This is a genomic window from Roseateles sp. DAIF2, from assembly GCF_015624425.1.
In the GTDB taxonomy this organism is placed as follows: domain Bacteria; phylum Pseudomonadota; class Gammaproteobacteria; order Burkholderiales; family Burkholderiaceae_C; genus Kinneretia.
In genome coordinates this window covers 609,753-663,254 of the sequence record NZ_CP049919.1, presented here as the reverse complement: position 1 = coordinate 663,254, position 53,502 = coordinate 609,753, and the positions used below count along the sequence as shown (strand labels likewise).

Annotated in this window: 63 protein-coding genes (2 of these 63 running past the window's edge); 14 read left to right on the top strand and 49 right to left on the bottom strand. The window is 69.8% G+C overall.

Translation table 11 applies throughout. From position 1 onward, the window contains the following. Positions 1-447 carry the 5' portion of a uroporphyrinogen decarboxylase gene (gene hemE / locus G8A07_RS03150; protein ID WP_195795673.1) on the bottom strand. It extends 657 nt beyond the left edge of the window, so 447 of the gene's 1,104 nt are visible here — the first part of the coding sequence; its start codon is at positions 445-447; the stop codon falls past the left edge of the window. A gap of 97 nt (positions 448-544) precedes the next feature. On the opposite strand from hemE, the gene G8A07_RS03145 reads away from it, so the two are divergent. Genes G8A07_RS03145 through G8A07_RS03135 form a run of 3 tightly spaced genes read left to right on the top strand, consistent with a single transcriptional unit; the run spans position 545 to position 2,622 of the window. Then, positions 545-1,168, top strand: coding sequence for a LemA family protein (locus tag G8A07_RS03145; RefSeq protein WP_195795672.1), 624 nt, complete (start codon positions 545-547; stop codon positions 1,166-1,168). 21 nt (positions 1,169-1,189) lie between these two features. Continuing rightward, positions 1,190-2,104: a YgcG family protein gene (locus G8A07_RS03140; protein WP_195795671.1), complete on the top strand. Its 915-nt coding sequence runs from the start codon at positions 1,190-1,192 to the stop codon at positions 2,102-2,104. Beyond that, positions 2,104-2,622, top strand: coding sequence for a TPM domain-containing protein (locus G8A07_RS03135; protein WP_195795670.1), 519 nt, complete (start codon positions 2,104-2,106; stop codon positions 2,620-2,622). The genes G8A07_RS03140 and G8A07_RS03135 overlap by 1 nt, the downstream gene beginning before the upstream one ends. 230 nt (positions 2,623-2,852) lie before the next feature. On the opposite strand, the gene G8A07_RS03130 is transcribed toward G8A07_RS03135, so the two are convergent. The 16 genes from G8A07_RS03130 to G8A07_RS03055 all read right to left on the bottom strand — a co-directional run bounded on the left by G8A07_RS03130 (position 2,853) and on the right by G8A07_RS03055 (position 15,370). Then, positions 2,853-3,764, bottom strand: a complete 912-nt coding sequence (locus tag G8A07_RS03130) for a D-hexose-6-phosphate mutarotase (RefSeq protein ID WP_195795669.1) — start codon at positions 3,762-3,764, stop codon at positions 2,853-2,855. 59 nt (positions 3,765-3,823) lie between these two features. Further along, positions 3,824-4,498, bottom strand: coding sequence for a DUF799 domain-containing protein (locus G8A07_RS03125; protein WP_195795668.1), 675 nt, complete (start codon positions 4,496-4,498; stop codon positions 3,824-3,826). A gap of 25 nt (positions 4,499-4,523) precedes the next feature. Further along, on the bottom strand, positions 4,524-4,910 hold the full coding sequence (locus G8A07_RS03120; protein WP_195795667.1) for a DUF4810 domain-containing protein: 387 nt from the start codon (positions 4,908-4,910) through the stop codon (positions 4,524-4,526). A gap of 17 nt (positions 4,911-4,927) precedes the next feature. Continuing rightward, positions 4,928-5,608, bottom strand: coding sequence for a CsgG/HfaB family protein (locus tag G8A07_RS03115; RefSeq protein ID WP_195795666.1), 681 nt, complete (start codon positions 5,606-5,608; stop codon positions 4,928-4,930). A 181-nt stretch (positions 5,609-5,789) separates the two neighbouring features. Beyond that, entirely contained in the window at positions 5,790-6,203 is a 414-nt protein-coding gene (locus G8A07_RS03110; protein ID WP_195795665.1) for a F0F1 ATP synthase subunit epsilon, read from the bottom strand. Between the two features lie 64 nt (positions 6,204-6,267). Next, a complete protein-coding gene (gene atpD / locus G8A07_RS03105) occupies positions 6,268-7,680 on the bottom strand; it encodes a F0F1 ATP synthase subunit beta (RefSeq protein ID WP_195795664.1) in 1,413 nt (470 codons plus the stop codon). 54 nt (positions 7,681-7,734) lie between these two features. Then, positions 7,735-8,610, bottom strand: a complete 876-nt coding sequence (gene atpG / locus G8A07_RS03100; protein ID WP_195795663.1) for a F0F1 ATP synthase subunit gamma — start codon at positions 8,608-8,610, stop codon at positions 7,735-7,737. A gap of 54 nt (positions 8,611-8,664) precedes the next feature. Continuing rightward, the gene (atpA, locus tag G8A07_RS03095) at positions 8,665-10,218 is read right to left on the bottom strand and encodes a F0F1 ATP synthase subunit alpha (protein WP_195795662.1); all 1,554 of its coding nucleotides are present in this window, start codon (positions 10,216-10,218) and stop codon (positions 8,665-8,667) included. Between the two features lie 84 nt (positions 10,219-10,302). Further along, positions 10,303-10,836, bottom strand: coding sequence for a F0F1 ATP synthase subunit delta (locus G8A07_RS03090; protein ID WP_195795661.1), 534 nt, complete (start codon positions 10,834-10,836; stop codon positions 10,303-10,305). A gap of 2 nt (positions 10,837-10,838) precedes the next feature. Next, positions 10,839-11,309, bottom strand: coding sequence for a F0F1 ATP synthase subunit B (locus G8A07_RS03085; RefSeq protein WP_195795660.1), 471 nt, complete (start codon positions 11,307-11,309; stop codon positions 10,839-10,841). 37 nt (positions 11,310-11,346) lie between these two features. Beyond that, positions 11,347-11,595 carry a F0F1 ATP synthase subunit C gene (gene atpE, locus G8A07_RS03080; RefSeq protein WP_105261674.1) on the bottom strand — a complete coding sequence of 83 codons (249 nt, stop codon included), beginning with the start codon at positions 11,593-11,595 and terminating at the stop codon, positions 11,347-11,349. 62 nt (positions 11,596-11,657) lie between these two features. Continuing rightward, positions 11,658-12,527 carry a F0F1 ATP synthase subunit A gene (gene atpB, locus G8A07_RS03075; RefSeq protein WP_195795659.1) on the bottom strand — a complete coding sequence of 290 codons (870 nt, stop codon included), beginning with the start codon at positions 12,525-12,527 and terminating at the stop codon, positions 11,658-11,660. Positions 12,528-12,529: 2 nt separating this feature from the next. Next, the gene (locus G8A07_RS03070; protein WP_195795658.1) at positions 12,530-13,054 is read right to left on the bottom strand and encodes an ATP synthase subunit I; all 525 of its coding nucleotides are present in this window, start codon (positions 13,052-13,054) and stop codon (positions 12,530-12,532) included. Positions 13,055-13,194: 140 nt separating this feature from the next. After that, positions 13,195-14,115 (bottom strand): SMP-30/gluconolactonase/LRE family protein, encoded by a 921-nt coding sequence (locus tag G8A07_RS03065; protein WP_195795657.1) that lies wholly within the window; start codon positions 14,113-14,115, stop codon positions 13,195-13,197. 39 nt (positions 14,116-14,154) lie between these two features. Next, positions 14,155-14,655, bottom strand: a complete 501-nt coding sequence (locus tag G8A07_RS03060) for a GNAT family N-acetyltransferase (RefSeq protein WP_195795656.1) — start codon at positions 14,653-14,655, stop codon at positions 14,155-14,157. A gap of 25 nt (positions 14,656-14,680) precedes the next feature. Beyond that, positions 14,681-15,370: a cytochrome b/b6 domain-containing protein gene (locus tag G8A07_RS03055; RefSeq protein WP_195795655.1), complete on the bottom strand. Its 690-nt coding sequence runs from the start codon at positions 15,368-15,370 to the stop codon at positions 14,681-14,683. 153 nt (positions 15,371-15,523) lie between these two features. Here G8A07_RS03055 and G8A07_RS03050 point away from each other — a divergent pair, with 153 nt between their 5' ends. Then, positions 15,524-15,982 (top strand): cytochrome c, encoded by a 459-nt coding sequence (locus G8A07_RS03050; protein WP_195797566.1) that lies wholly within the window; start codon positions 15,524-15,526, stop codon positions 15,980-15,982. Positions 15,983-16,075: 93 nt separating this feature from the next. Here the strand turns inward: G8A07_RS03050 and G8A07_RS03045 are convergent, their stop codons facing one another. The 9 genes from G8A07_RS03045 to G8A07_RS03005 all read right to left on the bottom strand — a co-directional run bounded on the left by G8A07_RS03045 (position 16,076) and on the right by G8A07_RS03005 (position 23,668). Continuing rightward, the gene (locus tag G8A07_RS03045) at positions 16,076-16,693 is read right to left on the bottom strand and encodes a glutathione S-transferase N-terminal domain-containing protein (RefSeq protein WP_213086223.1); all 618 of its coding nucleotides are present in this window, start codon (positions 16,691-16,693) and stop codon (positions 16,076-16,078) included. Continuing rightward, the gene (locus tag G8A07_RS03040) at positions 16,690-17,406 is read right to left on the bottom strand and encodes an alanyl-tRNA editing protein (protein WP_195795654.1); all 717 of its coding nucleotides are present in this window, start codon (positions 17,404-17,406) and stop codon (positions 16,690-16,692) included. Before G8A07_RS03040 ends, G8A07_RS03045 begins: the two co-directional genes overlap by 4 nt. Further along, a complete protein-coding gene (locus G8A07_RS03035) occupies positions 17,403-18,017 on the bottom strand; it encodes a VOC family protein (RefSeq protein WP_195795653.1) in 615 nt (204 codons plus the stop codon). Before G8A07_RS03035 ends, G8A07_RS03040 begins: the two co-directional genes overlap by 4 nt. Positions 18,018-18,024: 7 nt before the next feature. After that, positions 18,025-18,867 carry a PhzF family phenazine biosynthesis protein gene (locus G8A07_RS03030; RefSeq protein WP_195795652.1) on the bottom strand — a complete coding sequence of 281 codons (843 nt, stop codon included), beginning with the start codon at positions 18,865-18,867 and terminating at the stop codon, positions 18,025-18,027. A gap of 33 nt (positions 18,868-18,900) precedes the next feature. Beyond that, complete coding sequence (locus G8A07_RS03025) at positions 18,901-19,338, bottom strand: GNAT family N-acetyltransferase (RefSeq protein WP_195795651.1); 438 nt, start codon at positions 19,336-19,338, stop codon at positions 18,901-18,903. Between the two features lie 3 nt (positions 19,339-19,341). Continuing rightward, positions 19,342-20,550 carry a PLP-dependent aminotransferase family protein gene (locus G8A07_RS03020; RefSeq protein ID WP_195795650.1) on the bottom strand — a complete coding sequence of 403 codons (1,209 nt, stop codon included), beginning with the start codon at positions 20,548-20,550 and terminating at the stop codon, positions 19,342-19,344. Further along, on the bottom strand, positions 20,547-21,308 hold the full coding sequence (locus G8A07_RS03015) for an aspartate/glutamate racemase family protein (RefSeq protein WP_195795649.1): 762 nt from the start codon (positions 21,306-21,308) through the stop codon (positions 20,547-20,549). Before G8A07_RS03015 ends, G8A07_RS03020 begins: the two co-directional genes overlap by 4 nt. After that, the gene (locus tag G8A07_RS03010) at positions 21,305-22,246 is read right to left on the bottom strand and encodes a DMT family transporter (RefSeq protein ID WP_195795648.1); all 942 of its coding nucleotides are present in this window, start codon (positions 22,244-22,246) and stop codon (positions 21,305-21,307) included. Before G8A07_RS03010 ends, G8A07_RS03015 begins: the two co-directional genes overlap by 4 nt. Positions 22,247-22,354: 108 nt before the next feature. After that, the gene (locus G8A07_RS03005; RefSeq protein ID WP_195795647.1) at positions 22,355-23,668 is read right to left on the bottom strand and encodes a hypothetical protein; all 1,314 of its coding nucleotides are present in this window, start codon (positions 23,666-23,668) and stop codon (positions 22,355-22,357) included. Between the two features lie 148 nt (positions 23,669-23,816). Here G8A07_RS03005 and G8A07_RS03000 point away from each other — a divergent pair, with 148 nt between their 5' ends. Genes G8A07_RS03000 through G8A07_RS02990 form a run of 3 tightly spaced genes read left to right on the top strand, consistent with a single transcriptional unit; the run spans position 23,817 to position 26,698 of the window. Continuing rightward, the gene (locus G8A07_RS03000) at positions 23,817-24,650 is read left to right on the top strand and encodes a DUF6502 family protein (protein ID WP_195795646.1); all 834 of its coding nucleotides are present in this window, start codon (positions 23,817-23,819) and stop codon (positions 24,648-24,650) included. 42 nt (positions 24,651-24,692) lie between these two features. Then, positions 24,693-25,226, top strand: a complete 534-nt coding sequence (locus G8A07_RS02995; protein ID WP_195795645.1) for a hypothetical protein — start codon at positions 24,693-24,695, stop codon at positions 25,224-25,226. A gap of 32 nt (positions 25,227-25,258) precedes the next feature. Next, the gene (locus G8A07_RS02990; RefSeq protein ID WP_195795644.1) at positions 25,259-26,698 is read left to right on the top strand and encodes a PLP-dependent aminotransferase family protein; all 1,440 of its coding nucleotides are present in this window, start codon (positions 25,259-25,261) and stop codon (positions 26,696-26,698) included. A 4-nt stretch (positions 26,699-26,702) separates the two neighbouring features. Here G8A07_RS02990 and G8A07_RS02985 read toward each other — a convergent pair whose 3' ends face one another. The 5 genes from G8A07_RS02985 to G8A07_RS02965 form a co-directional block, all read right to left on the bottom strand. After that, on the bottom strand, positions 26,703-27,128 hold the full coding sequence (locus tag G8A07_RS02985; RefSeq protein ID WP_195795643.1) for a lysozyme inhibitor LprI family protein: 426 nt from the start codon (positions 27,126-27,128) through the stop codon (positions 26,703-26,705). Then, complete coding sequence (locus tag G8A07_RS02980) at positions 27,125-27,865, bottom strand: LysM domain-containing protein (protein WP_195795642.1); 741 nt, start codon at positions 27,863-27,865, stop codon at positions 27,125-27,127. The genes G8A07_RS02985 and G8A07_RS02980 overlap by 4 nt, the downstream gene beginning before the upstream one ends. 80 nt (positions 27,866-27,945) lie before the next feature. After that, a complete protein-coding gene (locus G8A07_RS02975; RefSeq protein WP_195795641.1) occupies positions 27,946-29,499 on the bottom strand; it encodes a diguanylate cyclase in 1,554 nt (517 codons plus the stop codon). 63 nt (positions 29,500-29,562) lie between these two features. Next, positions 29,563-31,239, bottom strand: coding sequence for an FAD-dependent oxidoreductase (locus tag G8A07_RS02970; RefSeq protein ID WP_195795640.1), 1,677 nt, complete (start codon positions 31,237-31,239; stop codon positions 29,563-29,565). 70 nt (positions 31,240-31,309) lie between these two features. Next, positions 31,310-33,193 (bottom strand): ATP-binding cassette domain-containing protein, encoded by a 1,884-nt coding sequence (locus tag G8A07_RS02965; RefSeq protein ID WP_195795639.1) that lies wholly within the window; start codon positions 33,191-33,193, stop codon positions 31,310-31,312. Between the two features lie 152 nt (positions 33,194-33,345). Between G8A07_RS02965 and G8A07_RS02960 the strand changes: the two genes are divergently transcribed. Beyond that, positions 33,346-34,365, top strand: a complete 1,020-nt coding sequence (locus G8A07_RS02960) for an SGNH/GDSL hydrolase family protein (RefSeq protein ID WP_195795638.1) — start codon at positions 33,346-33,348, stop codon at positions 34,363-34,365. A 4-nt stretch (positions 34,366-34,369) separates the two neighbouring features. On the opposite strand, the gene G8A07_RS02955 is transcribed toward G8A07_RS02960, so the two are convergent. Continuing rightward, positions 34,370-35,023 (bottom strand): class I SAM-dependent methyltransferase, encoded by a 654-nt coding sequence (locus tag G8A07_RS02955; protein ID WP_195795637.1) that lies wholly within the window; start codon positions 35,021-35,023, stop codon positions 34,370-34,372. Positions 35,024-35,037: 14 nt separating this feature from the next. Then, positions 35,038-35,808: a siderophore-interacting protein gene (locus tag G8A07_RS02950; protein WP_195795636.1), complete on the bottom strand. Its 771-nt coding sequence runs from the start codon at positions 35,806-35,808 to the stop codon at positions 35,038-35,040. A 38-nt stretch (positions 35,809-35,846) separates the two neighbouring features. On the opposite strand from G8A07_RS02950, the gene G8A07_RS02945 reads away from it, so the two are divergent. Further along, entirely contained in the window at positions 35,847-36,347 is a 501-nt protein-coding gene (locus G8A07_RS02945; protein WP_195795635.1) for a MarR family winged helix-turn-helix transcriptional regulator, read from the top strand. Between the two features lie 6 nt (positions 36,348-36,353). On the opposite strand, the gene G8A07_RS02940 is transcribed toward G8A07_RS02945, so the two are convergent. Genes G8A07_RS02940 through G8A07_RS02925 form a run of 4 tightly spaced genes read right to left on the bottom strand, consistent with a single transcriptional unit; the run spans position 36,354 to position 40,019 of the window. Continuing rightward, positions 36,354-37,100: a metallophosphoesterase gene (locus G8A07_RS02940; RefSeq protein WP_195795634.1), complete on the bottom strand. Its 747-nt coding sequence runs from the start codon at positions 37,098-37,100 to the stop codon at positions 36,354-36,356. A 14-nt stretch (positions 37,101-37,114) separates the two neighbouring features. Next, the gene (gene fghA, locus G8A07_RS02935) at positions 37,115-37,957 is read right to left on the bottom strand and encodes an S-formylglutathione hydrolase (RefSeq protein ID WP_305798637.1); all 843 of its coding nucleotides are present in this window, start codon (positions 37,955-37,957) and stop codon (positions 37,115-37,117) included. Next, positions 37,957-39,063: an S-(hydroxymethyl)glutathione dehydrogenase/class III alcohol dehydrogenase gene (locus G8A07_RS02930; RefSeq protein WP_195797564.1), complete on the bottom strand. Its 1,107-nt coding sequence runs from the start codon at positions 39,061-39,063 to the stop codon at positions 37,957-37,959. Before G8A07_RS02930 ends, fghA begins: the two co-directional genes overlap by 1 nt. A 26-nt stretch (positions 39,064-39,089) precedes the next feature. Beyond that, positions 39,090-40,019, bottom strand: a complete 930-nt coding sequence (locus G8A07_RS02925; protein ID WP_195795633.1) for a LysR substrate-binding domain-containing protein — start codon at positions 40,017-40,019, stop codon at positions 39,090-39,092. A gap of 54 nt (positions 40,020-40,073) precedes the next feature. On the opposite strand from G8A07_RS02925, the gene glyA reads away from it, so the two are divergent. Then, positions 40,074-41,477, top strand: a complete 1,404-nt coding sequence (gene glyA, locus G8A07_RS02920) for a serine hydroxymethyltransferase (protein ID WP_249937204.1) — start codon at positions 40,074-40,076, stop codon at positions 41,475-41,477. Here glyA and G8A07_RS02915 read toward each other — a convergent pair. Both G8A07_RS02915 and G8A07_RS02910 read right to left on the bottom strand, forming a co-directional pair. Further along, complete coding sequence (locus tag G8A07_RS02915; RefSeq protein ID WP_195795632.1) at positions 41,443-41,925, bottom strand: N-acetyltransferase; 483 nt, start codon at positions 41,923-41,925, stop codon at positions 41,443-41,445. The two genes, glyA and G8A07_RS02915, sit on opposite strands and share 35 nt — an antisense overlap. A 33-nt stretch (positions 41,926-41,958) precedes the next feature. After that, positions 41,959-42,834, bottom strand: coding sequence for an AraC family transcriptional regulator (locus G8A07_RS02910; protein WP_195795631.1), 876 nt, complete (start codon positions 42,832-42,834; stop codon positions 41,959-41,961). An 87-nt stretch (positions 42,835-42,921) separates the two neighbouring features. Between G8A07_RS02910 and G8A07_RS02905 the strand changes: the two genes are divergently transcribed. Beyond that, on the top strand, positions 42,922-44,319 hold the full coding sequence (locus G8A07_RS02905) for a cytochrome P450 (RefSeq protein ID WP_195795630.1): 1,398 nt from the start codon (positions 42,922-42,924) through the stop codon (positions 44,317-44,319). Position 44,320: 1 nt separating this feature from the next. On the opposite strand, the gene G8A07_RS02900 is transcribed toward G8A07_RS02905, so the two are convergent. Beyond that, positions 44,321-44,650: a hypothetical protein gene (locus tag G8A07_RS02900; RefSeq protein WP_195795629.1), complete on the bottom strand. Its 330-nt coding sequence runs from the start codon at positions 44,648-44,650 to the stop codon at positions 44,321-44,323. 268 nt (positions 44,651-44,918) lie between these two features. On the opposite strand from G8A07_RS02900, the gene G8A07_RS02895 reads away from it, so the two are divergent. The 3 genes from G8A07_RS02895 (at position 44,919) to G8A07_RS02885 (ending at position 46,445) form a co-directional block, all read left to right on the top strand. Then, complete coding sequence (locus G8A07_RS02895) at positions 44,919-45,179, top strand: hypothetical protein (RefSeq protein ID WP_195795628.1); 261 nt, start codon at positions 44,919-44,921, stop codon at positions 45,177-45,179. Between the two features lie 109 nt (positions 45,180-45,288). Beyond that, positions 45,289-45,942, top strand: coding sequence for a LysE family translocator (locus G8A07_RS02890; protein WP_195795627.1), 654 nt, complete (start codon positions 45,289-45,291; stop codon positions 45,940-45,942). Between the two features lie 44 nt (positions 45,943-45,986). Further along, entirely contained in the window at positions 45,987-46,445 is a 459-nt protein-coding gene (locus G8A07_RS02885) for a lysozyme inhibitor LprI family protein (protein ID WP_195795626.1), read from the top strand. On the opposite strand, the gene gshB is transcribed toward G8A07_RS02885, so the two are convergent. The 9 genes from gshB to cobN all read right to left on the bottom strand — a co-directional run. Beyond that, positions 46,446-47,399: a glutathione synthase gene (gene gshB, locus G8A07_RS02880; RefSeq protein ID WP_195797561.1), complete on the bottom strand. Its 954-nt coding sequence runs from the start codon at positions 47,397-47,399 to the stop codon at positions 46,446-46,448. It abuts the gene before it with no gap. Between the two features lie 87 nt (positions 47,400-47,486). After that, the gene (locus tag G8A07_RS02875) at positions 47,487-48,824 is read right to left on the bottom strand and encodes an ATP-binding protein (RefSeq protein WP_195795625.1); all 1,338 of its coding nucleotides are present in this window, start codon (positions 48,822-48,824) and stop codon (positions 47,487-47,489) included. Continuing rightward, positions 48,821-49,492, bottom strand: coding sequence for a response regulator transcription factor (locus G8A07_RS02870; protein ID WP_195795624.1), 672 nt, complete (start codon positions 49,490-49,492; stop codon positions 48,821-48,823). Before G8A07_RS02870 ends, G8A07_RS02875 begins: the two co-directional genes overlap by 4 nt. Before the next feature lie 84 nt (positions 49,493-49,576). Further along, positions 49,577-50,245, bottom strand: a complete 669-nt coding sequence (locus tag G8A07_RS02865) for an HAD-IA family hydrolase (RefSeq protein ID WP_213086222.1) — start codon at positions 50,243-50,245, stop codon at positions 49,577-49,579. Between the two features lie 72 nt (positions 50,246-50,317). Next, complete coding sequence (locus tag G8A07_RS02860) at positions 50,318-51,487, bottom strand: benzoate/H(+) symporter BenE family transporter (RefSeq protein WP_195795622.1); 1,170 nt, start codon at positions 51,485-51,487, stop codon at positions 50,318-50,320. A 45-nt stretch (positions 51,488-51,532) separates the two neighbouring features. After that, positions 51,533-52,348 carry an isocitrate lyase/phosphoenolpyruvate mutase family protein gene (locus G8A07_RS02855; protein WP_195795621.1) on the bottom strand — a complete coding sequence of 272 codons (816 nt, stop codon included), beginning with the start codon at positions 52,346-52,348 and terminating at the stop codon, positions 51,533-51,535. A 112-nt stretch (positions 52,349-52,460) separates the two neighbouring features. Next, complete coding sequence (locus G8A07_RS02850; RefSeq protein ID WP_195797560.1) at positions 52,461-52,787, bottom strand: DUF2149 domain-containing protein; 327 nt, start codon at positions 52,785-52,787, stop codon at positions 52,461-52,463. 9 nt (positions 52,788-52,796) lie between these two features. After that, positions 52,797-53,291, bottom strand: a complete 495-nt coding sequence (locus tag G8A07_RS02845; RefSeq protein ID WP_195795620.1) for a MotA/TolQ/ExbB proton channel family protein — start codon at positions 53,289-53,291, stop codon at positions 52,797-52,799. 56 nt (positions 53,292-53,347) lie between these two features. Further along, positions 53,348-53,502, bottom strand: the end of a protein-coding gene (gene cobN / locus G8A07_RS02840) for a cobaltochelatase subunit CobN (protein WP_195795619.1). Its footprint extends 3,886 nt past the window's final position; only the last 155 of its 4,041 coding nucleotides appear in the window; the start codon falls outside the window, past its right edge; the stop codon is at positions 53,348-53,350.

Here is a 53,502-nt window from a genome sequence, read left to right as displayed (position 1 = left end):
GCTGCCGGAGAAGCCGATCAGCGGCACCCGGCCGTTCAGGGCCTTGCGGATCGACGTCACCGCGTCGAACACATAGCGCAGCTTGGCCATGTCGGGCACCGCGAGCGCGTTCACCGCGGCCTCGTCACGCACCACTTTTTCGAACTTCGGGCCCTCGCCCTGCGCGAAGGACAGTCCCAGGCCCATCGCGTCCGGCACCGTCAGGATGTCGGAGAACAGGATGGCCGCGTCCAGCGGGTAGCGCTCCAGCGGCTGCAGGGTCACCTCGGTCGCGTAATCGGTGTTGGTGGCCAATCCCATGAAGCTGCCGGCCTTGGCGCGGGTCTCGCGGTACTCGGGCAGATAGCGGCCGGCCTGACGCATCAGCCAGATCGGGGTGTGGTCAGTGGGCTGGCGCAGACAGGCGCGCAGGAAATTGTCGTTTTGCAGCTGGGGAAAGGCGCTCATGGTCTGGCATTATCCGCTGCGGCATCGGCTTGAATCCCGCGCCGCCGGCGCCAGATATTGCCCTGCCCTGCGCTATATCAATCTAGGAGGATCCTCGATGTCCGTCATCCCGACCCTGCGCCGCAGCGCCCTGGCCGCCCTGCTGCTCGGCAGCAGCCTGATGCTCTCGGGCTGCGGCTACAACGAGTTCCAGCGCCTGGACGAGCAAGTCGGCGCCAACTGGGCCGAGGTGCTGAGCCAGTACCAGCGCCGTGCCGACCTGATCCCCAACATCGTCAACACGGTCAAGGGCGAGGCCAACTTTGAGCAGGAGACCCTGACCAAGGTGGTCGAGGCGCGCGCCAAGGCCACCAGCATCCAGGTCACGCCCGAGCTGGCCAACAACCCCGAGGCGTTGAAGAAGTTCCAGGCCGCGCAGGGCGAGCTGTCCGGCGCCTTGAGCCGCCTGCTGGTGGTCAGCGAGAACTATCCGAACCTGAAGGCCAACCAGGGCTTCCAGGATCTGCGCGTGCAGCTGGAAGGCACCGAGAACCGCATCACCGTGGCGCGCAACCGCTACATCAAGTCGGTGGCCGACTACAACGTGCACACCCGCAGCTTCCCGAACAACCTGACCGCGATGGTGTTCGGCTACCAGGTCAAGCCGAGCTTCCAGGTCGACAACGAGGCCGCGATCAAGACCGCGCCGGCGGTCAGCTTCGACAAGCCCGCGTCCAAGTAAGCCTCACCTCATCCCTCTCGCATGCGCTGGCTGCTGATGCTCCTGCTGTGCGGCTGCCAATTGCTGGCCGCCGCCCAGGAACTGCGCCCGGTGCCGGTGCTGACCGGCCGGGTGATCGATTCCACCGGTACCCTGACACAGGCGCAGCGCCAGGCGCTGGACGCCAAGCTGGCCGCCTTCGAGCGCGAGGCCGGGCCGCAGATCGTGATCCTGATGCTGGCGGGCACCGCGCCGGAGGACATCACCGACTACACGCAGCGCGTCGGCGACGCCTGGAAGCTGGGCCGGCGCGAGGTCGGCGACGGCGTGCTGATCGTCGTCGCCAAGGACGAACGCAAGGTGCGCATCGCGGTGGCCAAGGCACTGGAGGGCGCGGTGCCCGACCTGGCCGCACGCCAGATCATCCAGCAGGCGATCGCGCCCGCCTTCAAGAAGGGCGACTATGCCGGCGGGCTGAACCTGGCGCTGGACCAGCTGCAGGCGCGCATCCGCGGCGAGCAGCTGCCGGCACCACCGCAACAGCGCGAGCGCCCGACCGGCGGCACGGGCTTCGACATCGAGGAGCTGGCCGCGTTGTTCTTCATCGCGGTGCCGGTGCTGGGCGCGATCCTGACCGGCATCTTCGGCCGCAAGCTCGGCAGCCTGGCCACCGGCGGCGCGGCCGGCGTGGTCGGCTGGTTCTTCAGCACCAGTGTGCTGATCGCCGGCCTGGCCGGCGTCGCGGCCCTGGTGCTGGTCGGCGTGCTGGGCATCGGCGCGGCGCGGCGCGGCGTGCGGGGAAGCAGCGGCTACAGCGGCGGCCATGGCGGCGGGCCCATCATCTGGGGCGGCGGTGGCGGCGGCTGGAGCGGAGGGGGTGGCAGCGACAGCGGCGGCGGCTTCTCGTCCGGCGGCGGTGGCGATTTCGGCGGCGGCGGCGCCTCGGGGGATTGGTGATGGCGGGCGGCGGTGGTTTCTGGATCCGGTTCTTCAAGCACCGGCTGTGGGACGAGGCCGATGCGCGCCGCGTGCTGCCACCGGCGGCGCTGGAGCGGCTGCGCCAGCGCGTGGCCACCAGCGAGGCCGGCCACAGCGGCGAGATCCGCATCTGCGTGGAGGCCAGCCTGCCGCTGTCCTATCTGTGGCGCCGCGCCGATGCGCGCGAGCGGGCGATCGCGATGTTCGGCAAGCTGCGCGTCTGGGACACCGAGCAGAACAACGGCGTGCTGATCTACCTGCTGCTGGCCGAGCACCGCATCGAGATCGTCGCGGACCGCGGCCTGACGCAGCGGGTCGAGGCCGCGACCTGGCAGCAGATGCTGGCCGACATGAGCGCCGCCTTCAAGCGCGGCGAGTTCGAGCCCGGACTGGCCGACGCGGTGGACCGCATCGGTCGGCTGCTCGGCCAGCATTTCCCGCTGGCCGCCGGCCGGGCCAACGTCAACGAGCTGCCCGACTCACCGGCCCTGCTCTAAGCCTAGATCCGGCAGTTGACCGCTTGCCCGTCCTCGAAAGACTCGGCAAATCAATGCCCTAGTGCCCGAGCCGTACTCACCACGTCGGTGATGAACGCTGCGAACCCGCTGGTCTGGCGCTTCGGGCCGCTGGCGGCGTTGCTTCTCCTCGTGGGCAGAAGCCCACTTCGTCGGCGTGCCTTGCCCGCGTCCCGCCTCGCCAGCCCCTCGGGCTCGCCCAACTGCCGGATCTAGGCTGTGCCCGCCGCCTCGTCGTCCGGCCCCAGCAGGGTGAGGCTCTGCAGCCCGGCCCAGCTCTCGCCCGGCGCGAGCCGGATCGGGTGTTCGACCGCCGCGGCCTCGACGCACAGCATCTTGCGATAGCCGTCCGCCGGCATGTCGGCGACCTGCGCGCATTTGGCCGCGCCGGGGTTCCACACCACCGTGTCGGCAAAGCCCTGCTGGCGGATCAGCAGGCGGCGCTCCGGCCGGCCGGCGTTCTGCTCGATCAGGGTCAGGTCTTGCTGGACCTGGTGGTAGATGCGGTCCAGGTCCTCGGTGCCGGGGCTGCCGGGCAGCAGCAGGTCGGTGCGCTGCTGCTTCTCGACGCCGGCAACCGCGTCCCAGTAATGCAGGCCGGCCAGGCCGCGCAGGCTGGCATCGCTCAGCTCCTCCAGCCCCAGATAGGTGTGCAGCGCGGCTGTGAAGTCGAAGGGCGCATCGCCCTCCTGCCCCTTGTGCTCGCAGGCCAGTTCCAGCTCCAGCGTGCCGCCGGCGATGCGCACACTCAGCTCGGCCTCGAAGGCATGCGGCCAGACCATGCGGCTGGCCGCATCGTCGCTCAGGCGCAGCACCGCCAGCGCATCGTCCTCGCCCTGCTCGGCCAAGACCAGCTGCCAGGGCTTGCTGCGTGCGAAGCCATGCTTTTGCAGCGGCCCGCGCATCGCGAACTGCGGGAAGCACACCGGCACCCCGCCGCGGATCGCCTGGCCGGAGCTGAAGGCGCTCTTCGGCGACAGATACAGCTGCTCCCCGGCGCCGGCCGGCACCCAGGACACGAGATGGGCCCCATGCAGCAGCAGCACGGCGCGGGCGCCGTCGGGGGCGAGGAGTTCCAGGGCTTCGAGGCCGTGGTAATGCGAAGGGACGATGCGTTTGCTCATGTCAGAAAAAGAAAAACCCACCGGCACGCCGGTGGGTCGCACTGCCGGAGCAGAGGATTCTAGTTTTTCGCAGCGGCCGCGGGCGCACGCGGGCCGGGCAACAGGCCGTTGGGCGTGCCAGCGGTCAACAGGCGCTGGCTGGCAATGCCGGCAACATGGTGGCTGCGCTCGGTCAAGTTGTTGGCGATCTGGTCGATCACTGCCTTCACCAACAACCCCACCAGGCCGCCCTGGTTGTTGTTGTTCTGCTCGGCCGTCGAGGCGATCGCCTTGCCATCCCACAGCTGCTGACCGGTCTTGAGATCCACCAGCTTGGCCTCGACCTCGACGGTTGCATCGCTGGAGACGACCTTGTAGACCGAGCCGTAGCGCTTCACCGCCACATAGAGCGCGGCATCGGCACCGAAGATCTGGCGCAGCTTGGCTGCGTCGATCGAGTGGGCCTCGGCCGCATTGACGACACCATTCTGGCGCAGCGTCTCGTCCACCAGCGACACCGGCAGCACGTAGTAGCCCGACTCGGCCAGCGGATGGGTCAGCTGGGAGTAGACGCTGTAGGTGGCGGCAACGTCGGGCGAGTCATTCAGCGGCGGCAGGATCAGCAGGGACGCTGGCTTGGCTTCCTTGAGCGCGCTGTAGTCATATTGCTTGGCCGGTTGCGTGGCGCAGGCGGTCAGCGCCGCCAGCCCGAGCACCGCCAGCAGGCGACGGCACAGTTCGTAGGGACGGATCATGCTTGGATTTCCGATCTCTTGGGCTTCAGGTCTTGGAGGCCGGCTTGGTTGCCGCGCCACCGTTCTTGAGCAGGAAGTCGACATAGGCGGCCGACTCCGGGAACAGCTTGCGTTCGGCTTCCAGATGCGTGCGCGCGGCCTGGTCATTGCCGACCTTGCTGTACAGCAGGGCCAGATGAGCATGCAGGCCGGGTGGCGAAACCTCGCCGGCGGCCTTGTTCTTCTCCAGCTGGGCTTCCAGCGCGCCGATCTGTGCGCCGGCGTTTGCACCGCCATCCTTGAAGTACTCGTACAGCTGAGGCTGGTAGCCACTCCACTGGTACAGCGGTTTCTGAGGTGCAGCAGCGCAGGCCACCAACGAGGCAGCCAGGGCCGCCATACCCAGGCGCAATCCGAGATGACGAAGGGTCATGATAGAAACCTCGTCGCTCAACGTTGCGGACGCCAGTTACCGGCGTCGACACCGGCCACCAGGCCAGTGACGGCTTCCTTGATGGCCAGGTCCAGCACCTTGCCGTTCAGGGTCGCGTCATAGCTCGCGGTACTACCGAAGCCGGCGACCTCGCGGGTCGACAAGCTGTATTCGCCAGCGCCCTGCACCGAGAACACCACCTCGGAGGTCTGGCTGTTGACCACATTCAGCGTCACCTTGGCATAGGCCACCTGCGACTTGCCGCGGCCCAACAGGCCGAACAGTTGCTGGTCGCCCACCTCCTTGCGGCCGAACTCGGTCACCGCGCCGGTGACCAGGTAGTCGGCCCCCTTGATGTTCAGGGCACTCGCCTTGAACTGGGCCTCTTGCTTGGCCTCTTCGAGGTTGTCACGGTCCAGCACATTGAAGCGCTGAGTCTGCTGCAGATGCGCGATCAGGATGGACTTGGATTGCGAACCCAGGCGATCCACGCCATCCGAGAACAGGCCGCGCATGAAGCTGGAGCGGTTGTCGAACTTGCCCACGGCGATCGGCGCACGGGTCGCCTGTTGGGTTGGTGCGGCGACCACGGGCTTGGGCACCTCGATCGTGCGCGACTGCTCGGTTGCGGCACAACCGTACAGCGCCGAAACGGCCAGCGCCAAACCGGCCCGTTGGGCCCAGACAGAAACTTGCATAGAAGAAGACTCCCTCGATTCTTTTGCTGCCGCACGGGATTTCCGGCGGACATGTAACTGTAATGTTTCCGAATCAAGCGCCTCGAGGAGCGTGCACAAAGAACAACGGCAGGAGTGCGACTTCTCGCACATCCTGCCGTTGCTAGAACGAGCTCCGAGCGGAGCTTCGATCTGTTCTCTTTTACTTCTTGCGGAACTTGCGCAGCGCCGCGATCTGGGCGGCCATCGCGACGAACTCGCTTTGCGCGGCGGCAAAGTCGATGTCGCTCTTGGCGTTCTTCATCGCTTCCTCGGCCAGCTTCTTGGCCTCGGTCGCCTTGGCTTCGTCCAGGTCCTTGCCGCGGATGGCGGTGTCGGCCAGCACGGTGACGGTGCCCGGCTGCACTTCCAGCAGACCGCCGGCCACGAAGACGAACTCTTCGCCGCCATCGGCCTTCTCGATGCGCACGGCGCCGGGCTTGATGCGGGTGATCAGCGGGGTGTGCTGGGGCAGGATGCCCAGCTCACCGCCTTCGCCCGGCAGCGCGACGAACTTGGCCTCGCCGGAGAAGATCTGCTCCTCGGCGGACACCACGTCAACATGAATGGTTGCCATGTTCAATCTTCCTTAGCGTTCTGGTGAAAAAGCTTGGGTAAACAAGGCGCTTGCGCGCCTCTCATTACTGCAGCTTCTTCGCCTTCTCAAACGCCTCGTCGATGGTGCCGACCATGTAGAAGGCCTGCTCCGGCAGGTGGTCGCACTCGCCGGCCACGATCATCTTGAAGCCGCGGATGGTCTCCTTCAGGGGCACGTACTTACCGGGCGAACCGGTGAAGACTTCGGCCACGTGGAAGGGCTGCGACAGGAAACGCTGGATCTTGCGAGCGCGGGCCACGGCCAGCTTGTCTTCCGGCGACAGCTCGTCCATGCCCAGGATCGCGATGATGTCGCGCAGTTCCTTGTAGCGCTGCAGCACGGCCTGCACGGCGCGGGTCGTGTTGTAGTGCTCTTCGCCGACCACGTTCGGGTCCACCTGGCGCGAGGTCGAGTCCAGCGGATCGACGGCGGGGTAGATGCCCAGCGAGGCGATGTCACGCGACAGCACGACGGTGGCGTCCAGGTGGGCGAAGGTCGTCGCGGGCGACGGGTCGGTCAAGTCATCCGCAGGGACGTAGACGGCCTGGATCGAGGTGATCGAGCCGACCTTGGTCGACGTGATCCGCTCTTGCAGACGGCCCATTTCCTCGGCCAGCGTCGGCTGGTAGCCCACGGCGGAAGGCATGCGGCCCAGCAGCGCGGACACTTCGGTACCGGCCAGGGTGTAGCGGTAGATGTTGTCCACGAAGAACAGCACGTCCTTGCCTTCGTCGCGGAAGGACTCGGCGATGGTCAGGCCGGTCAGGGCCACGCGCAGACGGTTGCCCGGCGGCTCGTTCATCTGGCCATAGACCATGGCGACCTTGGACTGGTCCAGGTTCTCCAGGTTCACGACGCCCGAATCGGCCATCTCGTGATAGAAGTCGTTGCCCTCGCGGGTACGCTCGCCCACACCAGCGAACACCGACAGACCGCTGTGGGCCTTGGCGATGTTGTTGATGAGTTCCATCATGTTCACGGTCTTGCCGACGCCGGCGCCGCCGAACAGACCCACCTTGCCGCCCTTGGCGAACGGGCAGATCAGGTCGATCACCTTGATGCCGGTTTCCAGCAGATCCTGCGAGGGGCTCAGCTCGTCGTAGGACGGGGCTGCGCGGTGGATCGAGGCTGTCAGCGAGGACGACACGTCGCCGCGCTCGTCGATCGGGTTGCCCAGCACGTCCATGATGCGACCCAGGGTGGCCTTGCCCACCGGCACCTGGATGGTGTCGCCGGTGTTGTAGACCTCGGTGCCGCGGCGCAGGCCGTCGGACGAACCCAGAGCAATGGTACGCACCACGCCGTCGCCCAGCTGCTGCTGGACTTCCAGCGTCAGCGCCGAGCCCTGCATCTTCAGTGCGTCGTAGACCTTGGGCATCTGGTCGCGCGGGAACTCCACGTCCACCACGGCGCCGATGCACTGAACGATCTTGCCCACTTGTTGAGTGTTAGCCATTTCTTCGTTCCTTCAATTCCAAAAACTTGTAGCGTTCGCTTGAGCGTCGGTCGATCAGCCCACGGCGGCCGCGCCACTGACGATTTCAGACAGTTCCTTGGTGATCGCGGCCTGGCGGGTCTTGTTGTAGACCAGCTTCAGCTCACCGATCAGGGTGCCTGCGTTGTCGGTAGCGGCCTTCATGGCCACCATGCGTGCCGACTGCTCGGACGCCATGTTTTCGGCCACAGCCTGGTAGACCAGGGCCTCGGTGTAGCGCAGCAGCAGCTCGTCGATGACGGTGGCGGCGTCCGGCTCGTAGAGGTAGTCCCACGAATGCTTGCCGGCGCCTTCCGTCTGCATGCCCTCGGTGTTCAGCGGCAGCAGCTGCTGCACCACCGGCTCTTGCTTCATCGTGTTGATGAAGCGGGTGTAGCAGAGGTAGACGGCGCTGAGCTTGCCTTCGGCATACGCGTCCAGCAGCACCTTGACCGGGCCGATCAGCTTCTCGATGTGCGGCTGGTCGCCCAGCTGCGTCACCTGCGAAACCACCTTGGCGCCAACGCGGTTCATGAAACCCAGGCCCTTGTTGCCGATGGCGACCACCTCGGCCTTCTGGCCGGCGGCTTCCAGCTCCTTGAGCTTGGTCGTCGTCGCGCGCAGCAGGTTGGTGTTCAGGCCACCGCACAGGCCCTTGTCGGTCGTCACCACCACGAAGCCCACCGACTTGGCCTGGTCATTGCTGACCAGGAAGGGGTGCTTGTATTCGGGGTTGGCCTTGGCGAGGTTGGCGGCGATGTTGCCGATCTTCTCGCTGTAGGGCCGGGCCGAACGCATCCGCTCCTGCGCCTTGCGCATCTTGGAGGCGGCGACCATTTCCATGGCCTTGGTGATCTTCTTGGTGTTCTCGACCGACTTGATCTTGCCGCGAATTTCCTTGCTTGATGCCATGATTTCTCCTGTTAGGGCCGGGCGGTTTCTTGCGTCACCGCCCGGTCATGGTCATTAGGCGAAGGACTTCTTGAAGGAAGTGATCGCGGCGTTCAGCTCGGCTTCGGCATCCTTGTCCATGGCCTTGTCGGCTTCCAGCTTGGCCAGCAGGGCGGCGTGGCTGGTCTTCAGGAACTGGTGCAGGCCGTGCTCGAAAGCCAGGACCTTCTTCACCTCGATGCTGTCCATGAAGCCCTTGTTCACCGCGTACAGCGAGGCGCCCATCAGGCTGATCGACTGCGGCGAGTACTGGGCCTGCTTCAGCAGCTCGGTCACGCGGGCACCGCGGTCCAGCTGCTTGCGGGTCGACTCGTCCAGATCGGAAGCGAACTGCGCGAACGCGGCCAGCTCACGGTACTGGGCCAGGTCGGTACGGATACCGCCGGACAGCGACTTGATCAGCTTGGTCTGGGCAGCGCCACCGACGCGCGACACCGAGATACCGGCGTTGATCGCGGGACGGATGCCGGCGTTGAACAGGTTGGTTTCCAGGAAGATCTGGCCGTCGGTGATCGAGATCACGTTGGTCGGCACGAAGGCGGACACGTCACCGGCTTGGGTCTCGATGATCGGCAGCGCGGTCAGCGAACCGGTCTTGCCCTTCACTTCGCCCTTGGTGAATGCCTCGACATAGTCGGCGTTCACGCGAGCGGCACGCTCCAGCAGACGGCTGTGGAGATAGAACACGTCGCCGGGGAAGGCTTCGCGGCCCGGGGGACGGCGCAGCAGCAGCGAGACCTGGCGGTAGGCCACGGCCTGCTTGGACAGATCGTCATAGACGATCAGCGCGTCTTGACCGCGGTCGCGGAAGTATTCGCCCATCGTGCAGCCCGAGTAGGCCGACACGTACTGCATCGCAGCGGATTCGGACGCCGAGGCGGCCACGACGATGGTGTATTCCATCGCGCCGGCCTGCTCCAGAGCGCGCACCACGTTCTTGATCGACGAAGCCTTCTGGCCGATCGCAACGTAGACGCAGGTCATGTTCTGACCCTTCTGGTTGATGATGGCGTCGATGGCCACGGCGGTCTTGCCGGTCTGGCGGTCGCCGATGATCAGCTCGCGCTGGCCACGGCCGACCGGCACCATCGAGTCGATCGACTTCAGGCCGGTCTGCACCGGCTGGTCCACCGACTTACGCGCGATCACGCCGGGAGCGACCTTCTCGATCACGTCCGTCATCTTGGCGTTGATCGGGCCCTTGCCGTCGATCGGCTGACCCAGCGCGTTCACCACGCGGCCGATCAGCTCGGGGCCGACCGGCACTTCCAGGATGCGGCCCGTGCACTTGACGGTGTCGCCTTCGGAGATGTGCTCGTAGGCACCCAGAATCACGGCGCCGACGGAGTCGCGCTCGAGGTTCAGGGCCAGGCCATAGGCCGGCTGACCGCTGGCGTCGGCCGGGAACTCCAGCATTTCGCCTTGCATCACGTCGGACAGGCCGTGCACGCGCACGATACCGTCGGACACGGACACCACGGTGCCCTGGTTACGGACGTCCGTCGAGGCGCCAAGGCCCTCGATGCGGCTCTTGATCAGTTCGGAAATTTCAGCAGGATTCAATTGCATTGCTTGCTCCCATCTGGTCTAGCGTCTGTTACCAGAGCGCGGGGTGACACAGGGGTGATTCGGTCAGTGTCGTCGCGCTTGATCTCAAGCGGTGAGCGCCACCTTCATGCGTTCCAGGCGGGCCTTGACCGAGGTGTCCAGCACCTCGTCGCCGACCACCACGCGGATGCCGCCGATCAGGGAAGGCTCCAGCTGCACATGGGCTTCGAGCTTGCGACCGAAGCGCTTCTCCAGCGTCGCCACCACGTCGCTCAGCTGAGCGGCATCGATGGGATAGGCACTGAAGATCTGCGCATCAGCCACGCCGGCCGCGGCATTGGCCAGGGCATGGAATTGCCCGACCACCGCCGGCAGCGCCGCCAGACGCCCGTTCTCGATCACCGCGCGCAGGAAGTTCTGCACCCCAGGGGCCAGGTCTTGCTTGGCGGCGGCCGCGACGACGGCGAACACCTGCTCGGACGAGACCTTGGGGTTGTCGGCGAACTGGCGCAGCTCGCCGTCCTGCGCGATCTGGGCCAGCAGGTCGAGCTGCCGGCTCCAGGCCTTCACATCATGCTGCTTGGCGACCTGATAGAGCGCTTCGGCGTAGGGACGGGCAATGGTTGCGAGCTCAGCCATGATTACAGCTCCGTCTTCAGACGGCCCAGCAGCTCTGCGTGCACGGAGGCGTTGACCTCGCGCTGCAGGATCTGCTCGGCACCCTTGACGGCCAGCGCAGCGACCTGCTCGCGCAGGGCTTCGCGGGCACGGGTGGCCTGCTGGTCGGCGTCCGCCTTGGCGGCGGCCACGATCTTGGCGCCCTCTTCGGTGGCCTTGGCACGCGCCTCGTCGACGATGGCGGCGGCACGCTTCTCCGCGTCGGACAGCAGCTTGGCGGTCTCGTTGCGGGTGGCGGCCAGTTGCTCGTCGACGCGCTTGTTGGCCGAAGCCAGCTCGGTCTTGGCCTTGTCGGCCGCGGCCAGGCCGTCAGCGATCTTCTGAGCACGTTCGTCCAGCGCCTTGGTGATGGGGGGCCACACGAAGCGCATGGTGAACCACACCAGGATCGCGAAGACGATCGCCTGGATGAACAATGTTGCGTTGATATTCACGGCACGATCCTTTCAGTCGTGAAAGGTTTCGGGCGGATTACTTCAGCACGAACGGGTTCGCGAAGGCGAACAGCAGAGCGATAGCCACGCCGATCAGGAAGGCAGCGTCGATCAGACCGGCCAAGATGAACATCTTGGTTTGCAGTTCGTTCATCAGCTCGGGCTGGCGAGCCGAGGACTCCAGGAACTTGCCGCCCATCAGCGCGATGCCGATGGAAGCGCCGATGGCGCCCAGACCAACGATGATGCCGCAAGCCAGTGCCACGAGGCCGAGGATGTTTTCCATTGTTTGCTCCTAGAGAAAAAGAAAGAGAGAAAGAAAAGAGAGAACTACTAACTCGCCAAGAATCAGTGCGCGTCGTGCGCCTGACCGATATAGATCAGCGTCAGCATCATGAAGATGAAGGCTTGCAGCGTGATCACCAGAATGTGGAACAGCGTCCACACCGTACCGGCAATGATGTGGCCGATGGCCAGACCGATGCCCGTAGCCGTCATAGCGAACGCACCACCCATCAGCGCGATCAGCATGAACACGAGTTCGCCGGCAAACATATTGCCGAACAGCCGCATGCCGTGCGAGACCGTCTTGGCGACGAACTCGATCACCTGCATGGCGAAGTTGAAGGGCCACAGGGCCGGATGGGCGCCGAAGGGAGCCGAGATCAGCTCATGACCCCAGCCGCCCAGGCCCTTGATCTTGATGTTGTAGAAGAAGCAGATCAGCAGCACGCTGGTCGACAGGCCCAGGGTGGTGGACAGATCGGCGGTCGGCACGACGCGCATGTAGTCCTTGAAGCCCAGGGCCGGACCGGCGCTGTGCCAGATCGCGGGGATCAGGTCGACCGGCAGCATGTCCATGGCGTTCATCAGGAAGATCCAGACGAACACGGTCAGGGCCAGCGGCGAGACCAGCTTGCGGCTCTTGGCGTTGTGGATCACGCCCTTGGCCTGGTTCTCGACCATCTCGGACAGGATCTCGACCGCGGCCTGGAAGCGGCCCGGCACACCCGAGGTGGCCTTGCGCGCGGCGCGCCACAGCAGGAAGCAGCCCAGGGCACCCAGCACAACGGAGAAGAACACCGAGTCCAGGTTGAACAGGCTGAAGTCGACGATGTCCTTCTGCTTGACGCTCTCGAACGAGAAGTTCTTCTGCAGATGTTGCAGGTGGTGAGTGATGTACTCACCAGCGCTGGGCGCGTGTCCTTCGGCAGCCATTTCTAGTTTCCGTCGCTAATTTTTTTGAATCGACCCTGAACAAACAGAGCCAGCCAATTAACCTTCAGGCTCACGATCATGGTCAACAGCAGGGCCGGCCAACTCAGATCGCTTGCAGTCTTGACCACCGCCACCAGGATGGCAATGACCATAAAAATCTTGATCAGCTCCCAGATCATCATCGAGAGCAACGCCGCTCCCGCATGACCCACCGGTTGCCGGGTCGTGCCCCATGCCATCAAGGCATTCGGCACCACCACCGCGATCGCGCCATACAGCGCCGACCACGCCTTGCCGCTCTCCTGCGTGAACAACCACCAGAGCGCGGCGCAAACCAAACCCGCGGCGGCCTGGGCCGCCACCACCCGCCAGGGCGAGAGGATCGAGGGTTTTCTGGCTCGCAGGTCCTGGGCTTCTTCTCGCGTCAGGGCCTTGAAAGCCGCTTCGTCGTCCGCATGTTCCTGACTGTCGTCATCCCAAGCGGGCTGCGCGGCTCGGTTCGGTGCGCGCTTCTCGTTCGGGTTCACTTCGATCTAGGGGGCGGTCGGCAAAACCCAAAGATTATATGTGGAAACCCGCAGGTCCCCGACAAGCCGCGTTGGGCGGCGGCCCTATGCCTTGACAGGCCCGCCTTAGCTTCACCTTAACGGCAGCAAAACCGGGCGATCTACAGGCGCACCGCGCCGGCCGGCAGACCCGGCACCTCGACCCTGACTTTCAGCACCCCACCGGCCCAGGGCTGGGCCGCCAGTTCCTCGGCCGGGCGTTTCTCGCGCGCGGTGGTGATGTAGAGCGTGCGCAGGTCGGCGTCGCCAAAGGTTGGCATCGTCGGGCAGCGCACCGGCAGGCGCAGTTCGCGCAGCAGCTCGCCGGTGGGCGAGAAGCGCAGCAGGCGCTGGCCCTCGAACATCGCCACCCAGTAGCAGCCTTCGGCATCGACCGCCGCGCCATCGGGCCGGCCGCCGTAGTCCTCCAGCGACTGCCCGGGTGCGCGCGGCGCGAAGCGCGCGAACAGCTCGCGCGCGCCGACCGAGCCGGTCGCCGCATCGAAGGCCAGCCGGTAGATTTCATGCGCCTTGGTGTCACTCCAGTACAGCTGTCGCTGGTCGGGGCTCCAGGCCAGGCCGTTGGAGGTGACGATGCCCTCGCCCATCACCGCGAAGCCGCCGTCGGCAAAACGATACAGCGCGGCCGCCGGCGCGCGCGCATCGTCGATCGTGCCGACCCAGAAGCGCCCCTGGGCATCCGGCTTGCCGTCGTTGAAGCGCTGACGCGCCGCGTCATAGGGCGCCGGCGCCAGCGGCGTGTGCGCGCCGCTGGCCGGGTCTAACCGCCACAGGCCGTTGCGCTGCGCCACCAGCAGGCCGCCGCCCTCCAGCCGCGCGATGCAGCCGGGCTCGCTGTCGAGCTGCCAATGCCGGGTCTCGCCGCTGGTCGGATCCAGGCGCCAGACCTGGCGCTCGGCGATGTCCACGTAATAGAGGCATTGCTCCTGCACATGCCACAGCGGCGATTCGCCCAGGGTGGCCCGGTGCGGGCCGGCGGCTTCGATGGCGTAGAGAGGAGGAAGAGGGGTGGTGTCGCTCATGGCGGCGAATGCTAGGCGGTAATCGGCGGTAACCGCCGCTCAGCCCAGCTCCGCCTTCAAATAATGGGCGCCCGGCACCGGATTGAAATAGAAGGGCGGCACCTCCTCGAAGCCCAGGCTCTCGTAGAGCCCGCGCGCCGCCTCCATATCGTCCAGGGTGTCCAGCAGCATCGAGGAATAGCCGGCCTGGGTGGCTCGGTCCATCAGCGCCTGGGCCAGGGTGCGGCCCAGGCCGAAGCGGCGGAAGGCCGGCCGCACGAACAGCCGCTTCATCTCGCAGGCGTTCGGATAGTCGGCATCGGGCAGCGGGCGGAAGGCGCCGCAGCCAGCCACCGCGCCGTCCACCAGGGCCAGCAGCATCAGGCCGGTGGGCGGCGCATAGTCGCCCGGCAGCTGCTGCAGCTCGGTCTCGAAGTTCTGGAAGCCCAGGTCCACCGCCAGGCTCTGGCTGTATTCGCGCAGGATCGCGCGGGTGGTGTCCCAGCCCTCGCCGTCCTCGGGGCTGAGCAGCAGGATCTCGGGGTTGTCGTGGCTGGACATCGGGGCAGTCTACCCAAGTCGCGGCTCAGGCCGCGCCGAGGCTCACCAGCCAGGCCACGCCCGCGGCGCAGGCCGCCAGCAGCGCCAGCGCGAGCAGCCGCGTCGCCGCGCCGTCGCGCGCGGCCGGCACCGCGGGCGCGAGCGTCTTGTCGCCATGCCACATCGCGGCCGGCAGGTTGCGCCGCCTCACCAGCCCGTAATAGAGCAGCGCCAGCAGGTGCAGACCCAGCAGCAGATAAAGCCCCCACTGGCCCCAGCTCTTGTGGTGCGAGGTCCAGGCCAGACTGGTGTCGAGGCTGACGAAGCGCACCAGCGGCCCGGTGATCGCGATCTCGTCGTCGGCGATCAGGCCCGAGCCCACCTGCAGCAGCAACCAGCCCAGCATCGCCAGCACCGACAGCGCGCCCAGCGGGTTATGGCCCACCTCGGCGAAATCCGCGGGCCGCGAACGCCCGCGCAGATAGCGCCACAGCCGCCCCGGGCCCGGCACGAACTGTGCGAAACGCGACCAGCGCCCGCCGACCAGGCCCCACAGCAGGCGGAACGCGATCAGCGCCAGCACCGCATAGCCCAGCCGCATATGCCAGACCATCGCGTTGCCGCCGAGCTTGGCGCTGAGCACCGAGCCGATCACGCAGGCCGCCAGCAGCCAGTGGAACAAGCGGGTCGGCAGATCCCACACCCGCACGGGCCGCAGAGCCTTGCCTTCACTCATCCCGACGCCTCCCGGCCGATAAAACAGGGGGCAACGATAGCCGATGTGGCGGCGCGCGCACAGGCCTGCACAAAGGCGGCGGAGTCCGTAAACTGCGCGGGGCCAGGTATTGCTTCAACCCGCATTGCGAGGACACCCAGCATGATGAAAAGCATGAAGAAAAAGGCCCTGCTGATCGCCGCCGCCCTCACCGGCCTGTGCAGCGCCCTGCCCGCCGCCGCACAGTTCCAGAAGCCGGAGGACGCGGTCAAGTACCGCAAGGCCGCCTTCACCGTGATGGCCTCCCATTTCGGCCGCATCGGCGCGATGGCCCAGGGCCGCATCCCCTTTGACGGCGCCGCCGCCGCGGCCAATGCCGAGGTCGTCGCCGACATGTCCAAGCTGCCCTACGCCGGTTTCGTCGAGGGCACCAGCGGCACCGAAAAGGGCCAGCCCAAGCCCAACGTCTGGAGCGAGCGCCCCAAGTTCGACGCCGCCGCGAAGAAGATGCAGGACGAGGTGGCCAAGCTGGCCGCCGCCGCCAAGACCAACAACCTGGATCAGCTGAAGGCCGCCTTCGGCAGCGCCGCCAACAGCTGCAAGGCCTGCCACGACGATTTCCGTAATCCTTGACCCACCCCCTACGCGCTGCGCGCGCCCCCTCAAGGGGGCACATCCGCAGGACCGGCAAAGCCGGATCCTCGGATGTCGCGCGAGGGGCCGGCCTTACGGCCCGGCGTTGGCACCGTGGGTGATGAAGCCCGGCCTCGCCAGTAGGCGCTGGTAGTAGGCCTCGACGGCCGGCAAGGCCGGTCGTTCGATCGGCGCGGCGCGCCAGCGATGGGTCGAGAGGCCCAGCACGACATCGGCCAGCGTGAACCGCGCGCCGGCGGCAAAAGCGCCGGTCGCCTGCAGTTGCCCGTCCAGGATGGCCATGTGGCGGTTCCAGCCCTCGACGCCGGCGCGCTGCTGCGCGGCATCCTGGTGCGCCGGGCTCTGCCGCACCAGGCCCATGAAGGCATAGCGCCAGCTGTTGTTCAGCTCGGTCGCCTGCCAGTCCATCCAGCGCTCCACCAGCGCGCGCTCGCGTGGCGCGGCGGGCAGCAGGTCGGCGCGGCCCTCGCGGCCGGCCAGATAGCGGCAGATCGTGTTGCTCTCCCACAGCACGAGGTCCGGCCCGTCCAGCAGCACCGGCATCATCGCGTTGGGATTCAAGGCCAGGTATTGCGGCGAGCGCCAGTCGCGCTCCTCGCGCTCGAAGTCCAGGCCCAGCTCGACGCAGGTCCACAAGACCTTGCGCACATTGATCGAGCCAGCGCGGCCCAAGATCTTGAGGGCCGTCACGACGCAAATCCCAAGACGACGCGGCGCGTCTTAGCCGATTTCTTCTCAATCTTCGTGACCACCACCCTGCCGATCTCGGCCGTGTTCGCCACATGCGTGCCACCGCAGGGCTGCAGGTCCACACCCTCGATCTTCAGCACGCGCACGCGCCCCGTGCCGCGCGGTGGCTGCACGCTCATGCTGCGCACCAGGCCCGGGTTGGCGTCGAGCTCCTCGTCGCTGATCCAGCTGTGGCTGACCTCATGCGCGCCGGCCACCAGGCGCGCGATGCCGGCCGTCAGCTCGTCCTTGTCCAGCGCCTCGGTCATGTGGAAGTCCAGCCGGGCGTAGCCGGCGTTGATCGAGCAGCCATCGACCGGGTGCGGCACCAGCGCGCACAGCAGATGGGTGGCGGTGTGAAAGCGCATATGGGCGAAGCGGCGCGACCAGTCGATGCGCGCACGCACGATGGCCTCGGGCGCCAGGCCGTCCAGCGTTTGGTCGCCGGCCGGGATATGCAGGATCTCGCCGCCCTCGCCCTTCTTCGTGTCGGCAATCACCAGCAGGCGCCCATCGGCCAGCTCCAGCACGCCGGCATCGCCGGCCTGGCCGCCGCCCTGCGGATAGAACACGGTGCGGTCCAGCAGCAGGCCGCGCTCGTCGATGCGCAGCAGCCGGGCCGTGCATTCGCGCAGCTGGGCGTCCTCGCGGAACAGGTCCAGGGTACTCGTCATCCGATCAACTCCAAATTCACCTCGCCGCGCGGCGTCGCCAGGCGCGCCGACAGGCCGTCGCGCGCCTCGAAGCCCAGCAGGCGCACGCCCGATTCCGGCAGGCCGTCGGCGGGATGCCTCGCGGCCGCGCCCCATTCGATCAGCACCGGCAGGCCCTCGCGGCGCAGCCGCCGGCCGTCGGGGCGCAGCGCGATGCGCCAGCTCAGCAGGCCCTGCGGCGTCTGGCGCGAGGCCGCGACCGCCTCGCCGGCGTCGATGCCCTCGCCGCGCCATTGCGCCAGGCTGGCCTCCAGGCTCGCGACCCGCGAGACCCAGTGGATCAGGCCGGGGCCGCGCTCGCGCAGGACGGCCTGCAGCGCCGGCTGGTCCAGATCGAACCAGCGCGCGCGGCCCGCCTGCGGGCCCGGCGCCGCGGGATCGATCGCGATGATCTCCAGATAGCAGCGCGGATAGGCCGGCGCGGCGCCGATGTTCAGCAGCCGGTTGTGCGTGCCCATCAGCGCATGGCTGCCGCCGGGCGCCGGCGTCACGCCCAGCACGCGCTCGCACCAGGCCACGCCCTCGTCCAGGCTCGCGGCGCCGACGACCAGATGATCCAGCTCCATCACCATGGCCGCGTCAGAGCCTGACCTGGCCGTGGATCAGCGGCGTGACATCGCCGCCGATCCAGGTGTCCGCGCCGACGCGCGCCACATGCACCCGGCCGGCGCGGCCCATCGCCGTGCCCTGCGCCGCGACATAGCGCTCCGGGGCAAGACCCGACCCCTGCAGCCACAGCGCGAGGCCGGCGTTCAGGCTGCCGGTCACCGGGTCCTCCGGCACGCCCAGGTCCGGCACGAAGGCGCGCACCTCGAACTGCTCCGGCGCGCCGGCCGGATGGGCGCCGATCACGCCCAGCTTCAGCCCCTTCATCGCGACGAAGTCGGGCCGCAGCGCCAGCACCGCCGCCGCATCCTTGAGCCGCACGGCCATCCAGCCCGGGCCGTTGTCCACCCATTGCAGGTCCAGCAGCTCGGCCTCGGCCAGGCGCAGCGCCCGCGCCGCCTGCGCGCGCAGGGCCGCGTCCTCGATCGGGCCGCCCCTCTTCAGCGGCGGCGCCGCGAAGGCCAGGCGCGCGCCCTCGCGCTTGATCCGGACCAGGCCGATCGCGCATTGCTGCACCAGCTCGCCCGGCTTCTTCGCGTCGCCGCCGCTGGCCAGGAACGCATGGGCCGAGCCCAGGGTCGGATGGCCGGCGAAGGGCAGCTCGCCATTGGGCGTGAAGATGCGCACCCGATAGTCGGCCGCCGCATCGGTCGGCGGCAGCAGGAAGGTGGTCTCGCTCAGATTGGTCCAGCGCGCGAACGCCGCCATCTGCGCCTCGTCCAGGCCCTCGCCATCCACCACCACCGCCAGCGCATTGCCCTTCAGGGCCTGGTCGGTGAACACATCGACTTGCAGGAAACGGCGCAACTGGGCCATGGCTCGGGAGTCCTTGATGATCTCTTCTGGAAACTATTGGTTCGCCTGCGGCTGGAGATACAGGCCCGGGCGGACCACCTCCATGCCGCGGTCCGGCGCGGCCAGCGGCTTGAAGCCATGGCGCGCATAGAGACTGTGCGCGTCACGCGTGAACAGCGAGAAGCGGCGCAGGCCCTGCAGCTCCGGATGGGCCACCACCTGGGCGATCAGCCAGTCGCCGAGGCCGCGGCCACGCCGCGCCTCCAGCACGAACACATCGCACAGATAGGCGAAGGTGGCGCGGTCGCTGATCACGCGTGCGTAGCCGACCAGCTCGCCGCCCTCGCGCAGCAGGAAGTTCAGCGAGCCGCGCATCGCCCGCGCGAGCGTCTCGCGCGGGATGCCCTCGCACCAGTAGCAGCGCGCCAGCTCGGCATGGATCAGGTCCAGCTCGGGCTCGCCCCAGTCATGCGACAAGGTCGGCGCCGCCATGGCTCAGGGCGTCGGTTCGGCCACGCCGACCAGCGCGTCCTTCAGCACCCGGCCGAGGATGGCCACGCCCTCGGTGATCAGGTCCGGCGTCAGGGTCACGAAGGACAGGCGCAGGGTGCGCGGGTCCGGCTGGTGCGCGTAGAAGGCGGCGCCGGGCACATAGGCGATGCCGGCCTGCACCGCGCTCTCCAGCAGGGCCATCGCGTCGAAGCCCTCGGGCAGGCGGATCCAGAAGAACATGCCGCCCTGCGGGCTCTGCCATTCGCAGCCGGCCGGCAGATGCTGCTGCAGCGCCGCGGCCATCGCATCGCGGTTCGCCTTGTAGCGGGCGCGGATGCTGGGCACATGCTGGTCCAGGAAGCCGTTCTTGATGACCTCGTGCACGACGCGCTGGTTGAAGCCCGGCGTGTGCAGGTCGGCTGCCTGCTTGGCCTGCAGCAGCTTCGGGTACAGCTCGCTCGGCGCGACGATGTAGCCCAGGCGGAAGCCCGGCGTCAGCACCTTGGAGAAGGAGCCCAGGTAGAGCGAGCCCTCCGGCCACAGCGAGGACAGCGCCGGCGGCGGCGGTTCGTCGAACCAGAGGTCGCCATAGGGGTTGTCCTCGACGATCGGCACACCGGCCTGACGCGCGGCGGCCACCACCGCCTCGCGGCGCGCGGCGCTCATCACGCGGCCGGTCGGGTTCTGGTAGTTCGGCAGCAGGTAGGCGAAGCGGGTGCCCGGCGCGTCATGCGGCAGGCGGGCGAAGGCCTCGGGGCGCACGCCCTCGCCGTCGCTGGCCAGGCTGGTGAAGATCGGCTCGTAGGGCGTGAAGGCCTGCAGCGCGCCCAGATAGGTCGGCGTCTCGACGGCCACCGGCGCGCCGGCATCGCACAGCACCTTGCCCACCAGGTCCAGGCCCTGCTGCGAGCCGTTGGTGATCAGCACCTGGTCCGCGCTGGCCCGGATGCCCAGCTCCGCCACCTTGGCCGCCACCCATTCGCGCAGCGGCGCGAAGCCCTCGCTGGCCGCGTATTGCAGCGCCTCCTTGGCGTTCTTGCTCAGCACCGCATCGCAGGCGCTCTTCAGCGCCTCGACCGGGAAGGTGTCGGCCGAGGGCAGGCCGCCGGCCATCGACAGCACACCGGGCTTTTCGGTGACCTTGAGGATCTCGCGGATGATGGAGGGGTTCATGCGCGCGGCTCGGCGCGCCTGGTGCCAGACGGTACTCATGATGTGACTTCGATGTCTCCTGTGAATGCGTTTGATTGTGGCGCAGCCGCCCCCGCTCCGGCGGGCGCCAGCATCCAGTCCAATGCGCTCTGCGCATGGATCGATGTGCTGTCGAACAGCGGCAGCGGCGCCGGCCCGGCCGGATCCAGCAGCAGGCAGATCTCGGTGCAGCCGAGGATCACCGCCTGCGCGCCGGCATCGGTCAGCGCGGCCAGCTGTTGTTGATAGAAGGCGCGCGAGCCGGCCAGCACCCGGCCGCGGCACAGCTCCTCGTAGATGATGCGGTGCACCTCGGCGCGGCCCGCCGCGTCGGGCGTCAGCAGCTCGATGCCATGGCGCGCGCGCATGCGCTCGCGGTAAAAATCCTGCTCCATCGTGTAGCGGGTCGCCAGCAGGCCGGCGCGCTCGATGCCGGCCGCCCGCAGCGCCGCGCCCGTCGCGTCGACGATATGCAGCAGCGGCAGGCCGGACAGCGCCTCGATCTCGTCCGCCACCTTGTGCATGGTGTTGGTCGCGATCAGCAGCCCCTCGGCGCCCGCCGCCTTCAGCCCGGCGGCGGCGCGGCCCAGCAGCGCGGCCGCCGCGGCCCAGTCGCCACGGCGCTGCAGCGGTTCGATCTCGGCGAAGTCCACGCTGTGCAGCAGCAGCTTCGCGCTGTGCAGCCCGCCCAGGCGCGCCGCCAGGCCGCGGTTCAGCAGCTGATAGAGATGGGCGGTCGATTCCCAGCTCATGCCGCCCAGGATGCCCAGGGTTCTCATCCGCGCGTTTCCACGGGCATCTTCTTGCCCAGCCACACCACACCGATCACCGCGACGGCAAACACCACCGTCATGCCATCCAGCCGCTCGCCCAGCACCGGCACCGCCAGCAGCATCGACAAGAAGGGCTGCAACACCTGCACCTGGCTGATGCGCACCGTGCCGCCCAGGGCCAGCGCGCGGTACCAGGCGAAAAAGCCCAGCCACATCGAGAACAGCGAGACATAGAGAAAACCGCCCCAGGCCGCGGCCGCCACCGGCTGGGCCGGCCAGGTCAGCAGGCCCGCCGGCAGGGTGATCGGCAGGCTCAGCACCAGCACCCAGCAGATCACCTGCTGCGGTGTCAGCGCCTGGGACAGCCGGGCGCCGCCGACATAGCCGGCCGAGGCGCTCAGCACCGCCAGCAGCAAAAGGCCGTCGGCCCATTGGAAGCCGGCCGCGCCGCGCCACCAGGCGAAGCCCAGCACCAGGGCCAGGCCGGCGACCGCGCAGGCCCAGAAACCCATCGAGGGCCGCTGGCGCAGCGCCAGCGCACCGATCGCCGCGGTCGCCAGCGGCAGCACGCCCGAGATCACCGAGGCATGCACCGCGTCGACATGGCGCACCGCCCAGCCGAGGAACAGCGGCCAGCCGAACACCACGCCCAGCGCGGTCAGCGCCAGGCCGCGCCAATGCGCCGCGCCGCGCGGCAGCGGCGCGCGGGTCCACCACAGATAGGCGGCCGACAGCAGGCCGGCCAGCGCCGCCCTGCCCAGCGCGACGAACACCGGGTCGAGCTGCGGCGCCTGCGCGCTGCCGCCGGCCAGGCGCGTCATCGGAATGCTCAGCGCGAAGATGAACACGCCCAGCAGGCCCAGCGCATAGGCCCGCCCCAGCCCCGCGGCGGCCGGCGCGGTGGCAGCGGCGGCGGGCGGGGCGGGAAGCGGACGGGTGGTCATGGGCCCAGTCTAGGGCCGATACCAGTACAGGACCGATACAGACGGACGGACATGCCGATCAACTGTACCGGCCCGCCGACCAGCACATGGCGACAGCCATGCGGCGGCTCAGGGACTTTTGCGCTGAAATTCCACCGTCAGGTTGCTGCGCGGCAGGCGCACCAGATGCACCGGCGCGCCGAGCTGGGCCGCGCAGGTCGCCGCGGCCGCGCCCGGCTGCTCGCGGAACAGCACCTGCAGCTTGTTGCCCGCCTGGCGCGCCTCGAGGATGCTCACGCCGTCGCAGGCGCTGGGCTTCTGCCCGGCGAACACCGCCAGCACCATCTCGTTGGCGAAGTTGACCGCCGGCAGCGCCGGCGCCGGCGTGCGGCCCTGCACATGCTGGGCCCACAGCGAGCTCCAGGCCGTGGCGTCGCGGATCACCAGGTTCTGCGCCACCAGAACGCTCGAAAGCCCCGCCTGTTCGAGGGTGCGAAAGGGCTGGACGTTGATGGTCACCACCGCGTTGACGCTCGGATGGTCCTCGCGCGTCGCGCGCACCCGGTAGGTGCCGGCCTTGCTCGGTGCCTCGTAGAAGCCGCTGACCGCGTCGACCTTGCCGCCGTCGGCCTCCAGCAGCTTCCAGTTGACCGGCTGGCGCAGCGGCGCGGCGCCCTTCGCATAGTTCAGGTCGGCCAGCAGCACCCGCGTCGCGCCGGACTCCAGCACCAGTTCGCGCGGCTCCACTTTCAGCGTGGGCACGAAGGGCGAGGCATCGGGATCGGCCGGCACCGCGCCGCTGCCCAGCGCCGCCAGCATCTGGGTGCGGCGCTCGCGGCTCAGGCGCTTGTTGATCTCGTCCAGCAGCTTGTCCTGCGCGTCGCCGCCGCTCGGGGCGGTCGTCGTCGCGGCCTGCAGCGGCGTGGCCAGCAGGTCGCCCAGGGGCCGCAGGTCGACCGTGCCGGCCAGCAGGCTGCGCACATCGGCCTGGGCGGCATTCAGCCGGTCGCGGTTCAGCTTGGCACCAGCGCTGGCATCGAAACGGGCGAAATAGCCGGCCGCCTCGCCGCGCGCCACCCGCACCGTCACCATCTCGGTCAGCGGCGTCAGGTTCGCCACCACGCGGCGCCCCTCGCCCAGCGCCAGCGTGTGCAACAACGGCAGCTCGCCACCGGCCGCCGTCACCTGCAGCACGCAGGGCAGGCCGCCGCCGCGGATGTCGAGCCGGTAGCTGCCGTCGGCCAGGGTCAGGGCATTGCCGCTGCCCTGGCGGCATTTGGCGCTGACCTGGGCATTGGCCAGCGCCAGGCCGGTGGCGGCGGTGCCGCTCAGGCGCAGCATCTCCTCCTCATCGTCCTCGTAATCCCGCTGCCCCCCGCCGCAGCCGGCCGCCATGACGCCCGCCACCACGGCCAGCAACGCCAAGCGTTGGCCGCGCTCCATTTTTCCCCTCATTTTTTTGACTCCCTCGGACCAGGTGATGACAGCGATTTATGTGATGTGGGAAAATATCCCACGCCATCAACCCTGCCGTCAATACACCCACCCCCGCGATGAGGGGGCCCACCGACCTGTCGCTATCCTCCGCGCGATGAGCAGCCACAAGACCTCCGCCACCCTCGTGCTTGACTGCGTGCTGCGCGTCATGCGCCCGCTGGCACGTCTGCTGATCCGCCATGGCGTCAGCTATCCGGCGTTCGCCCAGGCCCTGAAGACCGAGTTCCTGGCCGCGGCGCGGCAGGAGCTGCAGGAGCGCGACATGCCACAGACCGACAGCGCCCTGAGCCTGCTGTCGGGCGTGCATCGCCGCGATGTGCGCACCCTGAGCCGCCCGCCCGCCGAGGCCCGGCCGGCGCAGGCCGAGGAAGAAGAAGAACCGCCGCTGGGCCTGGCCGCGCAGGTGGTGGCGCGCTGGCTGCACGAGGCCGAATACCTGGATGAGGCCGGCGCGCCGCGCGCGCTGCCGCGTGGCGGCGAGGCCGGAGGCTTCGACAAGCTGGTGGCCGCGGTGAGCCAGGATGTGCGGCCGCGCGCGGTGCTGGACGAGCTGCTGCGCCTGGGCGCGGTGACGCAGGACGCGGACGGCCGCGTCGAGCTGCAGGCCGATGGCTTCGCGCCGCGCCAGGGCCTGGAGGAGATGGGCTGGCTGTTCTCCGCCAATCTGCACGACCATGCCGCCGCCGCCAGCCTGAACCTGCAGGGCGGGCACAACTTCCTCGAGCAGTCGATCTTCGTCGACGAGATCACCCAAGACTCGGCCGAGCGCCTGCACAAGGTGGCGCAGCAGGCCTGGCGCCAGGCCTTCAAGACCGTGATGCACGAGGCCCAGACCCGTTTCGACGCGGATGCCCGCGACGCGACACCGGAACAACGCAACCAGCGCGCCCGCTTCGGCGTGTACTTCTACTCGCAAGACCAGGACTGAAACGCGATGACTGCCCGACGACCTCTTCTGATCGCAGGCGCCTTGCTGGCTGCCCTGCTCTCGCTGGCCGGCTGCGGCCCCGGCACCGGCGGCACCGGCACAGGCCATGAGCAGCCCGACTACCTGTCGCTGGCCGGCGCCAACCCCTCGGCGGTCTGCGCCAGCGGCTGGGCCGAACGGCTGGCCTGCCAGCCGCCGCCGCCCAGCTCCGCCGCCGACACCCGCCACCCCGGCACCAACAAGGTGGTGTTCGCCAGCGTCGGCAGCGTGCCGGCCGCCGACTATGTGGTCACCTTCGACGCCAACGGCGTGCTGCTGCAGGGCGGCTGCCCGCGCCGCAGCTTCGAGGGCGACTGGGGCCAGCTCGGCAATGGCGCCTTTGCCTACTTCGGCGCCTTCAGCGAGAACAAGCAGGTCGTGCCCTACAACAGCAGCCTGCTGGTGCGCAGCACGGCCGATGGCAACGGGCTGATGATCGAGGTGCATGCATCCTCCGACGGCCGGCTGCTGCTGGGCCCGCTGCTGCTGCAGCGGGTGCCGGCCGGCGGCAGCGGCGGCACCCTGCGGCCCTGCTGACGCACCGGTACAGCACCGATACACTGGGCCGCATGAACCCCGCGGCCTCGTCCTCGTTCGCCCTCTCGCGCGGCTCCAGCACGCCGCTGGCCCAGCAGCTGGCCCAGCGCTTTGCCGACCGCATCCAGCAGCGCCTGCTGCTGCCCGGCGCGCGCCTGCCCTCGGTGCGCGAATGCGCCAAGCACCATGGCGTCAGCCCCTACACCGTGGTCGCGGCCTACGACCAGCTGCTGGCCGCCGGGCTGCTGGAGGCGCGCAAGCAGCGCGGCTTCTTCGTGCGCGAGCCCAAGAACCCGCCCCGCGCCGGCCGCAGCGCCGCCGCCGCGCCGGCCCCCACGCAGCGCCCGGCGCCGCTGGACGCCACCGCGCTGATCCGCAGCATGTTCCAGGCCTATGCGCGCCTGGCGCCGGGCCTGGGCACCCTGCCGACCGAATGGCTGGATCTGCCCATGCTGCAGAGCGCGATGCGCAAGGTGCTGGCGCAGAGCGAGGGCAAGGAACAGCTGGCGCTGCAGTACGGTCACCCGGGCGGCGACCCGCGCCTGCGCGCGGCGCTGGCGCAGCGCCTGTCCGACCTGGGCATCGCGGCCGCGCCGGAGCAGATCATCAGCACGGTCGGCGCCACCCATGGCCTGGACCTGATCACGCGCTGCCTGCTCGCCCCCGGCGACGCGGTGCTGGTCGACGATCCCGGCTGGGCGATCGAGTACGCGCGCCTGACCCAGGCCGGCATGCGCCTGCTGCCGGTGCCGCGCGGCGCCGACGGCCCGGACCTGGCGGTGATGCGCCAGCTGGTCGAGCAGCACCGCCCGCGCATGTATGTCACCGTCTCGGTGCTGCACAACCCGACCGGCAACAGCCTCTCGCTGGCCCATGCGCACGAGATCCTGAAGCTGGCCGAGGCCGCCGACTTCCTGATCGTCGAGGACGACACCTACGCGCTGTTCGCGCCCAACCATGCGCCGCGCCTGTCGGCGCTGGACGGGCTGAAGCGCACGCTCTATGTCTCCGGCTTCTCGAAGATCCTGACCCCGGCCTGGCGCGTCGGCTACCTGGCGGCCAGCGCCGAGCGCATCGCCAAGCTGACCGAGCTGAAGCTGCTGTCCACCCTGACCACCAGCCCGCTGCTGGACCGCGCGGTGGCGATCTGCCTCGAGCAGGGCCAGCTGCGCCGCCATGCCGAGCGCGTGACCGCCCGGCTCGACGCCGCGCGCAGCCGCGTCGTGCGCCTGTCCGAGGAGGCCGGCTGCCCCTTCGTGACGCCGCCGCAGGGCCTGTTCGGCTGGGTCGACACCGGCGTCGACACCGAGCGCCTGGCCCAGCGCCTGCTCGACGAGGGCTGGCTGATCGCGCCGGGCCTGCTGTTCTCCGCCAGCCGCCAGGCCGGCACCCGCATGCGCATCAACTTCGCGACCGGCCAGGACGCGCGCTTCTGGCGCCTGCTGGAGACGGCGAGGCGCAAGATGCTGTGATGAACTAAGGCGCCAGCTCGGCGGCCGCGGCGCGCAGCGCCTGGGCGCGCTGCAGATTCAGCTCGGCAGCGCAAGCCAGGCGCCGCATCTCCAGCGCATTGCCGATGGCGCTGCCACCCAGGGAGGCCGAGAACCCGCACTGGACCTTGCGGTAGCGCGCAAAGCTGGACGCCGCCTCGGTCGCCCGGTTCTTCGCCAGCGCCGCGTACTTGGGCTCGACATCCCACGTGGAGAGACGCTCCTTCAGCGCGACCTCCGCGCTGCGCAGCGTCGTCTCGCTGTCCGCCAGCCGTTTCTGCAGGCATTCGCGCACGCCCGCCGCATCGAAGGAGCAGGCCTCACGGAGCTGGCGCTCGGTGGGCGGCAGGTCGGGGGAAGCCTGGGCGGCAGGCATCACGGCCGCCGCCCAAGCAAAGAACAGGAAACTCATTGCGCGCATGTGGTCGCACCTATCTTTCGAACCAGGTCCAGCGTGAAATCCAGCTTCCGCGCATAGTTGGGATCGCCCCCGCCGTTGTACAGCGTGGCAATCGTGGTCGAGTTGAGCGGCCGCCAGCCGACGATCATCTTCTTGATCGCCACCTTCTGATACTTCAAGACCTGCTCGGGCCGCAGGACGGCAGCACCAGGATTCAAGCGCTTCAGCGTCTCCACGGTCGTTCCATGCGCGCGTGCGATCTTGTCAAGGCTGTCGCCCGGCTTGACCGTCACGCTGTACACCTGGGCATCCTGGGACATCAGCTCACGGTGATCGTATCTGGCTAGCTTCATCAGCAGGTAGCCGATCCCCGCCCGGATGTTCTCCACCGGCTGCGTGCGGACCGATCCCGCCGTCAAACGATTCTTCAAAGCTGCCGGTAGGACCAGCTCGCCGCCCTCCTTGCCCGACAGCAGGGAACTGAGCCCGGGATCCCCTTCGACGCCGATCTGCATGACCCGCCGGTTCCATTCCGCACTGCCCGCGCCCGATTCGACCCAAAGCATGGATTTGACGATCAGCCAGTCGAGCGGCACATAGCCCTCGACACCACCCAGATGCCGGTTGAACTCGTCGGCCGCCAGCTGCACCGCGCAGTCCCATTGGTGCCACTTGGGATCGTCGGCCTCATTCGCGAAGCCGTTCTTCCACTTCTCGAAACCATCGCCGGGGGAATTGGGTTGCGTCATACCAGTACCTTTCTGCCCGGACTGTCGTCGCTCGGAGCAGACCTCTGCGAGTCACTTTGGTCATCCGCAACCAACACTCGCTATTCCGCCACCCCATCCCGCCCCGCCGCCTTGGCCCGATACAGCGCCGCATCGGCACGCTGATACAGGCTGTCGGGCGTCTCGCCGGGGCGGGCCTCGGCCAGGCCCATGCTGAGGGTCAGCCGGCCCTCGGGGCCGCCGGCCTCATGGGCCAGCGCGCGGGCGGCCAGCGCGGCGCGAATCTCGGCGGCGCAATGGCGTGCCCCCTCCAGGTCGGTGCTCTGCAACAGCAGCGCGAACTCCTCGCCGCCCAGGCGCGCGGCCAGGTCGGTGGGGCGGCGCGCGGCGCCGGCCAGGCAGGCCGCCACCGCCTGCAGCGCGACGTCGCCGCGCTGGTGGCCGTAACGGTCGTTGTAGGCCTTGAAATGGTCGACGTCCAGCAGCAGCAGGGTCAGCGCCTCGCCGCGGCGCTGGCGCTGGCGCGTGGCCTGTTCGAGCCGATCGCCGAAGCAGCGGCGATTCGCCAGCCCGGTCAGCTCGTCGGTCTGCGACAGGCGCTCCAGCACATGCACCTGGGAGGCGATCACGCCCAGCAGATGGTTGGCGCCGCCGGCCAGCTCGGTGATCTCGTCATGGCCCTGCACCGTGACCTGCCGGTTCCACTGGCGCTGGTCGCGGATCGCCGCCATCTCGCGGCGCAGCCGCACCAGCCGCCCGACCAGCAACCGGTCCGCCGCCAGCACCAGGCCCAGGGTCAGGACCAGGGCCAGCCCCAGCATCACCCAGGAGACCCGGCCCAGCAGTTCGTGGCCGCGCTGCAGGATGTGGCGCGGCCAGCGCAGCTCCAGCACCGCGACCGCCTCGCCGGCCAGGTCGCGCAGCGGCCAGTGGATCAGCAGGCGCTCGGGCTGGGTCACGACCATCACCGCGCCGCTGCCGGTCTGGGCGCGCAGGTCCAGCGCCATCGGCTCGCCGGGCAGCTGTTCGCCGGGCGCCAAGAGGCGCAGCCGCGCGTCCAGCCCGCTGCGCCGCGCCACGCCCAGCACCACCGCCGGACTCAGCCATTCGGCGATCGCCACCGTGCCGCGCGCCGGCGCACCGCTCAGCCCGTCCAGCAGCGGGCGGCGGCACACCATCATCAGGTCGCGCCGCACCCGCGCCAGCCCGCAGGGCAGGCTGGCATCGGTGGCGGGGCGCGCCAGCGCCAGGCGGATCGCCGGCGTGAAGTCCTCCGGCAGGCGCAGCTCGATCGCCTGGCCCGGCACGCCGATGCTACGCAGCAGCCGGCCCTCGCGGTCGTAGAGGCCCAGCCAGTTCAGGCTCGAATTGGCCACCGCCTGCGGGTTCAGGTTGCGCGCGGCGAACAGCGCATTGCCGTCCTCGGAGAACTGGTAGAAGTCCGGCCACAGGCTCCATTCGCGCAGCACGCGGTCGCGCAGCGCCAGCTCGTCGTCCAGGGTCTGCAGCAATCGCGTGATGTCCTCGCGCGCGGCGCGCTGCTCCAGCTCCAGATGGCTCTGCTCGACGCTGGCATGCAGCAGCCACAGCGCCAGGCCGCCCAGCACCGTGGACAGCAGCAGCACGCAGAGCACGACCTTGGCACGCAGACCCATGGTCAGGCAATCTACCCGACTCGCGCCCGCCCGGGGGCAACAAAATCCCCGGTCAGGCGGCGCTCAGAACCCGGCCAGATAGCGATGGATCGAGGCCACGGCCGCGGCGCCCTCGCCGATCGCGCCGCCGACCCGCTTGACGGACCCCGAGCGCACATCGCCGACCGCGAACACGCCCGGCACGCTGGTCTCCAGCGGCCCGGGCAGATAGGCGCCGGCCTGGGGTTCGGCGGCCGGCCCGGTGCAGACGAAACCCTGGGCATCGACCGCGACGCCGCAGCCCTCCAGCCAGCGCGTCTCCGGCTCGGCGCCGACGAACAGGAACAGGTTGCGGGTGTCGCAATCCCATTCGCGGCCGTCGCGCCGGTCGCGCCAGGTGGCGCCGGTCAGGCCGCCGGCGCGTTCGCCGCGCAGGCTGGACAGCTCGGTATGGGTCAGCAGTTCGATATTGGGCGTGTGGGCGATGCGGTCGATCAGGTAGCGCGACATGCTGGCCGCCAGGTCCGGCCCGCGCACCAGCATATAGACCTTCTCCGCATGGCCGGACAGATAGACCGCGGCCTGGCCGGCCGAGTTGCCGCCGCCGACCAGGGCCACCTCGGACTGGGCGCAGAGCTTGGCCTCCACCGCCGAGGCCCAGTACCAGATGCCGCGGCCCTCGAACTCGGCCAGGCGCGGCACCTCGGGGCGGCGGTAGCGCGCGCCGCTGGCGATCACCACGCTGCGCCCGCGCAGCCAGCGACCGTCGGCCAGCTCGACCCGCAGCTCGCCGCCGGGGCCGGCGCGGCTGCAGTCCAGCGAGCGCACCTCCACCGGGATCATCACCTCGGCGCCGAACTTCTGCGCCTGCACGAAGGCGCGGCCGGCCAGCGCCATGCCGGAAATGCCGGTCGGGAAGCCCAGGTAGTTCTCGATGCGGGCGCTGGCGCCGGCCTGGCCGCCGAAATGCCGGCAGTCCAGCACCACCACGCTCAGCCCCTCGGAGGCCGCATAGACCGCCGCCGCCAGCCCGGCCGGGCCGGCGCCGACGATGATCAGGTCGAACAGCTCTTCGCGCTCGCGCGCATCCAGCATGCCGATGCAGCGCGCCAGCTGGCCCTCGCTCGGGTTCACCAGCACCGCGCCGTTGGGGCAGATCACGGTCACGTCCTCGGGCGCCGCGCCGTACTGATCCAAGAGAGTCGCGGTGCAGGCGCAGGCGCCGGCCTGCATCTGCTGGTGCGGCTGACCGTTGCGGCGCAGGAAGGCCTGCAGGCGCAGCACCTGGGGCGCATCGGGCCGGCCGATCAGCACCGGACCGCTGGCGCCGGCCTCGATCAGGCCGACGCGGCGCAGGATCAGCGCGCGGGTGATGCGCTCGCCCAGGTCGGCCTCGCCGATGATCAGCGCGCGCAGCTGCTCGGACGTGATCAGGAGGGCCTCGACATCCTCCAGCGCCTCGGCATCGACCATCGCGGCGGCGCCGGACAGCTGCCCCACCTCGCCGAGGAACTGGCCCGGCCCATGCTCGATGATCGGCAGCACCTGGCCCAGGCCGTTGCGCTGGCTGATGCGCACCCGGCCCGCCAGGATCACCATCATGCCGGGCCCGCGCTCGCCGGCGCGCAGCAGCAGCTCGCCGCGCGGCCAGGTCTGCGGCGTGCCGAAACGCGCGATGCGCGCGATCTCGGCCGGCTTCAGGTCAAAGAACATCTGATGCTGCCTCTCGGCACGCATCTGCTCGGCGGATTCCTGGCTCATGGGGGCTCGCGGGGTGGAGACCGGCCCATTGTTGTTCAGCCGGCGCCGGCGCGCCGGTTTATTTGCCTTCTTACTTTGCCTCCAGCAGCTCCCAGCGCTCCAGTAGCTCCAGCAGTTCGGCCTCGATCACGCCGGCGCGCTCGGTCACCTCGGCGATGCGGGCCGCGCCCTGGGTGTAGAGCTCGGTGCCGTTCAGGAGCGCATTGAGCTGGGTCTGCTCGGCCTCCAGCGCCGCCATGCGGCCGGGCAGCTCGTCCAGCTCGCGCTGCTCCTTGTAGCTGAGCTTTTTCTTCATGCTGGCGACCACGGGAGCCGGCGCCGGGGCGGGGGCGGGCGCAGGAGTCGGTGCCGGGGCCGCCTGACGCGCCTTCTCCTGGATGGCCGCGGCGCGCTTGGACTGGATCAACCAGTCCTCGATGCCGCCCTCGTATTCGCGCCAGCGGCCGTCGCCCTCGTTGACGATGGTGCTGGTGACCACGTTGTCGAGGAAGCGCCGGTCATGGCTGACCAGGAACACCGTACCGTCGTAGTCGGCCAGCAGTTCCTCCAGCAGCTCCAGGGTCTCGATGTCCAGGTCGTTGGTCGGCTCGTCCAGCACCAGCACATTGGCCGGCCGCGCGAACAGGCGCGCCAGCAGCAGGCGGTTGCGCTCGCCGCCGGAGAGGCTGGAGACCGGCGAATTGGCGCGCGCCGGCGAGAACAGGAAATCGCCCAGATAGCTCTTGACATGCTTCTTCTGGGTGCCGATCTCGATCCATTCGCTGCCGGGGCTGATGGTGTCGGCCAGGGTCGCGTCCAGCTTCAGGGTGTCGCGCATCTGGTCGAAATAGGCCACCGTCATCTTGCTGCCCTGGCGCACCTCGCCGCTATCGGGCTGCAGCTCACCGAGGATCATCTTCAGCAAGGTGGTCTTGCCGGCGCCATTGGAGCCGACCAGGCCGACCTTGTCGCCGCGCAGGATGGTGGCCGTGAAGTCGCGCACGATGCTGCGCTCGCCATAGCTCTTGGAGACGTTCTCAAGCTCCGCGACGATCTTGCCGCTGGCGCCGCCGGTGTCGATGTCCAGCCGCACCTTGCCCTGCACATCGCGCCGCGCCGCATGGGCCGAGCGCATCTCCTGCAGGCGCTGCACGCGCGCCACCGAGCGGGTGCGGCGCGCCTCGACGCCCTTGCGGATCCATACCTCTTCCTGGGCCAGCAGCTTGTCGAAGCGGGCATTCGCCAGCGCCTCGTTCTCCAGCTCATAGGCCTTGGCGGCCTGGAAGGCGGCGAAGTTGCCCGGATAGCCGCGCAGCTGCCCGCGGTCCAGCTCGACGATGCGGTTGGCGACGTTGTCCAGGAAGGCGCGGTCGTGGGTGATCAGCAGCAGCGAGCCCTTGAAGCTGTTCAACAGCTCCTCCAGCCAGCGGATCGCGTCCAGGTCCAGGTGGTTGGTCGGCTCGTCCAGCAGCAGCACGTCCGGCTGCGCCACCAGCGCGCGCGCCAGCGCCACCCGCTTCTTCAGGCCGCCGGACAGGGCGCCGACGACGCGCTCGCCGTCCAGGCCCAGGCGGTGCAGGGTCTCGTCGACGCGCTGCTCCCAGTTCCAGGCACCGATCTGCTCGATGCGCTCCTGCACCCAGGCCAGGTCGTCGTTCTCGTCGTGGCGCTCGTAGCGCTCGCGCAGGCTCTTGGCCTCGGCCACGCCCTCGCTGACCACCTCGAAGATCGTCGCCTCGGGCCGCAGCAGCGGCTCCTGCGGCACATAGACCGTGGTCAGGCCCTGCTGCAGCTGCAGCAGGCCGTCGTCCAGCTTCTCGATGCCGGCCAGGATCTTCAGCAAGGAGGACTTGCCGGTGCCGTTGCGGCCGATCAGGCCGACGCGCTCGCCGGTTTCGAGGGCGAAATTGGCTCCGTCCAGCAGCGGCACATGGCCGAAGGCGAGATGGGCATTGGTAAGGGAAAGGACTGCCATGGGCGCGATTGTCTCCGACCGCCGACTTGGCTATCCCCGCAGTCCCGGGTTGACAAGCTAGGGGTGACTCGGAATGCTTGCTGCGACGCAACAAACAGCGTCATGCCGTGCCACCGCCGCCGGCCATCCGATATCCAGGGAGAAACCAGTCGATGAAGACCCCGTCTACCACCCATGCCTGCGCGCGCCTGCTCGGCGGCCTGCTGCTGGCCACGGCCGCCCTGCAGGCCCAGGCCTATTCCAATCTCGTTGTCTTCGGCGACAGCCTGTCGGACAGCGGCAACAACGCGGTGCTCGTGCCCCCCGATCCGAACCGCGTGCTGGCCGGCAACCGCGACTTCTCCACCAGCCCCTATTTCGGCAGCGGCACCTACAGCAACGGCCAGGTCTGGACGCAATACCTGGCCCCGCGCCTGGGCCTGTCGGCCACGCCCTCGCTGCGGGGCGGCAGCAACTACGCCTTCGGCGGCTCCGAGACCAGCAAGCCCGGCCCCCACAACCCCGGCAACGGCCTGCCCAACGGTTTCCCCTACGCGCTGAACACCCAGCTGGGCATGTTCCTGGGCAACACCGGCGGCGTGGCCGACCCGAACGCACTCTATGTGGTGGCGAGCGGCGGCAACAATGTGCGCGCCTCGATGGACGCGGTGCTGGGCGGGGCCGATGCGGCCACCGAGGGTGCGAAGCTGGCCGGCGACTATGCGCGCGACATCGGCCAGATCGTCGACGGCCTGCAGGCCGCCGGCGCGCGCCGCATCATCGTCTGGAACACGCCAAACTTTGGTCATACGCCGCTGGCGCGCAGCTACGGCGCCGGCGCCGCGGGCCTGGCGACCAGCTTCTCGCAGATGATGAACTCGGCCCTGGCCTCGCGCCTGGCCGGCGAGGGCGTGCAGACCTTCGACATCTACGGCCTGCTGAACCAGATCGTGGACCAGGGCCCGGCCTCCGGTTTCAGCAATCTGGTCGACGCCTGCGGCGCCCCGACCCTGGGCTGCAACCCGGCGACCTCGCTGTACTACGATTCGATCCACCCCACGACGCTGGCGCATGCCAAGCTGGCCGACGCGATGTACGCGCTGGCCGTGCCGGAGCCGGCCAGCGTCGCGCTGTGGGCCCTGGGCCTGGGCGGGCTGGCGCTGTACCGCCGCCGGGTCACCGCCCGCGCCTGAGCCGCTAACGCTTGCGCGCCAGGCTCAGGCCGTCGCTGAAGGGCAGCAGCACCATGTCGACGCGCGCATCGGCATGCAGCTTGCTGTTGAAGGCCTGCAGCGCCCGCGTGTCGGCCGATTCGGCGGGGCGCGCCACCGCGCCGCCCCACAGGGTGTTGTCCACCGCGATCAGGCCGCCCGGACGCAGCAGCGCCAGGCAGCGCTCGTAGTAGCCGTCGTAGCCGACCTTGTCGGCGTCGATGAAGGCGAAGTCGTAGCTGCCGGCCGCGCCGGCGGCCAGGGCCGCATCGAGGGTCTGCAGGGCCGGCGCCAGGCGCAGCTCGATCTTGTCGGCGACGCCGGCCTCGGCCCAGAAGGGCCGGCCGATCGCGGTGTATTCCTCGCTGATGTCGCAGGCCAGCAGATGGCCGTCCTGCGGCAGCGCCAGCGCGACCGCGAGCGCGCTGTAGCCGGTGAACACGCCGATCTCGATCGCGCGGCGCGCGCCGATCAGCTGCACCAGCAGGGCCATCAGCGCGCCCTGCTCCGGCGCGATCTGCATGCCGGCATAGCGGTGCGCGCGGGTGGCCTCGCGCAGCCCCGCCTGGGCCGGATGCTCGCGCAGCGAATGCGCCAGCACATAGTTGTAGAGCTCGTCGTTCAGGGGCAGGTAACGCATCGTGCGGGCCCTCCTCAGCTCGGGTCTTCGAGGTTCTCGTGATGCGCGATCGCGCCGCGCTTCCAGTAGGCCGCGGCGCGGATCGCGTGGCGGTCATGGCCCTTCTCCTCGACCAGCAGCTTGCGCAGCGCGGCCATCGCGCCGGCCTCGCCAGCGCACCAGGCATAGCCCTCGCCGCCCGGCAGCGGCAGCGCGCGCACCGCTTCCAGCAGCTCGGCATCGCTGGCCACCCAGTGCAGCTCCAGCGCGGCGGCGCTGGCCAGCGCGCGGCGGTCGGCCGGGTCGGGCAGGTTCAGCACGACGATCACGCGGGCGCCGGCCGGCAGCTCCTCCAGGCGGCGCGAGATCGCCGGCAGCGCGGTCTCGTCGCCGACCAGCAGATGCCAGTCATAGTCGGTCGGGATGATGAAGGAGCCACGCGGGCCGGCGATCGTCAGCCGCGAACCCGGCTGCGCCGCGGCCGCCCAGCCTGCCGCCGGGCCGTCGCCATGCAGCGCGAACTCCAGGGTCAGCTCGTTGGCCACCGGGTCGTAATGGCGCGGCGTGTAGTCGCGCCGCTGGCCCTCCTCGCCCTCGGCGGCGGGCGCGAAGAACAACTTGATGTGATCGTCGAAGGACGGGCTGTGGAAACCCGGCAGATCCTCGCCGGTCAGGGTGATCGCACGCAGATGCGGGCTCAGCGCGGCGACGCGCTTGACCTGCAGCTCGCGCCGCTTGATCTCGTGGCGCACGCGCTGCACGCGGCTGCCACCGGTCTGGTTCTCGGGACGTTCTTCGCTGGCCATGGCCGCTCCCTGCAATATGGTTGACAATATCACCCATCATGCGCAAACCAGTAGACAATGTCAACCATTTACCCGACAGGGTCAAGGGCCGTGCGCCGCCGGCCCGCGACGAGGACGATGTGCTGGAGCTGGTGCACATCGTGATGCACCAGTACCGCTCGCAGCAGTACCAGGCGCTGCGCGACGGGCCGCATGACATCACGCATATGGAAAGCAAGGTGCTGGGCTACTTCGACCGTCATCCCGGCGCCACGCAGAGCCAGCTGGCCGGCGACACCGGCCGCGACAAGGCGCAGCTGGCGCGCCTGATCAAGGGCCTACGCGAGCGCGGCCTGCTGGACGGCGAGCCCGATCCGGACGACCGCCGCAATGTGCGGCTGCAAGCCACCGAGGCCGGCCGCGCGGTGCTGGGCCATCTGCGCCAACAGGCGCGGCGCCTGTCGGCCAAGGCGGTGGCCGGCCTGCCGGCGGCCGAGCGCGAGCAGTTGCTGGCGCTGCTGCGCCGGGTGCGGGCCAATCTGGACAAGCCAGAGGGCTGAGCCGCTTCAGCGCGGCATATAGCCGCTCAGCAGCGCGCGCTCCCAGTCCGGCCGGCCGTTGCGGCGCGCCAGCGCAGCCATCGCCCGGAAGTCATAGGGCAGCGCATGCAGCGCGCAGCCCCAGCGGCCCGCCGCGTCGCGCTCGAGCAGCGCATAGCGGGCATCGGTCGAACCCGTCTCGACCCGGTGGAATCGCGGCTGGTCGTCGTCATAGGCCTGCAGTCCGACGCTGCCCGGGTTCAGCAGCAGCTGGCCCGCGGCGCTGCGCAGCGCGCGCGGCACATGGGTGTGGCCGCAGGCGACCACCGCGGCGGTCTCGCCGGCCAGGCGTTCGGCGACCTCGGCCGCCTCGGCGACGCGGACGCCCGGCGCCGCCACCGACTCGAGGAAATACTCGAGATCGCTGCGCGGCGTGCCATGGCAGAGGAACACCTCATCGTTCAGCCGCAGGGTGCCGGGCAGCGAACCCAGCCAGGCCAGTTCGGCCGCGCCCAGCTGCGCGCGGGCATGGGCGTCCGAGGCGCCGCCGGGCCGCTCGGGCGTGATCTCGAGAATCTGCCGCTCATGGTTGCCGGCCAAGGTCGGCCAGCCCTCGGCCATCAGGTATTGCGCGGTCTCGCGCGCCAGCAGCGGGCCGGAAAGGCTGTCGCCCAGGTTGACGATCAGGTCCGCGCCGCGCCGCCGGATGTCGGCCACCACGGCCTCCAGCGCCGGCAGGTTGCCGTGGATGTCGGAGAGCAGGGCGATGCGCATGATGGAAAGATGCCTCAGGCTTGCAGCAGCTGCGCCGCATGGTGGCGCAGATGGTCGTCGACGAAGCTGGCGATGAAGTAATAGCCATGGTCGTAGCCCGGATGCCGGCGCAGGGTCAGGGCTTGCCCCGCCTGCGCGCAGGCCGCCTCGAAGGCCTCCGGATGCAGCTGCTCGGCCAGGAACTTGTCCGCCAGGCCCTGGTCGATCAGGATGCCGCCCGGATAGGGCGCCGTCTTGCGGGCCGCCATCAGCGCGCTGGCGTCATGCGCGGCCCAGGCTTCTTGGTCCTCGCCCAGATAGCCCGTGAAGGCCTTGTGCCCCCAGGGGCAGCGCGTCGGCGCGGCGATCGGCGCGAAGGCCGAGACCGAGGCGAAGCGGCCCGGATGGCGCAGCGCCAGGGTCAGCGCGCCATGGCCGCCCATCGAATGGCCGAAGATGCCGCAGCGCGCCGGATCGAGGCGGAACTCGCGCTGCACCTGCGGCAGCAGCTCCCGCAGCAGATAGCTCTCCATGCGCCAGTGGCGCGCCCAGGGCTCGCGCGTCGCGTCCAGATAGAAGCCCGCGCCGACGCCGAAGTCCCAGGCCTCGCTCTCGCCCGGTGCATTCGCGCCGCGCGGGCTGGTGTCGGGCATCAAGAGGGCCAGGCCCAGCTCGGCCGCCAGCGCCTGAGCGCCGGCCTTCATCGTGAAGGTCTCCTCGGTGCAGGTCAGACCCGCCAGATAGACCAGCAGCGCCTTCGGCTCGGGCGGCAGGTAGAGCGCGAAGCGCATGGGCAGGCCGATCTCGGCGGAGGCATGCTTGTAGAAGCGCTGCACGCCGCCGAAGGAGCCATGCTCGCTGAGCAGCTCCAGGCTCATCAGAACTCCACCACCGAGCGGATCGAGTCGCCGCGCTTCATCAGCTCGAAGCCCTCGTTGATCTGCTCCAGCTTCAGCTTGTGGGTGATCAGCGCGTCGATATTGAGCTTGCCGTCCATGTACCAGTCGACGATCTTGGGCACATCGGTGCGGCCGCGCGCGCCGCCGAAGGCGCTGCCTTCCCATTTGCGGCCGGTCACCAGCTGGAAGGGGCGCGTCGAGATCTCGGCGCCGGCCTCGGCCACGCCGATGATGATGCTGCGGCCCCAGCCCTTGTGCGTGCATTCCAGCGCGTCGCGCATGACCTGGGTGTTGCCGATGCACTCGAAGCTGTAGTCGGCACCGCCGTCGGTCAGCTGCACGATATGGTCGACCAGATTCGGCACCTCCTTCGGGTTGACGAAGTGGGTCATGCCGAACTGGCGCGCCAGCGCCTCGCGCTTGGGGTTCAAGTCGACGCCGATGATCTTGTCGGCGCCCACCATCTTGGCGCCCTGGATCACGTTCAGGCCGATGCCGCCCAGGCCGAACACCACGACGTTGGCGCCCGCCTCCACCTTGGCGGTGAACAGCACGGCGCCGACGCCGGTGGTGACGCCGCAGCCGATGTAGCAGACCTTGTCGAAGGGCGCGTCCTCGCGGATCTTGGCCAGGGCAATACCTGGCACCACGATGTGGTTCGCGAAGGTCGAGGTGCCCATGTAGTGGAAGATCGGCTTGCCGTCGATCGAGAAGCGCGCGCTGCCGTCGGGCATCAGGCCCTTGCCCTGGGTGCTGCGGATCGCCTGGCAGAGATTGGTCTTGCGCGACAGGCAGAACTTGCACTGGCGGCATTCCGGCGTGTACAGGGGAATCACATGGTCGCCGGGCTTCAGCCAGGTGACGCCCTCGCCCACCTCCAGCACCACGCCCGCGCCCTCATGGCCCAGGATGGCCGGGAAGATGCCCTCAGGATCGGCGCCGGACAGCGTGTAGTAGTCGGTATGACAGATGCCGGTGGCCTTGACCTCGACCAGCACCTCGCCGGCGCGCGGGCCGTCGAGCTGCACCTCTTCGATGGTCAGCGGGGCGCCGGCCTTCCAGGCGACGGCGGCACGGGTCTTGATCATGGGGCGTCCTTTCTTTCTTCTTGCTACTGCGGGAGGGGCGGGCCATCTTCGCATGACCCCGCGCCGCCCAGGCGCTGCAGCGCGCAGACCAGGGCGAGGGTCGGCTCATGCGCCGCGCGCGGCTGAGGCAGCAGCAGGTCGATGCTCTCGGGCAGCGGCAGGCGCTGCGGCCAGGGCGCGACCAGCCGCCCCTCGGCCAGCAGCGGCGCCACCAGGCGCTCGCGCCCCATCAGCACGCCCTGCCCCGCCAGCGCCGCCTGCAGCGCGACGCTGTAGAGCGAGAAGCGTGGCCCCGCATGCGCGGCCACATCGCCGCGCCCGGCCGCCTTCAGCCAGCGTGCCCAGTCCTGCGCCCAGACGCTGTCGTGCAGCAGCACCGCCTCGGCCAGCGCCGGCGCCGCGCCGCCCGGCCCCAGCAGCGCCGGGCTGCAGACCGGCAGCAGCGCGTCGCGCGCCAGCACCAGGCGCTGGCAGCCGCGGGTCGGCAGGCGCGGCGCGTAGAACAGCGCCAGGTCATAGGCCTCGCGGTTGAAGTTGGGCGGCGCCTCCAGCGCCGACAGCGACAGCTCCAGCGCCGGCAGCTCGCGCCGCAACGCCGGCAGCAGCGGCGCGATCCACAGCTGAGCCAGGGCCGGCAGCGCCGCGATATGCAGGCGCGCGGCGCCGGCTCGGCTGCGCAGGCCCTGCACCGCCTGGCCCAGTTGGTCCAGCGCGATGGCCAGCGGCGGCAGCGCTTCGGCCGCCTGCGGCAGCAGGTGCAGGCCCTGGCTGCGACGCTCGAACAGCGGCCGGCCCAGCCAGGCCTCCAGGCTCTTGACCTGGGCCGCGATCGCCGCCGGCGTCACACACAGCTCCTCGGCGGCGCGCGCGAAGCTCTGGTGCCGCGCCGCGGCCTCGAAGGCGCGCAGCGCCAGGAAGGGCGGCAGGCGGGGACTGGGGGGTTGGACGGCCATGGCGATGCTCGTTCAGGCCTAGATTTTCTAGGGCCGAGGGCAAGAATAACTTGCTTGAGCGGATGGCCGGCCGGCCCCAGCATCAAGACCCGACCCCAGCGCCCGCCGACCACCATGCCCCAGCTCTCGCCCCGCCCCTGGCTCGCCCCCGCGATCGACCGTCATGTGCAGGGCATCGCCGCCGAGGCCGCCGCGCTGGATGCGGCCGGCCTGGACGGCGAGCTGCACCGCCTGGTGCTGGAGAACCACCGCATCCACGATCAGGACGGCCTGAACCTGAACCCGGCCAGCAATGTGATGAATCCGCGCGCCGAGGCCCTGCTGGCCGCCGGCCTGGGCACGCGCGCCTCGCTGGGCTACCCCGGCGACAAGTACGAGATGGGGCTGGAGGCGATCGAGCGCATCGAGGTGCTGGCGGCCGAGCTGGCGGCGCGGGTGTTCGGCGCGCGCCATGCCGAGGTCCGCGTCGGCTCCGGCGCACTGGCCAATCTCTATGTCTTCATGGCCTGCTGCCGGCCTGGCGACACCATCATCGCGCCGCCGGCCGAGATCGGCGGCCATGTCACCCACCATGCGGCCGGCGCGGCCGGGCTCTACGGCCTGCGCACCGTGCCGGCGCCGGTGCATGCGGATGGCTACAGCATCGACGTGGCCGCGCTGGCGCGCCTGGCCCGCGAGGTGAAGCCCAAGCTGATCACCCTGGGCGGCAGCCTGAACCTGTTCGCGCATCCGGTGGCGCAGGTGCGCGAGATCGCCGACGCGGTCGGCGCCAGGCTGATGTTCGACGCCGCCCATCTGAGCGGCATGATCGCCGGCGGCACCTGGGCCAACCCGCTGGCCCAGGGCGCGCAGGTGATGACGATGAGCACCTACAAGAGCCTGGGCGGCCCGCCCGGCGGCCTGATCGTCGGCAACGATGCCGAGCTGGCCGAACGGCTGGAGGCGATCGCCTACCCGGGCCTGACCGCCAACTTCGACGCCGGCAAGACCGCGGCGCTGGCGCTGGGCCTGCTGGACTGGGTCGAGCATGGCGCGGCCTATGGCCGCGCCATGCAGCTGACCGCCCGCGCGCTGGCCGCCGACCTGGCCGGCCTGGGCCTGCCGGTGTTCGCGCGCGAGCGCGGTGGCACCGAATCGCACCAGCTGGCGATCGAGGCCGCGCCATGGGGCGGCGGCCAGGCCGCGGCGCGGCGCCTGGCGCGCGCGCGGCTGCTGGCCTGCGGCATCGGCCTGCCGCTGGCGCGAGTGCCGGCCATCGAGGGCGAGGTCAACGGCCTGCGCCTGGGCGTGCCGGAGATCGTGCGCCTGGGCTTCGGCCCGGCCGAGATGCCGGAGCTGGCGGCGCTGATCAAGGAGGCGCTGAGCTCGGACGAGGCCGCGGCGGCACTGGCCTCGCCGGTGACGGCGCTGCGCCGCCGCACGGTCAGGGGGCCGCTGCGCTTTGTGCGGACAGACTGAGCCGCATCACCACCTCGCCATCGTCGATCTCGCCGGTCGGCGCAAAACCCAGCGAACGGTAGAAGCGCTCGGCCGCCGCCGCCTTGGCGCTGTCCTGCACATAGCTGAGGTACAGTGCCTCGGCGCCGGGGCGCCCGCGCACATGCTCGATCAGCGCCCGCACCGCCGCCGCGCCATGGCCGCGGCCCTGCTCACGCTGGTCGATCATCAGGCGCCACAGCGCGAACTCGGGCTCCTCGGGCGTCGGCGTCAGGCTGGGGTCGTAGAGCATCAGGAAGCCGACCAGCCGGCCCTCGACCGCGATGCCGCGCGGCCAGGCCTCGGCATAGACGGCGGCCTGGGCCATCGACTTCATGTTCGAGGCGACCTGCCTGCCGCCGTCGCCGGCATCGAGCTTCATCAGCTCGTCCAGGTTGTCGCGAGTGATCTCGACCAGTTGCACGGACATCGTTGAGTTCCTTGGTTTGAAAACAGCTCTGGCTCAGGCCCAGACGCGATAGGGCCAGAAGGCCTCCTCGCGATCGATGCGTCGGCGCAGCTCATCGGGGCTGAAGCCGGTGACGCGGCGCGTCTCGCGGCACAGATGGGCCTGGTCGGCATAGCCCATGTCCTGGGCCAGCGCGCTCCAGACCAGCTCGCCCTCGGCCAGCTCGCGCCGCACCTGGAAAAAGGTGGCCTCGGCGCGGCTGAGCGAACGCAGCGCGCGCAGGCTCTGGCCGCTCCATTGCTTGATGCGGCGCTCCATCTGGCGCAGGCTGCGGCCATGGCCGGCCGCCACCGCGCGCAGGGCCAGGTGTTGCATCCAGCCGCGATAGCCGCTGCCGCCCGCCTGCGGCACCGCGCGCCAGCGCGGCCGCAGAAAGTCCTCCAGCAGGCGCTGGCAGACCAGTTCGTCGGGCGCGGCCAGCATCGCCGCGTTCAGCGCGTGCCAGTCCGGATCGTCCAGCCCGGCCTGCGCCATGTCCACGCTGCGATCGCACAAGGCGGCGATGTCCAGCCCGGTCAGCGCCCGCAGCGCATCCGGCATGATCGCGGTCATGAAGCAGCGCGTCGGCCCGGCCGCGCGGTAGAAGGCCGGCCGGCTGCGCGGGCCGGTGATCAGCACGGGGCCGGACAAGGGGCCCAGCGAGCGCCCCGCCTCGTCCAGCTGCTCGCCCTCTCCGGCCAGCACCCAGGTCAGGCCGCACAGCGGCGTGGCCGGGAAGCAGCTGCCGCGCTGCGCCGCGCTGAGCGAGGCGCAGCAGGTGGTGTCGCGCCACAGATGCGCCTGCAGGCAGCCGGCCAGGGCAAGACCTGGCACCAGCAGCCGGGCCACGGCGTCGGGATGCAGTGCGGCGGTGGCGTCGGATTCGTCCATCGGCGCAGTCTATGGCCTGGCGTGCCGGCCCGGCGCGATGTCGCAAGCGTTCAAGACGGGCGCCGCCGCGCGCCGCAGCATCGCGGCATGCAACAGGCCCACCACTCCCTCTCTCCACCACAGCCGGCCCTGCCGCCCGGCCCACGACAGCGCTGGCTGGGCCTGCCCGAGCTGGGCGCGATGCGCCGCGACTACCTGGGCTTCATGAGCGCGCTGCGGCGCCGCCATGGCGACATCGTGCACATGCGGCTGGTCGGCTATCGCGACTACAGCTTCTTCCATCCCGAGCAGGTGCGCGAGCTGCTGCTGGCCGCGCATGAGCGGCTGATCCGCTGGGAACGCGGCACCGAGGTGTTCGCCTCCGCCCATGGCCGGAGCGTGCTGGTGGCGGAAGGCGCGGCCTGGCAACGCCAACGCCGGCTGCTGCAGCCGGCCTTCGCGCCGCGCCAGGTCGAGGCCTTCGCGCCGCGCATGGCGGAGGCCGCCGAGGCCGCGCTGGCGCGCTGGCCGGCGCGCGACGCGCAGTTCCCCTTCGAGGCCGCGATGACCCAGCTGACGATGGAGGTGATCCTGCGCAGCCTGTTCTCGCGCGCCGACGAGGCGCCCAGCCGGGCCGCCGCGCAGGCGGTGCACCGGCTCGGCCAGATCGGGATGAGCGAGATGTACTGGCCCGTCAGCGCGCCGCTGTGGGCGCCCTGGAAGGCAGGTAAGCGCCGCGCGCTGGCGACCCTGGATGCGCTGATCCACGGCGAGCTGGCGCGGCGCCGGCGCGAGCCCCCGCCCGCGGACGCACCGGCGGACCTGCTGCAGATGCTGCTGGCGTTGCGCGACGGCGAGGCCGATGAGCGGCCGGCCCTGTCCGAGCGGGCACTGCGTGACGAATGCATGACCATCTTCCTGGCCGGCCACGAGACCAGCGCCAGCGCCTTGACCTGGTGGGGCTGGTGCATGACCGCCCATCCGCAGGCCCAGGCCCGCGCCGCCGCCGAGGTGCTGGCGCAGCTGGGACCGACGCGCGCGCCGACGATGGCCGACCTGCCGCGCCTGCCCTGGCTGACGGCCTGCATCAAGGAGACCCTGCGCCTCTATCCACCCGCGCCGGCCCTGCTGACCCGGCGCAGCATCGCGCCGCTGACGATCGGCGGCCATGAGCTGCCCCCGGGCGCGACGATCCGGCTGACGCCCGGCGTGATCCAGCGCGACCCGCGCTGGTTCGAGGAGCCCGAGGCCTTCCGGCCCGAGCGCTTCGACCCGGCCAGCGGCCATGCCGAGATCCCGCGCGGCGCCTGGCTGCCCTTCGGCGCCGGCCCGCGGGTCTGTCTGGGCAGCCATTTCGCGCTGACCGAGATCACCCTGATCGCCGCGCTGATCCTGCAGCGCCACGAGCTGCATCCGCAGCCCGGCGCGCCGGCGCCGCGGCCGGTGCTGAACATCACCCTGAGGCCGGAACAGGCCTTGCGGCTGGCGCTGCGGCGCCGGGATTGACTCAGAGGGAAGAGGTGGCGGCTGGCCCGAAGCGGCCGGCGCTCAGGTCGTCGCAGGCGGTGAACAGCCAGGGCGTGCCGGACTGGGTGGTGTAGAACTGCTCATGGCCGGTGGACTTGCGCCGCAGGGTCAGCAGATGGTCGGGCAGGCCCAGCAGGGTGCTCAGCTCCGGTGCGGCATCCTCGACCAGTTCGAAGTCGGCCGGCGAATAGCCCTGCTGCCGCATCAGGCCGACCAGCAGCGCCAGCTCCTCGGGGTTCATGGAAGCGGAATCCAGCGCGGCGCCTGTACTGCTACGACTGCTGCTCTTGCTGCTGTTTTCATCGCTCATCGTGGACCTCCTGCTGCATGGCATCGGAAGTTTTAGGCAGGAGGCCACCCGCGCAACATCCCCCGGGGGAGGGAATTCGGGGGGACCCGGGAGATCGGCGGCGGCCCGGGGCCGACCAACGGCTCAACGCGCGCCGATACGGCTCAGGCCGCGGAATTTACAGTTCGTCGCCGGAGCCTGGCGGGCGCGTCGAGGGATCCGGATACTGACTTCATCGACGCAGCAAACAGCCAGTCAAGAGAACGAAAGAAAGAAAGACGAGCACCGCATGAACCGCATCGCCCTGACCCAAGCCTTCGCCCTCGCCATCGCTTTTGCCGCCGCACCGCTGGCCCAGGCCGCGCCGCAACATGAGGTGAAGCAGCTGCCCCGCGTCGTGATCACCGGCAAGGCGCAGGCAACAGCACAGCAGGTCGTGCAGCAACTGCCGCGCGTGGTGGTCGAGGGCCGCAGCGTCCAGGGCGGTGGCTCGCTGCTGGCGCTGAACGGTGGCGCGGCCGCCACCAAGCCGGCCGCACAGCGCGGCTGAGGCATCGCGCCCGCTCTCGTTCATGCACACCCATGGCCGGCGCCACTTGTGCGCCACGAGGCCTCGCGCTTAAGGTCGGGCCCAGGCATTCGCGCCGCACCGCCCGACCATGAATCTCTTCTCCACCACCCTCACCCTGATTGACCCGTCCACGCTGCTGGCATTCACCCTGCTGAACATGAGCTTCGCGCTGATTCCGGGGCCGGACATGCTGTGCATCCTGAGCAACGCGGTCACGCGCGGCTATCGCGCCGGCGCCTGGGTCTGCGGCGGCATCGCCTGCGCGGCCCTGGTCCATGTGGCCGCCGCGGCACTCGGCCTGACGACCTTTTTTCTGCATGCGGTGCCGATGGCCTTCCTGGCGCTGAAGGCGGTCGGTGCGGCCTATCTGGTCTGGCTGGGCTGGCAGATGTTGCGCAGCCCGGCCTCCTTGACCCCTGCCGCCCCGCGGCGCTGGGCCCATTCACCCTTCGCCCAGGGCGCGGTGTCGAACCTGCTGAACCCCAAGATCGCGCTGTTCTTCCTGGCCATCCTGCCGCAGTTCATCGATCCGGCGGCCGGCCATCCGGGCCTGCAGGCGGCCCTGCTGGGCCTGGTATCCATCGTCTCCGGCACCGCGGTCAATCTATGCACCGCCGCGCTCGGCGGCCGCGCCCGGCGCTGGATCCTGACCCGCCTCACGCTGTTCCAGCGCTTCCAGCAACTGGCCGGTGGCGCGCTGATCGCGCTGGGCTGCAAGGTGGCGCTGGAGCGCGCGCGGTAGCCGCCGTGCTGCTGGCAGCCGCCAAGTCAATCAAAAGGCAGCTTATGAACAAGGGTGAGATGGCTTGGCGGCAGGCGTTCGTGGCTTTTGTTGCAGCCGCTGGGCTGCTGGGTGGCGCCCATGCCATCGACAACCCCGATGCACCGGATCGCGTGGGAGCATTCGAGCGCCGAGCCGCACCTCTCGAACAAGGGCTCGAGGCCAGTGATGGTGGAGGCGCCGCGGCGCAGGCCGGCCGGGCTTATGACGCCTTCCTCGACTCGGAACTGAACATCGCCTATCGCGAACTGCTGTCGAAGCTGGATGATCCGGCACGCCAAGCCCTGGTCGAGGCCCAGCGCCGCTGGCTGCTGTTCCGTGACGCCGAGTACGGCTTCATGGGCCGGCATTGGACGCGCGAGCGCAGCGGCAGTTCGGCCAGCCTGTCGATCGCCGGCTATCGCAGCGCGTTGGTGAAGACCCGCATCGTGCAATTGCTGCGCTATGGCGCCGAGTACCCCTGATCAAGCCCGCGCCGCGCGTTCCAGCGCATCGACGAACAGCTTCGCCACATCGATGCCGCTCTGGTTCGTGATCTCCTGGAAGCCGGTCGGGCTGGTGACGTTGATCTCGGTCAGGCAGTCGCCGATCACGTCCAGGCCCAGCAGCAGCAGGCCGCGCGGCGTCAGCTTGGCGGCCACGCCCTCGGCGATCTCGCGGTCGCGCGCGCTGATCGGCTGGGCCACGCCCTTGCCGCCGGCGGCCAGGTTGCCGCGGATCTCGGTGCCCTGCGGGATGCGCGCCAGGCACCAGGGCACGACCTCGCCGCCGATCACCAGCACGCGCTTATCGCCCTGCACGATCTCCGGCACATAGCGCTGCACCATCACCGTCTCGGCGCCGCCCTTGTTCAGGGTCTCGATGATGGAGCCCAGGTTCAGCGCGTCGGGGCCGACGCGGAAGATGCCCATGCCACCCATGCCGTCGAGCGGCTTCAGGATGATGTCGCGATGCTCGGCATGGAAGGCCTTGATCGCCTCGGCGCTGCGGGTCACCAGGGTCGGCGCGATGTACTCCGGAAACTCCATGATGGCCAGCTTCTCCGGATGGTCGCGCAGCGCGGCCGGCCGGTTGAAAACCCGGGCGCCCTCGCGCTCGGCCTGGCTCAGCAGATGGGTGGCGTAGAAGAACTCGCTGTCGAAGGGCGGGTCCTTGCGCATCACGACCGCGTCGCTGCCCTCGGCCAGCACCAGGTCCGCGGTCTCCTCGGTCTTGAACCAGTCGTGAGTGTCGCCGGTCAGGCTGATGCGCCGCGCGCCGCTCGCCATGACCTTGCCGCCACGGACCCAGACCAGGTCGGCCGGATGGCAGGCCCAGAGCTGATGACCGCGCTGCGCCGACTCGCGCATCATCGCGAAGGTAGTGTCCTTGTAGGTCTTGAAGCTCTCCAGCGGGTCGGCGACAAAGAGCAGCTTCAGCATCATTCCAGCCATGGATCGGTCTCGGTTCAGGTCACGAATCAGGCCCTAGTGTCACACCATTGGCGCCGCCGCGCCGGGGCCGGGTCATGCCCAGCTGACCACCGCGCACAGGCCGCGCCCCTGCGGACCGTCCTGCAAGGCCACGCGCGCGCCGTTCTGCGCGGCAGCCTGCTCGACGATGGCCAGGCCCAGGCCGCTGCCGCTCTGCTCCTGTCCCGGCAGGCGGAAGAAGCGCTCAAACACCTGGGGCCGCAGATCGGCCGCGATGCCCGGCCCCTGGTCCAGCACCTCCAGCCGCGGCAGACCCTTCTCGTCCAGGGTCAGGCGCAGCAGCACGCTGGAGCCCTCCGGCGAATACTTGATCGCGTTGTCGAGCAGGTTGTCGACCAGCCGCGCCAGGCTCTCGCGATGCATGCGCAGCGGGCAGCGCTCGGGTGCTTCCAGCGCCAGGCTGATGCGGCGCCGGCGCGCCAGCGCGTCGAGCAGCGCGATGCGGTCGCACAGCAGGGTCACCAGGTCGGACTCGCGCAGCTCCAGGGTCTCGCGCTCGCCCTGCGAGCGGGCCAGCGCCAGCAGCTGGCCCACCATATGGGAGGAGCGCCGCACGCCCAGACGCAGCTGCTCCAGCGCCAGGCGCTGCACCGGGCTCAGCGCCGCCCCCTCGACGATCTCGACATTGGCCTCGACCACCGCCAGCGGCGTCTTCAGCTCATGGGCCGCGTCCTGCAGGAACTCGCGCTCGCGCTGCAGGCGCAGCTGCAGGCGCGCCATCAGCCGGTTCAGCGCCACCACCAGCGGGCGCAGCTCGGCATAGGGGCTCTCGCCCAGCGGCTGCAGCTGATGCGAGTCGCGGCGCTGGATCTCGCGGCTGAGCCGGCGCAGCGGCGCCAGCCCGCGGCGCAGCAGGAACCAGGCCGGAAACAGCAGGAAGGGCAGGCTGTAGAGCAGCGGCCGGGCGAAGAAGGACAGACCATCCATCGACAGGAACCAGATGCCCCAGATCTGCAGATCGCTGCGCAGCCGCCAATCGCCCGCCGCCGTCTCGTGACGTACCCAGCCATCGAGCAGTTCAGCGTTCGGCACGTCGGGCCCCTGGTAGACCAGGCGCTCCCGATGCCAGATCTGCAGGCTCAGCTTGGGCGGCCAGTCGCCCTGCTCGGCCCAGCGCTTCTTGCGCAGGCGCTCCTGCCCCTCCATCAGCGCCGGCAGCCCGTCGGCATGGCCGCGCTCCTGCAGCAGCACCAGCAGCTGCTCGGTCTCATAGCGATTGCTCACGGCCGAGGCATGCCAGCCGGCCACGCGCAGCATATAGACCTCAAGCCCGAGCAGCCCCAGCCAGGCCACCAGCATCACGACGCCGAAGCCGAGCAGCACGCGCCGCGTCAGGCTCGGCAGCATCACGGTCCGCAGCCACTCCCTCACGCCGGGGCCTCGCATTCCATCATGAAGCCGACGCCGCGTATCGTGTGGATATAGCCCTCGCCCAGCTTCTTGCGCAGGTTGGAGATGTGGATGTCCAGGGTCTGGGCCTGCGTGCCCGGCAGCGCGCGCTCGACCAGCTCACGCCGGCTCACCAGCCGGTCGGCCTGCTGCATCAGGGCCAGCAGCAGGTCGAACTCGGTCCGGGTCAGGCGCAGCTCCTCCTCGCCGCGCTTGACGCGGCGGCGCTGCGTGTCCAGCCAGATCTCGCGCACCTGCCATTGCGCCGGCGCGATGCTGCGCAGCAGGCCGCCACTGCGGCGCAGCACCGCGCGCAGACGCGCCATCAGCTCGGAGGGCACGAAGGGCTTGACCAGATAGTCGTCGGCGCCGCCGTCGAGCCCGCTGAGGCGGTCCTCGATCGCATCGCGGGCGGTGATCACCAGGATCGGCAGCTCGGGCTTCAGGCCGCGCAGGACGCGCAGCAGGTCCATGCCGTTGGCGTCCGGCAGGCCCAGGTCGAGCAGCAGCGCATCCACGCCGCCCATCTCGACCCAGTAGCGCGCATCGCTGGCGCGCCGCACCCACAGCACCTCATAACCGCCCTCCCGCAAGGCCAGCTGCAAGGAGCGGCCCAGGTCCAGATCATCCTCGACAAGACACAGCTTCATGCCGCGATGGTAGCCAGGGCGGGCGCGGTTTTTCTTTAGCTTTCCTATAGGACGCGCATAGCGCATCCATAGGCAGGCGCCGGCTCAGTAACGGAACAGCAGCGGTGCCGCCCCGCCCTCCGCCCGCGCCGCGCCCGTATGCCGCCAGTCGGGCAGCTGCGCCAGCAACCGCGCATCGGGCGCCGGGTCCGCCGCGCCCAGACGGATGACGGCGCAGCCGGCGACCAACGCGCTGGCGATGCCGGCCTCGGCATCCTCGAAGGCCAGGCAGTCCGCGGCCGGCACGCCCAGCAGCTGGGCCGCGCGCAGATAGGGCTCGGGGTCGGGCTTGCCATGCCGCACATGGTCCGAGCTGACCAGCACCTCCGGCATCGGCAGGCCGCACAGCGCCATGCGCCGGCGCGCGACCGCGGTCGAGGCCGAGGTCACCAGGGCCCAGGGCAGGCCGGCCAGCCCATGCAGCAGCGCGCCGGCGCCGGCCACCTCGGCCACGCCCTCCATATGGCGCAGCTCCATGGTCTCCAGCCACAGCAGCTCTGGCTCCGGATCGAGCTGCGGCGCGACCCGCTGCAGCACCTCATGGCTGCGCATGCCATGGCAGATGCTCAGCACCGCCTGCGCCGACACGCCCACCCGCTCGCACCAGGCGCGCCAGATGTCCTCCACATTGCCGCCGGACTGCACCAGGGTGCCGTCCATGTCGAACAGCAGCGCGCGGCAGCGATGCTGCCGCTGCCCCGGTCGGCGACTCAACTCGTCATGACTCACTTGTTTTCTCTCCCTCTTGCCGAACCGCCCGCCCCAGCGGCGGACGGCTTCATTCATTTAACGCCGCAGCCGCTGCACCAGCAACGCCAGCGAGCCCGCCACCACGCCCCAGAAGGCCGAGCCGATGCCCAGCAGGCTGACGCCGGACAGGGTGACCAGGAAGGTCAGGATCGCCGCGTCGCGGTGCTGCTCCTCCTTCAGCGCGCCGGCCAGGCCGCCGGCGATCGTGCCCAGCAGGGCAAGACCTGCCACCGCCGCCACCAGTTCGCGCGGGAAGGCCACCAGCAGCCCGACCACCGCGCCGCCGGCCAGGCCCACCGCGATATAGAACAGGCCCGCCATCACCGCGGCGGTGTAGCGGCGCGCCGGGTCCTCATGCGCCTCGCGGCCCATGCAGATCGCCGCGGTGATCGCCGCCAGGTTGAAGGCATAGCCGCCGAAGGGCGCCAGCAGGAAGGTGGCCAGGCCGGTCACCGTGATCGAGGGCGAGACCGGGGTCTGGTAGCCGGAGGCGCGCTGCGCCGCGACGCCGGGCAGGTTCTGCGAGGCCATCGTCACCAGGAACAGCGGCAGCGCCACGCCCACCAGGGCCGCGACGCTGAAGCTCGGCGTGGTCCAGACCGGCAGCGCCCAGCCCCACTCGACCGCGGAGAGCCGGATGCGCCCCTGCGCCGCCGCGACCGCGATGCCCGTCAGCAGCACGCCGGGCACCGCATAGCGCGGGAAGAAGCGTTTGCCGAGCAGATAGGCCGCGGCCATCGCCAACACCAGCAGCGGCGCGCTCTTGACCGTCAGCACCGCATCGAGCCCGAAGCGCGCCAGCACGCCGGCCAGCAGGGCCGAGGCCACCGCCAGCGGGATGCGGTCCATCAACTTCTCGAACCAGCGCGTCACGCCGAACAGCAGGATCAGCGCGCCGCAGATCAGGAAGGCGCCGATCGCCTCCGGCATCGAGACGCCGGCCGTGCCGGCCAGCAGGGCCGCGCCGGGCGTGCTCCAGGCGGTCAGCACCGGCTGGCGGGTCCACAGCGACAAGCCCAGGCTGGTGATGCCCATGCCCAGGCCCAACGCCCACATCCAGGAGCTGATCTGAGCCGGCGTCGCGCCCAGCGCCTGGGCGGCCTGGAACACGATCGCCACCGAGCTGGTGAAGCCCACCAGCACCGCGACGAAGCCGGCCACGGCGGCGGACAGGGACAGGTCTTGGAGCCAGGTCTTGCTACGCATCGGCACAGCATAGCCGGCTCCCGTTCGACCGGCGTGAACCGGGCCTTAGCGGCTCATCAGCCCGTTCAGCTCCGCATAGGGCAGGGCCTCGCGGCCCAGCGGCTGGCCGTCGCCGTCGCGCAGGAAATCGCCGGCCAGCGCGGCGATGCGGGCATAGACCGACTCGGCGATGCCCGAGCCCGCGCTGACGCGGCGCACGCCCAGGCGCGCCAGCTCCGCGGCCGCCGGCACGCCCGGCATGGCCAGGATGTTGACCGGCGTGCCGTCCATGCCGGCGCAGATCGCCGCGATCTCGCCCGGCTCGCGCGCGCCGGCCGCGAACAGGCCGTCGGCGCCCGCCTGCACATAGCGCCGCCCGCGCGCCAGCAGCTCGGCCACGCGCTGCTCCGGCGGCACCAGGCCCCGCAGATAGACATCGCAGCGCGCATTGATGAACAGAGGCACGCCGGCGCGCGCGGCGGCCGTGCGCACCGCCTCGGTCTTGCGGCACAGCAGCTCCGGCTCGGCGCTGCCGTCCTCGATATTGATGCCCGCCGCGCCGGCATCGATCAGCGCGGCCACATTGGCGCCGACCACGGCCGGGTCCGCCGAGTAGCCACCCTCGAAGTCCACCGTCAGCGGCACCTTCAGCTTGCGCGTAATCGCCGCGACCAGGGGCACCAGGGTCTCGATCGGCAGATGGTCGCCGTCGCCATAGCCCCGGGCCCAGGCCACCGCGGCGCTGCTGGTGGCGACCGCGGGCGCGCCCAGGCTCTGCATCAGCAGCGCGCTGCCGGGATCCCAGGCGTTGACCAGGCGCAGCGGCTCGGGGCCGCGGTGCAGGGCATGGAAGGCGGCGGCGAATTCTGGCGACGTCGGCATGGCGGGCGATCCTTCTTCACGAAAGGGGTCGATGAGCAAACGAGGCGCCGATCCTCGCATGCCCGCCGGGCCGCGGCCAGTCGTTTTCGGACGCTTTCCTGCCAGCACCCGCTTACTGGGCGCCGCTGCCCTCGGGGACGTAGACGATGGAGCCGTCCTTCATCTTGTAGGCGACGCCGGCCTTCTCGCCGTCGCCGCTGCCGACCGCGCCGCTGGACTTGTAGCGCTCGATCTTCTCGCCCTTCTTGACCGTGATCTCCATGTTCGGCTTGCCCGGATCGGTGATCACGGTCACGTCCTGCTTGCCGTTGAACGGGTTGATCATCGGGTTCTGCGCCACCGTGATCAGCAGCGCGGCGATCACGACCAGGAAGATGTCGATCAGGTTGACGACCGAGAGGATCGGGTCGTCGGTCTCGGCTTCGTGCAGCAGTTTCAGCGCCATGGCTCAGGCCTCCGCCTTCGTGCGCAGCTTGCCGATCTCCAGCATCTCCTCGGCCAGCCAGCGGCGGCGCACATTGACCACCCAGAAGGTGATCGACGCGGCGATCAGGGCCAGGATCACGGCCGAGAAGGCCACGGTGAGGTTCTGCGACACGGCGGCCAGATTGCCGTCGGACAGCGAGCGCAGCGCCGGGCCCATCGGGATCATGGTCGCGACCAGGCCCAGCATCGGCGTGACGCGGCTGGCGATGCGCTCGCCCTCCATCAGCTTGTGCGCCTTCAGGTCCAGCTCATCTTCCGACAGGCCCTGCGGACCGGCGGCGCGATGCGCGGCCAGCAGCGGGCGGCCGCTTTGGCCGTCGCGCCGGCGCAGCGCCTGCACCGCGAAGGCGCCCAGCACCCAGAAGGCATAGAGAAACAGGATGGCGATCAGGGCCAGGGTGGGCAGCAAAAAGAGCTGGGCCACCAGGTACATGCTGTGTTCGAGAGAGGAGGACATGGTGTTCGGGTTCCGTTGGGGATCTGGACGAAAAGGAAGAAAGAAGAGCTGGGAGCTCAGGCCGCGGTGCGGACCGGCGCATCGGCGCGCCAGGCGCGCCAGCCGCCGCCCAGCATCGCCAGCAGCAGCACGGCCAGCGCCGCCAGGGTGCTGCCCAGCGCCAGGGTCGGCAGCGCTTGCTGCACCACCTTTTCCAGCTTCATGCCCTGGA

Coding starts and splice junctions, on each gene's coding strand:
- G8A07_RS03145 (WP_195795672.1), top strand. CDS start 545: ATGTCCGTCATCCCGACCCTGCGCCGCAGCGCCCTGGCCGCCCTGCTG.
- G8A07_RS03140 (WP_195795671.1), top strand. CDS start 1,190: ATGCGCTGGCTGCTGATGCTCCTGCTGTGCGGCTGCCAATTGCTGGCC.
- G8A07_RS03135 (WP_195795670.1), top strand. CDS start 2,104: ATGGCGGGCGGCGGTGGTTTCTGGATCCGGTTCTTCAAGCACCGGCTG.
- G8A07_RS03130 (WP_195795669.1), bottom strand. CDS start 3,764: ATGAGCAAACGCATCGTCCCTTCGCATTACCACGGCCTCGAAGCCCTG.
- G8A07_RS03125 (WP_195795668.1), bottom strand. CDS start 4,498: ATGATCCGTCCCTACGAACTGTGCCGTCGCCTGCTGGCGGTGCTCGGG.
- G8A07_RS03120 (WP_195795667.1), bottom strand. CDS start 4,910: ATGACCCTTCGTCATCTCGGATTGCGCCTGGGTATGGCGGCCCTGGCT.
- G8A07_RS03115 (WP_195795666.1), bottom strand. CDS start 5,608: ATGCAAGTTTCTGTCTGGGCCCAACGGGCCGGTTTGGCGCTGGCCGTT.
- G8A07_RS03110 (WP_195795665.1), bottom strand. CDS start 6,203: ATGGCAACCATTCATGTTGACGTGGTGTCCGCCGAGGAGCAGATCTTC.
- atpD (WP_195795664.1), bottom strand. CDS start 7,680: ATGGCTAACACTCAACAAGTGGGCAAGATCGTTCAGTGCATCGGCGCC.
- atpG (WP_195795663.1), bottom strand. CDS start 8,610: ATGGCATCAAGCAAGGAAATTCGCGGCAAGATCAAGTCGGTCGAGAAC.
- atpA (WP_195795662.1), bottom strand. CDS start 10,218: ATGCAATTGAATCCTGCTGAAATTTCCGAACTGATCAAGAGCCGCATC.
- G8A07_RS03090 (WP_195795661.1), bottom strand. CDS start 10,836: ATGGCTGAGCTCGCAACCATTGCCCGTCCCTACGCCGAAGCGCTCTAT.
- atpE (WP_105261674.1), bottom strand. CDS start 11,595: ATGGAAAACATCCTCGGCCTCGTGGCACTGGCTTGCGGCATCATCGTT.
- atpB (WP_195795659.1), bottom strand. CDS start 12,527: ATGGCTGCCGAAGGACACGCGCCCAGCGCTGGTGAGTACATCACTCAC.
- G8A07_RS03065 (WP_195795657.1), bottom strand. CDS start 14,115: ATGAGCGACACCACCCCTCTTCCTCCTCTCTACGCCATCGAAGCCGCC.
- G8A07_RS03060 (WP_195795656.1), bottom strand. CDS start 14,655: ATGTCCAGCCACGACAACCCCGAGATCCTGCTGCTCAGCCCCGAGGAC.
- G8A07_RS03055 (WP_195795655.1), bottom strand. CDS start 15,370: ATGAGTGAAGGCAAGGCTCTGCGGCCCGTGCGGGTGTGGGATCTGCCG.
- G8A07_RS03050 (WP_195797566.1), top strand. CDS start 15,524: ATGAAGAAAAAGGCCCTGCTGATCGCCGCCGCCCTCACCGGCCTGTGC.
- G8A07_RS03040 (WP_195795654.1), bottom strand. CDS start 17,406: ATGACGAGTACCCTGGACCTGTTCCGCGAGGACGCCCAGCTGCGCGAA.
- G8A07_RS03035 (WP_195795653.1), bottom strand. CDS start 18,017: ATGGTGATGGAGCTGGATCATCTGGTCGTCGGCGCCGCGAGCCTGGAC.
- G8A07_RS03030 (WP_195795652.1), bottom strand. CDS start 18,867: ATGGCCCAGTTGCGCCGTTTCCTGCAAGTCGATGTGTTCACCGACCAG.
- G8A07_RS03025 (WP_195795651.1), bottom strand. CDS start 19,338: ATGGCGGCGCCGACCTTGTCGCATGACTGGGGCGAGCCCGAGCTGGAC.
- G8A07_RS03020 (WP_195795650.1), bottom strand. CDS start 20,550: ATGAGTACCGTCTGGCACCAGGCGCGCCGAGCCGCGCGCATGAACCCC.
- G8A07_RS03015 (WP_195795649.1), bottom strand. CDS start 21,308: ATGAGAACCCTGGGCATCCTGGGCGGCATGAGCTGGGAATCGACCGCC.
- G8A07_RS03010 (WP_195795648.1), bottom strand. CDS start 22,246: ATGACCACCCGTCCGCTTCCCGCCCCGCCCGCCGCCGCTGCCACCGCG.
- G8A07_RS03005 (WP_195795647.1), bottom strand. CDS start 23,668: ATGGAGCGCGGCCAACGCTTGGCGTTGCTGGCCGTGGTGGCGGGCGTC.
- G8A07_RS03000 (WP_195795646.1), top strand. CDS start 23,817: ATGAGCAGCCACAAGACCTCCGCCACCCTCGTGCTTGACTGCGTGCTG.
- G8A07_RS02990 (WP_195795644.1), top strand. CDS start 25,259: ATGAACCCCGCGGCCTCGTCCTCGTTCGCCCTCTCGCGCGGCTCCAGC.
- G8A07_RS02985 (WP_195795643.1), bottom strand. CDS start 27,128: ATGAGTTTCCTGTTCTTTGCTTGGGCGGCGGCCGTGATGCCTGCCGCC.
- G8A07_RS02980 (WP_195795642.1), bottom strand. CDS start 27,865: ATGACGCAACCCAATTCCCCCGGCGATGGTTTCGAGAAGTGGAAGAAC.
- G8A07_RS02975 (WP_195795641.1), bottom strand. CDS start 29,499: ATGGGTCTGCGTGCCAAGGTCGTGCTCTGCGTGCTGCTGCTGTCCACG.
- G8A07_RS02970 (WP_195795640.1), bottom strand. CDS start 31,239: ATGAGCCAGGAATCCGCCGAGCAGATGCGTGCCGAGAGGCAGCATCAG.
- G8A07_RS02965 (WP_195795639.1), bottom strand. CDS start 33,193: ATGGCAGTCCTTTCCCTTACCAATGCCCATCTCGCCTTCGGCCATGTG.
- G8A07_RS02960 (WP_195795638.1), top strand. CDS start 33,346: ATGAAGACCCCGTCTACCACCCATGCCTGCGCGCGCCTGCTCGGCGGC.
- G8A07_RS02955 (WP_195795637.1), bottom strand. CDS start 35,023: ATGCGTTACCTGCCCCTGAACGACGAGCTCTACAACTATGTGCTGGCG.
- G8A07_RS02950 (WP_195795636.1), bottom strand. CDS start 35,808: ATGGCCAGCGAAGAACGTCCCGAGAACCAGACCGGTGGCAGCCGCGTG.
- G8A07_RS02945 (WP_195795635.1), top strand. CDS start 35,847: ATGCGCAAACCAGTAGACAATGTCAACCATTTACCCGACAGGGTCAAG.
- G8A07_RS02940 (WP_195795634.1), bottom strand. CDS start 37,100: ATGCGCATCGCCCTGCTCTCCGACATCCACGGCAACCTGCCGGCGCTG.
- fghA (WP_305798637.1), bottom strand. CDS start 37,957: ATGAGCCTGGAGCTGCTCAGCGAGCATGGCTCCTTCGGCGGCGTGCAG.
- G8A07_RS02925 (WP_195795633.1), bottom strand. CDS start 40,019: ATGGCCGTCCAACCCCCCAGTCCCCGCCTGCCGCCCTTCCTGGCGCTG.
- G8A07_RS02915 (WP_195795632.1), bottom strand. CDS start 41,925: ATGTCCGTGCAACTGGTCGAGATCACTCGCGACAACCTGGACGAGCTG.
- G8A07_RS02910 (WP_195795631.1), bottom strand. CDS start 42,834: ATGGACGAATCCGACGCCACCGCCGCACTGCATCCCGACGCCGTGGCC.
- G8A07_RS02905 (WP_195795630.1), top strand. CDS start 42,922: ATGCAACAGGCCCACCACTCCCTCTCTCCACCACAGCCGGCCCTGCCG.
- G8A07_RS02900 (WP_195795629.1), bottom strand. CDS start 44,650: ATGAGCGATGAAAACAGCAGCAAGAGCAGCAGTCGTAGCAGTACAGGC.
- G8A07_RS02895 (WP_195795628.1), top strand. CDS start 44,919: ATGAACCGCATCGCCCTGACCCAAGCCTTCGCCCTCGCCATCGCTTTT.
- G8A07_RS02890 (WP_195795627.1), top strand. CDS start 45,289: ATGAATCTCTTCTCCACCACCCTCACCCTGATTGACCCGTCCACGCTG.
- G8A07_RS02885 (WP_195795626.1), top strand. CDS start 45,987: ATGAACAAGGGTGAGATGGCTTGGCGGCAGGCGTTCGTGGCTTTTGTT.
- G8A07_RS02870 (WP_195795624.1), bottom strand. CDS start 49,492: ATGAAGCTGTGTCTTGTCGAGGATGATCTGGACCTGGGCCGCTCCTTG.
- G8A07_RS02860 (WP_195795622.1), bottom strand. CDS start 51,487: ATGCGTAGCAAGACCTGGCTCCAAGACCTGTCCCTGTCCGCCGCCGTG.
- G8A07_RS02855 (WP_195795621.1), bottom strand. CDS start 52,348: ATGCCGACGTCGCCAGAATTCGCCGCCGCCTTCCATGCCCTGCACCGC.
- G8A07_RS02845 (WP_195795620.1), bottom strand. CDS start 53,291: ATGTCCTCCTCTCTCGAACACAGCATGTACCTGGTGGCCCAGCTCTTT.